Origin of the sequence: Nostoc sp. NMS7 (assembly GCF_017115085.1) — a bacterium.
Classification (GTDB): domain Bacteria; phylum Cyanobacteriota; class Cyanobacteriia; order Cyanobacteriales; family Nostocaceae; genus Nostoc.
This window is the reverse complement of record NZ_JABXKJ010000099.1, coordinates 1-44,957: the sequence shown is the minus strand read 5'-3', so window position 1 is coordinate 44,957 and position 44,957 is coordinate 1. Positions and strand designations below refer to the sequence as shown.

General features: G+C 41.9%; 45 protein-coding genes, 1 other RNA gene and 1 pseudogene. 21 read left to right on the top strand and 26 right to left on the bottom strand.

What is annotated here, in order from left to right; all coding sequences use genetic code 11:
* Positions 1–122 precede the first annotated feature (122 nt).
* From HWQ38_RS10805 to HWQ38_RS10790, 4 genes are all read right to left on the bottom strand, one after another.
* Positions 123–554 carry a type II toxin-antitoxin system VapC family toxin gene (locus tag HWQ38_RS10805; RefSeq protein WP_292793095.1) on the bottom strand — a complete coding sequence of 144 codons (432 nt, stop codon included), beginning with the start codon at positions 552–554 and terminating at the stop codon, positions 123–125.
* Entirely contained in the window at positions 524–760 is a 237-nt protein-coding gene (locus HWQ38_RS10800; protein ID WP_292793093.1) for a hypothetical protein, read from the bottom strand. Before HWQ38_RS10800 ends, HWQ38_RS10805 begins: the two co-directional genes overlap by 31 nt.
* A gap of 132 nt (positions 761–892) precedes the next feature.
* A complete protein-coding gene (locus HWQ38_RS10795) occupies positions 893–1,321 on the bottom strand; it encodes a DUF2358 domain-containing protein (RefSeq protein ID WP_292793102.1) in 429 nt (142 codons plus the stop codon).
* 12 nt (positions 1,322–1,333) lie between these two features.
* On the bottom strand, positions 1,334–2,479 hold the full coding sequence (locus tag HWQ38_RS10790; protein ID WP_292793091.1) for a family 10 glycosylhydrolase: 1,146 nt from the start codon (positions 2,477–2,479) through the stop codon (positions 1,334–1,336).
* A 112-nt stretch (positions 2,480–2,591) separates the two neighbouring features.
* Between HWQ38_RS10790 and HWQ38_RS10785 the strand changes: the two genes are divergently transcribed.
* From HWQ38_RS10785 to HWQ38_RS10775, 3 genes are all read left to right on the top strand, one after another.
* On the top strand, positions 2,592–3,455 hold the full coding sequence (locus tag HWQ38_RS10785; protein WP_292793089.1) for an alpha/beta hydrolase: 864 nt from the start codon (positions 2,592–2,594) through the stop codon (positions 3,453–3,455).
* A 250-nt stretch (positions 3,456–3,705) separates the two neighbouring features.
* Positions 3,706–4,191, top strand: a complete 486-nt coding sequence (locus HWQ38_RS10780) for a molybdenum cofactor biosynthesis protein MoaE (protein ID WP_292793087.1) — start codon at positions 3,706–3,708, stop codon at positions 4,189–4,191.
* A gap of 531 nt (positions 4,192–4,722) precedes the next feature.
* A complete protein-coding gene (locus HWQ38_RS10775; RefSeq protein WP_292793085.1) occupies positions 4,723–5,043 on the top strand; it encodes a hypothetical protein in 321 nt (106 codons plus the stop codon).
* Between the two features lie 13 nt (positions 5,044–5,056).
* Here the strand turns inward: HWQ38_RS10775 and HWQ38_RS10770 are convergent, their stop codons facing one another.
* Together HWQ38_RS10770 and clpS are read right to left on the bottom strand one after the other, a co-directional pair.
* Positions 5,057–5,380 (bottom strand): DUF2103 domain-containing protein, encoded by a 324-nt coding sequence (locus HWQ38_RS10770; protein ID WP_292793083.1) that lies wholly within the window; start codon positions 5,378–5,380, stop codon positions 5,057–5,059.
* Between the two features lie 5 nt (positions 5,381–5,385).
* Positions 5,386–5,712 (bottom strand): ATP-dependent Clp protease adapter ClpS, encoded by a 327-nt coding sequence (gene clpS, locus HWQ38_RS10765; protein ID WP_292793081.1) that lies wholly within the window; start codon positions 5,710–5,712, stop codon positions 5,386–5,388.
* 81 nt (positions 5,713–5,793) lie between these two features.
* On the opposite strand from clpS, the gene HWQ38_RS10760 reads away from it, so the two are divergent.
* Entirely contained in the window at positions 5,794–5,949 is a 156-nt protein-coding gene (locus tag HWQ38_RS10760) for a hypothetical protein (protein WP_292793079.1), read from the top strand.
* On the opposite strand, the gene HWQ38_RS10755 is transcribed toward HWQ38_RS10760, so the two are convergent.
* From HWQ38_RS10755 to HWQ38_RS10735, 5 genes are all read right to left on the bottom strand, one after another.
* Positions 5,921–7,951, bottom strand: a complete 2,031-nt coding sequence (locus HWQ38_RS10755; RefSeq protein ID WP_292793077.1) for an FAD-dependent oxidoreductase — start codon at positions 7,949–7,951, stop codon at positions 5,921–5,923. The genes HWQ38_RS10760 and HWQ38_RS10755 overlap by 29 nt on opposite strands.
* A 166-nt stretch (positions 7,952–8,117) precedes the next feature.
* A complete protein-coding gene (locus HWQ38_RS10750; RefSeq protein ID WP_292793075.1) occupies positions 8,118–8,276 on the bottom strand; it encodes a hypothetical protein in 159 nt (52 codons plus the stop codon).
* Positions 8,277–8,646: 370 nt separating this feature from the next.
* Positions 8,647–9,105 (bottom strand): hypothetical protein, encoded by a 459-nt coding sequence (locus HWQ38_RS10745; protein ID WP_292793073.1) that lies wholly within the window; start codon positions 9,103–9,105, stop codon positions 8,647–8,649.
* Between the two features lie 9 nt (positions 9,106–9,114).
* The gene (locus HWQ38_RS10740; RefSeq protein ID WP_292793071.1) at positions 9,115–9,738 is read right to left on the bottom strand and encodes a hypothetical protein; all 624 of its coding nucleotides are present in this window, start codon (positions 9,736–9,738) and stop codon (positions 9,115–9,117) included.
* Positions 9,728–10,486, bottom strand: coding sequence for a TIGR04255 family protein (locus HWQ38_RS10735; protein ID WP_292793069.1), 759 nt, complete (start codon positions 10,484–10,486; stop codon positions 9,728–9,730). Before HWQ38_RS10735 ends, HWQ38_RS10740 begins: the two co-directional genes overlap by 11 nt.
* 269 nt (positions 10,487–10,755) lie before the next feature.
* Here HWQ38_RS10735 and HWQ38_RS10730 point away from each other — a divergent pair, with 269 nt between their 5' ends.
* Positions 10,756–10,908, top strand: a complete 153-nt coding sequence (locus tag HWQ38_RS10730; RefSeq protein ID WP_292793067.1) for a hypothetical protein — start codon at positions 10,756–10,758, stop codon at positions 10,906–10,908.
* Positions 10,909–11,175: 267 nt separating this feature from the next.
* On the opposite strand, the gene HWQ38_RS10725 is transcribed toward HWQ38_RS10730, so the two are convergent.
* Entirely contained in the window at positions 11,176–11,499 is a 324-nt protein-coding gene (locus HWQ38_RS10725; RefSeq protein WP_292793065.1) for a hypothetical protein, read from the bottom strand.
* 649 nt (positions 11,500–12,148) lie between these two features.
* On the opposite strand from HWQ38_RS10725, the gene HWQ38_RS10720 reads away from it, so the two are divergent.
* The 3 genes from HWQ38_RS10720 (at position 12,149) to HWQ38_RS10710 (ending at position 14,175) form a co-directional block, all read left to right on the top strand.
* Positions 12,149–12,301: a lmo0937 family membrane protein gene (locus HWQ38_RS10720; protein WP_292793063.1), complete on the top strand. Its 153-nt coding sequence runs from the start codon at positions 12,149–12,151 to the stop codon at positions 12,299–12,301.
* Positions 12,302–12,535: 234 nt separating this feature from the next.
* On the top strand, positions 12,536–13,027 hold the full coding sequence (locus tag HWQ38_RS10715; protein ID WP_292793061.1) for a pentapeptide repeat-containing protein: 492 nt from the start codon (positions 12,536–12,538) through the stop codon (positions 13,025–13,027).
* Entirely contained in the window at positions 13,024–14,175 is a 1,152-nt protein-coding gene (locus HWQ38_RS10710; RefSeq protein WP_292793101.1) for a 5-(carboxyamino)imidazole ribonucleotide synthase, read from the top strand. Before HWQ38_RS10715 ends, HWQ38_RS10710 begins: the two co-directional genes overlap by 4 nt.
* 171 nt (positions 14,176–14,346) lie before the next feature.
* Here the strand turns inward: HWQ38_RS10710 and HWQ38_RS10705 are convergent, their stop codons facing one another.
* Together HWQ38_RS10705 and HWQ38_RS10700 are read right to left on the bottom strand one after the other, a co-directional pair.
* Positions 14,347–14,790 (bottom strand): type II toxin-antitoxin system PemK/MazF family toxin, encoded by a 444-nt coding sequence (locus HWQ38_RS10705; protein ID WP_292793059.1) that lies wholly within the window; start codon positions 14,788–14,790, stop codon positions 14,347–14,349.
* Positions 14,784–15,026, bottom strand: coding sequence for an AbrB/MazE/SpoVT family DNA-binding domain-containing protein (locus HWQ38_RS10700; protein ID WP_292793057.1), 243 nt, complete (start codon positions 15,024–15,026; stop codon positions 14,784–14,786). The genes HWQ38_RS10705 and HWQ38_RS10700 overlap by 7 nt, the downstream gene beginning before the upstream one ends.
* Positions 15,027–15,266: 240 nt before the next feature.
* Here HWQ38_RS10700 and ssrS point away from each other — a divergent pair.
* The 3 genes from ssrS to HWQ38_RS10685 all read left to right on the top strand — a co-directional run bounded on the left by ssrS (position 15,267) and on the right by HWQ38_RS10685 (position 18,419).
* Positions 15,267–15,449, top strand: a non-coding RNA gene (gene ssrS, locus HWQ38_RS10695) — 6S RNA.
* Between the two features lie 362 nt (positions 15,450–15,811).
* The gene (locus HWQ38_RS10690) at positions 15,812–17,053 is read left to right on the top strand and encodes a pitrilysin family protein (protein WP_292793099.1); all 1,242 of its coding nucleotides are present in this window, start codon (positions 15,812–15,814) and stop codon (positions 17,051–17,053) included.
* Positions 17,054–17,147: 94 nt separating this feature from the next.
* Positions 17,148–18,419 carry a pitrilysin family protein gene (locus HWQ38_RS10685; RefSeq protein WP_292793055.1) on the top strand — a complete coding sequence of 424 codons (1,272 nt, stop codon included), beginning with the start codon at positions 17,148–17,150 and terminating at the stop codon, positions 18,417–18,419.
* Between the two features lie 229 nt (positions 18,420–18,648).
* On the opposite strand, the gene HWQ38_RS10680 is transcribed toward HWQ38_RS10685, so the two are convergent.
* A complete protein-coding gene (locus tag HWQ38_RS10680) occupies positions 18,649–24,018 on the bottom strand; it encodes a translocation/assembly module TamB domain-containing protein (RefSeq protein WP_292793053.1) in 5,370 nt (1,789 codons plus the stop codon).
* 1,234 nt (positions 24,019–25,252) lie between these two features.
* Between HWQ38_RS10680 and HWQ38_RS10675 the strand changes: the two genes are divergently transcribed.
* Both HWQ38_RS10675 and HWQ38_RS10670 read left to right on the top strand, forming a co-directional pair.
* Complete coding sequence (locus tag HWQ38_RS10675; protein ID WP_292793051.1) at positions 25,253–26,134, top strand: pentapeptide repeat-containing protein; 882 nt, start codon at positions 25,253–25,255, stop codon at positions 26,132–26,134.
* Between the two features lie 91 nt (positions 26,135–26,225).
* Entirely contained in the window at positions 26,226–27,260 is a 1,035-nt protein-coding gene (locus tag HWQ38_RS10670; protein WP_292793049.1) for a pentapeptide repeat-containing protein, read from the top strand.
* A gap of 130 nt (positions 27,261–27,390) precedes the next feature.
* On the opposite strand, the gene HWQ38_RS10665 is transcribed toward HWQ38_RS10670, so the two are convergent.
* The gene (locus HWQ38_RS10665; protein WP_292793048.1) at positions 27,391–27,576 is read right to left on the bottom strand and encodes a hypothetical protein; all 186 of its coding nucleotides are present in this window, start codon (positions 27,574–27,576) and stop codon (positions 27,391–27,393) included.
* Between the two features lie 140 nt (positions 27,577–27,716).
* Entirely contained in the window at positions 27,717–28,322 is a 606-nt protein-coding gene (locus HWQ38_RS10660; RefSeq protein WP_292793046.1) for a VTT domain-containing protein, read from the bottom strand.
* Positions 28,323–28,672: 350 nt separating this feature from the next.
* Between HWQ38_RS10660 and HWQ38_RS10655 the strand changes: the two genes are divergently transcribed.
* Positions 28,673–29,986, top strand: a complete 1,314-nt coding sequence (locus HWQ38_RS10655) for a cytochrome P450 (RefSeq protein ID WP_292793044.1) — start codon at positions 28,673–28,675, stop codon at positions 29,984–29,986.
* A 6-nt stretch (positions 29,987–29,992) separates the two neighbouring features.
* On the top strand, positions 29,993–30,733 hold the full coding sequence (locus tag HWQ38_RS10650; protein WP_292793042.1) for a hypothetical protein: 741 nt from the start codon (positions 29,993–29,995) through the stop codon (positions 30,731–30,733).
* Here HWQ38_RS10650 and HWQ38_RS10645 read toward each other — a convergent pair.
* The 3 genes and pseudogenes from HWQ38_RS10645 to HWQ38_RS10635 form a co-directional block, all read right to left on the bottom strand.
* Positions 30,696–31,133, bottom strand: a pseudogene (locus tag HWQ38_RS10645) (ATP-binding cassette domain-containing protein); the annotation flags it as partial. The gene HWQ38_RS10650 and the pseudogene HWQ38_RS10645 overlap by 38 nt on opposite strands.
* A gap of 4 nt (positions 31,134–31,137) precedes the next feature.
* Entirely contained in the window at positions 31,138–32,274 is a 1,137-nt protein-coding gene (locus tag HWQ38_RS10640) for an FAD-binding oxidoreductase (RefSeq protein WP_292793038.1), read from the bottom strand.
* Positions 32,275–32,368: 94 nt separating this feature from the next.
* Entirely contained in the window at positions 32,369–33,262 is an 894-nt protein-coding gene (locus HWQ38_RS10635) for a 2-oxoglutarate and iron-dependent oxygenase domain-containing protein (RefSeq protein WP_292793036.1), read from the bottom strand.
* A gap of 83 nt (positions 33,263–33,345) precedes the next feature.
* On the opposite strand from HWQ38_RS10635, the gene HWQ38_RS10630 reads away from it, so the two are divergent.
* Complete coding sequence (locus HWQ38_RS10630; RefSeq protein WP_292793034.1) at positions 33,346–33,930, top strand: Npun_F5749 family FMN-dependent PPOX-type flavoprotein; 585 nt, start codon at positions 33,346–33,348, stop codon at positions 33,928–33,930.
* 231 nt (positions 33,931–34,161) lie between these two features.
* Here HWQ38_RS10630 and cysE read toward each other — a convergent pair whose 3' ends face one another.
* From cysE to HWQ38_RS10610, 4 genes are all read right to left on the bottom strand, one after another.
* Positions 34,162–34,923 (bottom strand): serine O-acetyltransferase, encoded by a 762-nt coding sequence (gene cysE / locus HWQ38_RS10625; RefSeq protein ID WP_292793032.1) that lies wholly within the window; start codon positions 34,921–34,923, stop codon positions 34,162–34,164.
* A 172-nt stretch (positions 34,924–35,095) separates the two neighbouring features.
* Positions 35,096–35,587, bottom strand: a complete 492-nt coding sequence (locus tag HWQ38_RS10620) for a hypothetical protein (RefSeq protein WP_292793030.1) — start codon at positions 35,585–35,587, stop codon at positions 35,096–35,098.
* A gap of 144 nt (positions 35,588–35,731) precedes the next feature.
* Complete coding sequence (locus HWQ38_RS10615) at positions 35,732–36,427, bottom strand: TrkA family potassium uptake protein (protein ID WP_292793097.1); 696 nt, start codon at positions 36,425–36,427, stop codon at positions 35,732–35,734.
* A 208-nt stretch (positions 36,428–36,635) separates the two neighbouring features.
* A complete protein-coding gene (locus HWQ38_RS10610; protein WP_292793028.1) occupies positions 36,636–37,970 on the bottom strand; it encodes a TrkH family potassium uptake protein in 1,335 nt (444 codons plus the stop codon).
* 90 nt (positions 37,971–38,060) lie between these two features.
* On the opposite strand from HWQ38_RS10610, the gene HWQ38_RS10605 reads away from it, so the two are divergent.
* Entirely contained in the window at positions 38,061–38,210 is a 150-nt protein-coding gene (locus HWQ38_RS10605) for a hypothetical protein (protein ID WP_292793026.1), read from the top strand.
* A 13-nt stretch (positions 38,211–38,223) separates the two neighbouring features.
* Here the strand turns inward: HWQ38_RS10605 and HWQ38_RS10600 are convergent, their stop codons facing one another.
* Positions 38,224–38,496: a hypothetical protein gene (locus HWQ38_RS10600; RefSeq protein WP_292793024.1), complete on the bottom strand. Its 273-nt coding sequence runs from the start codon at positions 38,494–38,496 to the stop codon at positions 38,224–38,226.
* A 121-nt stretch (positions 38,497–38,617) separates the two neighbouring features.
* Here HWQ38_RS10600 and HWQ38_RS10595 point away from each other — a divergent pair, with 121 nt between their 5' ends.
* Positions 38,618–39,973, top strand: a complete 1,356-nt coding sequence (locus HWQ38_RS10595) for a DUF2254 domain-containing protein (protein WP_292793022.1) — start codon at positions 38,618–38,620, stop codon at positions 39,971–39,973.
* 275 nt (positions 39,974–40,248) lie between these two features.
* On the opposite strand, the gene HWQ38_RS10590 is transcribed toward HWQ38_RS10595, so the two are convergent.
* Positions 40,249–41,907, bottom strand: coding sequence for a DUF3352 domain-containing protein (locus HWQ38_RS10590; protein ID WP_292793020.1), 1,659 nt, complete (start codon positions 41,905–41,907; stop codon positions 40,249–40,251).
* A gap of 145 nt (positions 41,908–42,052) precedes the next feature.
* Between HWQ38_RS10590 and HWQ38_RS10585 the strand changes: the two genes are divergently transcribed.
* From HWQ38_RS10585 to HWQ38_RS10575, 3 genes are all read left to right on the top strand, one after another.
* Positions 42,053–42,412, top strand: a complete 360-nt coding sequence (locus HWQ38_RS10585) for a rhodanese-like domain-containing protein (RefSeq protein WP_292793018.1) — start codon at positions 42,053–42,055, stop codon at positions 42,410–42,412.
* 419 nt (positions 42,413–42,831) lie between these two features.
* Positions 42,832–44,004, top strand: coding sequence for a heat-inducible transcriptional repressor HrcA (locus HWQ38_RS10580; RefSeq protein WP_292793016.1), 1,173 nt, complete (start codon positions 42,832–42,834; stop codon positions 44,002–44,004).
* A 132-nt stretch (positions 44,005–44,136) separates the two neighbouring features.
* Positions 44,137–44,805: a DUF2834 domain-containing protein gene (locus tag HWQ38_RS10575; RefSeq protein WP_292793015.1), complete on the top strand. Its 669-nt coding sequence runs from the start codon at positions 44,137–44,139 to the stop codon at positions 44,803–44,805.
* Positions 44,806–44,957 lie beyond the last annotated feature (152 nt).

Genomic DNA, 44,957 nt, shown 5'->3' with positions numbered 1-44,957 from the left:
CAATCCGGTGTGACCCTTTGTATCCTCTTATTTTTCTTCCTATCCCCTATTTATTGAGCGGATACAAAGTAAGGGTCATTTTCCAGGAGTCTTTGTCATACCCAATTACAAAGATTCTTATCCTACCAGATTATAGCTATCCCAGATAAAGGCATTCTAGTGTCTCTACTAATTAGGGGTAAACCTAAATACTTAGCAGTGGCTGCAATAATTCTGTCAGGCATATCAGGAACACTGTCTCGTGGTATTGTTGCCAATGCTGTAACTACCTCATCTGTAAGATTTGCTAGAATCATCCCACTATTCCTAGCTATTAATGCAGTATCTAGTTGAGACTTCATATCCGCTGATATACGTCCTTTTTCCTGTAAATAAACAATTTCTACAAGGCAAATCGTTGGGATGTAAATAACAATTTCACCGCGTTCGCACTCCTCAAAAGCCTGGTTAGCAGCAGCACTAAGACGCGAACTATCTTCTAAATACCAAATCAGAGCATGGGTATCCGTTACCAAATTAGACATCAAACGTCCTTTCGAGGGAAGTTTGCCCACATTTGCTCTCTAATTTCTGAAATGTCTGACTCACTGATATTGCTACCTCGCCACAACCCTCTCAAAGACTTTCGCTGTTTCGGCTGAATCATTGTCAACTCTCTTTCAATTTGAGGTGCAACTTGCTCAATCAAACGTACTTTATCTATTAGTGAAAGCTGCTTTACTAATTCAAGAGCTTCTTCTAACTTTACTGCTTTCTCCATTTTTATGACCTTAACTTTTATTAACAGTTTATCATTATCTTAGTGAAGAGGAAGAGTTGATTTAAACTAAATTTAACAACTTATTTCAATCTCAATTATTCTTCGTCTAAAAAACGAATATCTAGAAGCTAATTAGCTCTCTCCTCCTCTTTGCCAAAACTGCCGTAAAATCTCACCTGGTTTTCTATCCCAGGTGTCGATATGTTCATATATTAAATTATCTTGGTTGAGTTTATACGTTGAATAGCCGTTAAAAAGTAACCCTGCTTTCCAAGGAACGCGCAATACTCCCCGCACTGTCCACTTTGCTAAAATCGTGTCTTCGGCTAACTGATAAACCTCATGCACATCAAAGTAAATTTGGGTAAAAAATAGCCGAGCGTGAAATCGCAAAGTCCAAAATATAATCCGATAGTTAAATTTGTATTGGAATGTATTCACCGGGTCTTTAAAATAGATATCTTGTGTATAGATGTGATATGAGATGTCTTTTTGAAAAAGTGTTGGTAAATCCTGTTTGAGAGTTTTAATTACTCGTTCCACCGATAATTGAGATTCCACGCGCATTTTTCCTTAAAAAATCTTTTTGAACAACCTTTGCCAAATAGAAGATGTCCTCTTGTTACTCACACCACCTCCATTCAAATCTGACAGAGTGGGAAATGATGCAGACTTAGCATAAGGGCCATTTCGCAAAACTTTAGCTAGGGTATTGTTATTCTCGCGCAAACCTTCGTAAAAAAAGAATACCTCTCCTTGAATGCCAAGTTGACGATTGTATTCAATTGCCTGCACCAGATATTCTGAACTAATACAATAACTGCCAAGCTTCATCAGAATTCCTGGCACTAACTTCGGTAGTGTCGCATCTGTAAACTGTTGATTTACTAGTTTATCAGCGATCGCACAATAACTCCTAAAGTCACGGCGATAAATCTGCGGCTGAATCATATCAACTATTCCCCGCTTCAGCCATGCGGGGGAGTCTTGCAGATATTCCTGGAATGCCCAATCATAGATATTAGGTGCGATCGCTACCAGCAAATTAGGATTCACCGCTTTCACCTCCCGATAAAGACGCGCCAAGAAGTCAGTGAGAATATCTGCACGCCACTGTAACCATTGTCTATCCTTGGGATTCTGTGGCGGATTGTGATCAAATTTCTGGCGATAGCGGGTGACAGTTCCCTGATCATAGCCACCTTCAGAGGGTAATGCAGGCAAGCGATCGTCACCTTGAACACCATCCACATCATAATTCTTCACAACTTCCAGCACCAATTTTAACAAAAATTCCTGCACCTGTGAGTCGAGAGAATTCAACCACTCAAAGCCGTTTTTCTTCAGTAAGTTGCCGTTACAATCACGCGCAGCCCATTCTGGTTTTTTCTGCAAAAGTACACCGCCATTCAAATTGTAGGAACTGGCAAAACCGTATTCAAACCAAGGAATGACTTTCAACCCAACTCGCCGCGCCTCAACCACAACTTCTTCTAAAGGGTCGCGTCCTACACACATAGGGTCAATTTCGACTCCAAAAGTCTGCTGCATTGTTTGACTAGGATACAGAGTTACAGCCTTGTTCCAAACCACGGGAAACACCACATTAAATCCCGTCTCAGCAAGGAAATCCATCGCCTCAGCAATGCGTTGCTTTGACTTTAGAACTTTACTATCAGTAGTCGTCAGCCAGATACCACGCGTTTCTATTGTGTCCATTTTATTTGTATCTCAAATAATCATCTTATTGCCCTTTTAAAACTATCTCTTAGCAGATGTTTTTAGGAAAAACATTATACATAATAACTATCACCTACAAAAAATACTAGATATGTCTGTAATAGAAGTGACTTGGAAACACAAATATATAACTACTAATGGGGTGAAACTACACTACGTTACCCAAGGTGAAGGTCCCTTAATGTTGATGTTGCATGGGTTTCCTGAGTTTTGGTATTCTTGGCGGCATCAAATACCAGAATTTGCCCAAGATTTTAAAGTCGTCGCCCTTGACTTGCGTGGCTACAACGATAGTGATAAACCAACAGAGCAATCAGCTTATGTAATGAATGAATTTATCAAAGATGTTGAGGGAGTAATTAAAGGATTAGGATACCAAAAGTGTGTTTTAGTTGGACATGATTGGGGTGGTGCGATCGCTTGGAATTTTGCCTATGCTCATCCCGAAATGCTGGAGCAATTAATTATCCTTAACCTACCTCATCCTGCCAAATTTGCCCAAGGGTTACGCACTCTCCAACAGTTGCTGCGTAGTTACTACGTGTTTGTCTTTCAACTACCGTGGATACCAGAATTACTTTTACAATCTTCAGACTACCAAGCTATTGAAACAGCTTTTAAAGGTACAGCAGTTAACAAGAGTGCTTTCACTAAAGCGGATATTGGCGCTTATAAAAATGCTGCTGCAAAACCCGGTGCCCTCACAGCAATGTTAAACTATTACCGCAATATTTTTCAACAGAGAATGCTAAATCCAAATTGGGGCGTTCTAGAAGTGCCAACACTGATGATTTGGGGAGAAAATGACACTGCACTCGGCAAGGAATTAACCTACGACACTATAGCCTATGTCAGGGACTTTCAAATCAAATACATTCCTAATTGTGGTCATTGGGTACAGCAAGAACAGCCTGAGTTGGTCAATCAGTATATGCGAGAATTTCTCAAGACTTAACTTAACACTATTTGCTAATATCCCGCTTTTGTCACTCTCGGAAAACAAAAATTAAGCCACTTTCCATACAAATCCAGCCGAACCCTATATCTCGTGACATTTCCTGTACATCCAACCCTACCTTGGCTTTGAACCACTGACGGTTAGCGTCAATGTTTTGCCCAAAAGCATTGGCAAGAGCAACTAAATATACACCAGCAGCCTTTTGTTCAGAGACAATAGAAAAAGCCCATATTATACCAACGCAGTTATGACGACTACACTTGCTTCTGCTGTTAAACCAAGAGCTGAAGATAGTTTTGCCATTAGCTTTGCACCACTATCTCTTGAAGAAATCTATGCCAAGTCTGACGATCCAGCCAACGGTGCTGTGGTTATGATGAGTGGCGTGGTTCGCAATCAAACTGATGGTAAACCTGTAATTGCTCTAGAGTATCAAGCTTACGAACCTATGGCATTGCAGATATTTTATCAAATTGCTGCTGATATTCGCTTATCTATGTCTGATGTGAATCGGGTAGTGATTCATCATCGCACCGGACGTTTGCAAGTTGGAGAAATTAGCGTTTTAGTAGCAGTGGGTTGTCCTCATCGGAGTGAGGCGTTTGAAGCTTGCCAGTATGCTATTGATACTCTCAAACACAATGCTCCTATTTGGAAGAAAGAACATTGGGAAGATGGTTCTAGCAGCTGGGTGAGTATTGGTGCTTGTGAAACATTGGGAGAAAATTGTTAAGATTTATGAGCTATTGTCTTCACACAATTGCAATCTCTTGAACAGGCAGTTATTCATCCAGCAATTAGCAAACGATGATTTGTGCTGTGCTAGTTGCTGGATGACAGTTCTTTAACCAAAATCTAAACCAAGTTAATAATATCATGTCCGCATAATTAGTTATGATTCTCACAGTCATTGCACCCCACACGCCAGATGCTCCACTTGGGGAGACCCCAAGACCGCACTGGCTCCCCTTAATCCCCTCCCCGCAAGCGGGGAGGGGAGACAAAACGTAGCTTTGGCGGGGTGGGGTTCTTCGGGTTTAATAAGTAATCAAGCGGACATGATATAATCTCTAATTCTGAAACGCCTGCTTCACAAAAATATTTAATTTTTACTAAAAATATCTCGATTTGCAAAACAACAATTTTTGTTGCATTTGTTTACCTAAACTGCATGACTCTATTGAGGTTTGTAAATATTTTGTATTCCTGCAAGGAATATTACTTTAGACTGAATTTCAACGGAAAAATATGGGGATAAACACAAATGCATTCGTTAAATATATTTTGTCACGAATTTGTAGTTGCTGTTTCCTTTGTAGCTTGCATTATTGGACTGGTGTTATTGTGGGACAGTAAGCAGCAAAAAAATGATGTGGAAGAAACAGAGCGGATTCTGTTTAGAATGAGCTTTACTTACTGGCTAGTTTATTGTGTAGCCTTTGGCATAGAGAAAATAGTTTTACCCGACTGGGAATCTGTAGTCATGAGTTTGAGAATAACTACAGCTCTGTCATATTTCTTAACTTTTTCTTGTATTGTTAGTCTGCCACTACACAAATTTGCAGTACATCGTGTTGAGGAATAGTCATCAGCCATGATTAAGATTTCATTGCGATCGCTAATGCCATTTCTAGTTCCAACTGTGGCAAAGGGGTTAAAATAAATACCTCTTGTACCGTCTTTCCCTGCCGTGCAATTACTTTATAGCCGCCGCGAATCGGTACTGAGACACGCAGTTGCATTTTTGGACAATGACCTCTTGCTCGCCCAATCACTCCCGGCGTCACGGTTTGGATGCCATCGTGCCGACAAAGACGTTCTAAAATTGGGATGAGACCAGAAAGGTGTGTTGAGTGATTCCAAACCAGTCTAGCAGCTTTTTGCGAAGCCGCTCGGAGGGGATCTACGGTGGGTTTGCCCATGATGATTAAGCTGCTTCTAGAGGTGCCATTGTCAAACCTGCTCGGCGCAGCTGCTGGTGATAGAGTTCCGCAGGTTCTTGGGGACCAACCCAGACGATCGCTTGACCTTCATAGTGTACCTGATTAGTCAAATCCCAGGCGCGATCGCCAGTCATCCCCGGAATATATTTCATCAAACATTCAGCCACATGTGGGAATGTATTAAAATCATCATTTAATACAATCACTTTGTAATTTGGATACGGCTTGCTGGTAACTTGATTAGACCGTTCAGGAGCTATAGTTGGTGCTGTGGCCATCCCGTAAATATCGGCTGAAAGTGTCGTAACCATAGAACAATTGGGCAAGGTAATTTTACAAATATTAAATAACTAGTTTAGTCTATTGTCTGGGGAGTGGGGAGTGGGCTTGCCGTGAGCGTAGCCGAATGGGAGTGGGGAGATGAGGGGGACAAGGGGGACAAGGGAGATGAGGGAGACAAGGGGGACAAGGGGATGAAGAAAGTGTTTTCCCAATGCCCAATGCCCCATGCCCAATGCCCTATTTCCAATTATCCCAGTTTTCGTTAAAAATAGATGTATCTGGGAAAGCGGTAGGATTACCATTTTGTTGCAAAAGCCGTTTGAGCGCTTCCAGTTGTAGCTCTTGTTTGGGTAAGTCATCGATTAGTTGGTAAGGTGCGATCGCATTTTTGATAGCAAAACTAGCGACTGTTCCCGCAGCTGCGCCAGCCGACCATTCAAAGGAATGTACCCGATAGGCAGCAGCAGCAATATGACTAGTAGCAATGCTTTTACCTCCTACCAGCAAATTGTCAATTTTCTGCGGAATCATCGCCCTCAGAGCAATTTGGAAGGGATAAGCTTGACCAGCACCAAGCCTTTCGCCTGGATGTTCTGTGTTACCAGGGGCTTCAGGGGGACTATTCACCATGCAAGGATGGAAATCTATCGCGTAGTGACCAATACCCACAGCGTCGGGGAAGATGGTAGAACGAGTCCGTCGCATTGCTTTGTCTGGTGAAATTTTACCGTCAATTACTGATACTGCTTCCAAACCGGCAAGGGCTGCTCGTAGCCTACGATACATATCTGCTGGCAGAGTCTTGGAGTAATACTCATCATTATAATTTCGGCGAGAAATATCAATTTCCCCAATACTAAAGCCTCCGGGTTGTCCCCAACTGGGGCGGCCAATGATCCGCCGTCCTTCGCGCATATAAGGATATTTCGATAAGCCATGCACTGTCCCCATCGGCGAATTTAGCCCTGACAACAAGCGATTATTAGCTTGCTGCTGCTTTATACCCTCCCCCAGTCGGGAATCTGTAATCCCAGCTACCAACCAGTAATAGAAAGATAGGGCATTTTCCTCAGCTTTGCGGAGGGTTTCTGTCCGCAGTCCTCCCATCCAGCCCCCTGGTTTTAACTGCCCAGTAGCTTCTAACTGTTGGCGACTGTAAATTAGGTTATCGTTAGCTGTTCCGGGGCGGTAGTCGTTACCCCAAGTCCAGTTTTGCATCGAGATGTCCCCTGGTGTCGCAGCAGTAAAATTTACACCTCCGAATTTTGCAGGTTTGCCTTTGTTTGGACTCCAAATCCGACGATAGGCGAAAACTAAATCAAAGTTAGCCAGTCGCGTTAATTCATAGCTGAAATATGGTGCGTATTCTAAATAAAATGGGGGCATCGTCTGCGGTTGTGGTTCCTTAGTTGCCTCCATTGCAAAGGTGTAGGTAAAACCTTGAGGGCAATAAGGGTCGTTGTTAGCGCTGGAAGCAGAAGGTTCTAGGTAGGAACGGGCATCAATGCCTAATCGGTAGGGAACATCAGCAAGGGCGATAATTTCCCCGGTTTCGCTGGTGTCTACGACGTACCATTTAGGAGCATCCCCTTTCGCTTCTTTGGGGATAAAACGGAGAATAGTTTTAGTAAACCGAGATGAGTTTTCGTAGCTATAGGCATCTTCAATACTTTGAGATAAAGTAAAAGTATTAAGAGGTGGTGCGCCTTTTGCTGGTTGATGTTGGATTGCGATCGCACTATTAATTATTTTGCCATCAGCAGCGATTTCCAAATCTTTAATTACCGTATTGGGAAACCATTGCAACTTTCCTTTGCCCTTTTTCTCAGCATCTTTGAGCATCTGAGTCAAAATGGTGTGAGCATCGCGGGGAAGAAAGCAAGATTCACTTACCCAACAGTTACCGGGGTTAAGTTTACCGTATTTGCGCCCAATCCGGTTTCGCAATTCTAAGTAGCCGCGAGAATAGAATTTGAGAGCTCGCTGAGTTGGGCGTTCGTCTAACGCAGATGTCCCTTGAGCAGAAATTTGTCCTCCCAGCCAGTCAGTAATTTCCGTGAGGCAAACCGTTCGTCCTGCTAGCAACCCCTCGTAAGCTGTAGCGACGCCAGAAAGTCCACCACCGACAACTAAAATCTCGCAATTAACACTTTTGTCTGGGGTTCTTGGTGGTGTGGCGTTCGCCCAATCAAATGCAACTAAGCTAGATATTAAATTGACACTGATCAGCGATGTCAAGCTATAAGCTACTTTGTGTCTGTGCTTCATGGTTAAAAAAATCACTCCAAATCCTATGTCACCTTGTAGACATTAGCATCCAGCAAATGTTCATTACAAGCTTATTGAATTGGGTATTGAGCATTGGGGACTGATATTCTTCCCAATACATAATACCTAATCGCTAACTATTAATTCCCAACTTCTAACTCAGCACTCAAGCAAAGAGTAGACCACGCACTCCACTTACACCAGATACTTTTCCACACTCGCTCCCGGCTACACAGCCTACGTAGTAGCCACCGGTAAAAGCTAAACCTGTGTCAGTTCTCAAAAAGAAAGTACGATAGAGAATATCTAACTTTTCTTCTTCCATAGCACAGGAGTCATTAATAAAGGGTAAAATTACTTTTTGTAAACAACAGCCTTTAAAAGGCTAGTGAAAGTTCAAAGGGTACGCATCCCCAAGAGTGATAAAATCACTTGGACAATTGACTATTTGCGTTCGAGAGTAAATAAATAAATCTAAATCTTGATTACCTATGTTTCTCAAGAATCGAAAAGGTAAAATCTGGCATTGAACCAGTCTTGAATTACTCTAATTTAGGAGATAGTTAAATTACATAATTTTTGCGAACATTGGTCTTGCTGTTCAACCTTGGCGATCACAAGCTCAAACAAAAACACCACTGTGTCGAGTGGTGTTTTAAGTGAATGTGGACAGATGATAAGGATATTGCGAAGGACTAGGTTGGTAAATCCTGTGGCTTAATCTCCCAATCCTCTTTCTTGATTCTCTCGCTTGCAAGCCGTGCCAGCTTTTCTGCAACTTTTTTAAAAGTTCCTTTGTTCGTGTAACTAGGAGATGGCTCAATTTGTGCGTGAGATGGATTGTCGTCTGTTGGTCTTGGACAGACATCAATTTTATAATCAAAAACTGGGTTGCCTTTTGGATCGTTTTGAGAAACATTTATCATCCGAACTTCGCCAGCAATTAAGCTCACTACACCATCATCTGGGTTTTTCTGCGTGCATTGTGGGTCATAACCACGAAGCTTTGCTCTGTCAACAGAAGGAGCTTGATTTCTATCTGTAAAAGCTTGTGAGCTAAGTTCTAATCCAAACTCTCCAATGCGGTAATATTTGTCTAATCCACAAAAAATGCACCGATACAATAGCTCATCATCTGTAACCACATCGCTCACTGCAAACCTCTATGAAACTAGCCATTTCCAGAGAGCCGTAAGTTGAGCAGGTGATGCACACGCGCCGTCTTCCATTTCATTGTCAATGTCAGTCCCCCAAACTTTGATGTATTCTGCGGTATTTCCCAAAATATAAACAGTTAACTTTTTAGTTTCGTGCCACCACTCAAAAACTATTTCTGAGTCAAAGCTCAGATTTACCAGTGGCTCACCCCACCACATTTGGTCAGCAGCAACAAGCTTGCGTAGTTGCTTCAACCATTCTATGGTGTATTTATAGGTTTCATTGTCAGATCCTAGTTCAGCAATTCTTCTGTGAGTTTTGTGAGCTGGTGAATAGCTCCAGCTTGAAAGTTCCAGCACTGCATAATTATCAGATTGCTCAGAGATAGCTTTGGCCCTTTGAACTGAAGAAGCAGCTATCTTAGACCGATATTTCCAACTCCCCACGGTTGATGTTCTGTCTGTCGCAAGAATAACAAGATTGGCGTTTTGCACAACCGATGCACTTTGCAAGCCTTCTGCTGATTGAGAAAGCGGAAGTTGGGTTAATTTGCCGCGTATCTGAGATAGCGCTGTTGTCTCTGAATTGCGACGTTCGTCCTTTGTGTAATAGGCGGCTTTACTTGACATCGAATAACTCCCTTGTGCGATCAGTAATCAAACTCTCAAAGGCTTGTCCTTCTCTACTCTTTAATTCATGTAAATTAGAAAGCACTTCTTTAAGGGATAAAGGCTTTTCTATCCAGGTTTGAGAAATGTCCAAATCAAGTATAAATACAACTTGTTCAGATGGTGGTTCGGCATCTGATAAGGTTATCACTAGCCTAATTGGAATATCTTCATAAATTGATTCAGTTCGCGTCACCAATCCTGATATGTTGCTTGGAAGGCTATCCGGGAATTGAGGATATATATTGAAATACTCACTAAGGTCAACTGCCTCATCAGGTGAAATAACTATTCGATTTATGTAGCGAAGAGAAATACGGGTTATGCCAACAGGTTTAGCAACTTCTAAATAAAATTGGTATGCCTGATCAATTCTGTAACTAAATTCATCCCACCCTTCATAAGGGCGAAGGCTATGGATGCTCAGTGCATCAGGCCCCACACCTACTAATTTGGCAGCATCGGCAGAAGGGAACAAAAACTTGGGCAGCTCTTGTGTTACCGTAATCTCAGGCTTTGCAGGCGGCACCCGCCCAAATTTAAATTCCGTTGTTATTAAGCTTTGCTGCTGTGGCTCACCTGTGTATAAATCTCTTACTTTTTCATAGAACAAGCCTGGTATTGTAAAATTCCATGCTTGTCCAGGAGCAAAGCGAAACTCACAGATTGCCTCTTCTATTGGTGGATTACTATACTGACGGCGTGTCATAGATTACTCAAGTGCAGTATAACCTCACGTTTTTAGTAAGCTACAAATTTAAGACGAAAAATAACGATTCCCGTTTACTAATCTTAAGATATATAAGTCTGTCCTTATAAAAAGTTTTTCATAACCTCACAATCCTGCCGCCACAACCTGTCCCGTTGAAAAATCATTCATGATCTTGGCGGCGTCATCTACGGAGTTAGGAGATTCCACGGTGAGATTGCGGGGCTTTTAGCGACTGTGGATAGAGAATCAATTAGCCTGTCTAGTCTTTGATTTCCTGTTTTCAACGTGCGTATCAATGCTCTGGAGACAATGATGACAAAAACCTTGATCCAGCGATCGCCAATGCTTTAGCATCTTTAGTTAAAGCAGCGTATGGCGATCTGTCTCAAAATGATGGCAAATTGAAGCAAGATCCCTAAAGATATGTGATTAATTCAAAGTCTATCGCCTGAATTTAGGCAACGCTGTGAGGCGATCGCTACTGAACAACGAAGCTTACATCAAGTACGATCGTTTGAACCATTACCCGATCAAAATTTTAGAAGCTGCATTGGTCAATCGATAATTAGTTACTAATAATCTTTAGCTGAAACTGTGGTGATTTCGTCTCTTTTTCTAAAATTAAAAACTGCTCTTGCTAAAAGTAGACAAGAGCAGTTTTTAATAGCAAAGCCCAAAATAAGAATTTAGGCATCTTCAAGTTCAAATTGAGCCACCGTAACGGCGTTAAAAGCGAAAGCCAAAACTAATGGCATCGGAGACTGGAAGCCAAAGGTAAAAACAACAGCTAGGATTGTGCAAATTACTGCGGACATCGACCACAATCGTTCTTCAAAAGTCAATCCCTTTTCGGCTTTAATTAATCTCAGAACATGAACTGGAATTGGTTCCGGCATTACCCCACCCGGAGGGAAAGCCCAGAAGTTATTACGTCGCTCGACAAATAAATCTGTCCAACCATTTTCTTGGCACCATGCCTCAATCCATTGAAGTGAGTAATGATTCATCATCGGGTTTCGGAGTTTAGTTTGTGTAAGGTGTGTACTGGGTGAATATAAACTCTTAGAGATTCCTCAAGAACTAACTAATCGCTATAAAATTAACGCTAATTATCCAACTTTTAAGCTTTGTTAAGCACTTGAGACGCATATAATTACGCTCAAACCTTGCTTTCATTAATTAAAAGATTAACAGGTGATCGGGGCTGTTGACTTTGAAATTCAATAAACTTTACTTAACAAATTGAAAGTCAAGAATTGTAAATAAGTCAGTAAGTATTACTGCTCAATAAAACTCGTTATATCCGAAAATTCAAATTTAAAAATGAAGAATTGTGAACAAATCAACAAGCGTGGGCATAATCCATGTAGAGATTGTGTCATCCGGCTAAAGCATTTCTTGAGAGTTAGGAATTTCAAGTTTTACCTTTATCAAGAGCGATAGGTTCTGCTAAAGCTTTTGGAATTTAGCCTTTACCCCAAAACCAATACCCAGACTATGAGGGAGTAATTTACGCTTACCCGAAAAGTATTGCCCCAGACTGCGTGTAGCTTTGCGTAAGTCCTATTTATATACCTCTCTGAGGATAAATAGAATTAAAGTGAAGCTAGGAGTAAAATATATGAGCAAATTAAAACTTACTGGACTCAGAGCAAATATATGTTCAATATACTTTGGGGTATTGTTGTTGTACTGATTGCTTTTTGGGCATTAGGACTGGCACTTCATATTGCTGGAAATTTAATTCATGCAGTGTTGCTTTTAGCCATTGGACTTGCTATATATAATTTTTTCAAAGGGCGTGATGTCTGAAATATAGTCGTTCCCGACCTAGTGAGGTACATTTTCAAAGTTACTAACCCTTGGTAAAAAAAATTTAAGTGTACCTCAGTTGCTTAAAAAACGCTATATATTGAGTGCGATCGCTCCTATATTGCCGCTCTCTAACTAAACGTCTGCAAGTCTCAATTAGGATGATCTAGTCTTGCTAATATTCAAATGCGGTAAGCTTAAATGCAGTGATTAGACACCAAATTGGCTCTCGATATGTTTTGGCGACAAGGGTTGGCATTCCTTCTAGGAATTATTATCTGGTGCGTGGCTGCTCCCGCACTGGCAGTAGATTGGACTCATCCACTGTCATTTAGCAATGCAGAGTTGTCAAGACGCGATTTTTCAGGTGAAAGTTTGCAAGCTGCGGAGTTTTCTAACGCCAACATGGAACTGGCTAACTTTGCAAACGCTGACTTGCGGGGAGCAGTCATGAGCGCTTCGGTGATGACAAAAGCAAATCTTCACGGAGCAGATTTAACGAATGCAATGGTTGATCAGGTAAACTTGACTAAGGCAGATTTGAGCGATGCAGTTTTCAAAGAAGCTCTTTTGCTCCGCGCCATATTTAATGATGTGAATATAGACGGTGCAGATTTTACAGATGCAATTTTGGATCGGGTGCAAATCAAAGAACTGTGTCTAAAAGCCAGTGGTGTGAATTCCAAAACAGGCGTGCAAACTCGTGATTCTCTAGGATGTCAATGAAGCGTGTTGGTGTAATTGGTGGCGGACAACTTGCCTGGATGATGGCGGATGCAGCACAGCAGCTAGGAGTAGAATTGGTAATACAAACTCCTAGTGAAAACGACCCGGCTGTGTCAATTGCCCAAGAAATCGTTTTCGCTCCGGTAGATGACGCCAGGGCTACAGAAATATTAGCTCAAAAATGTGATATTATCACCTTTGAAAACGAATTTGTTAACATACAAGCTTTATCTGTTTTAGCACAGCAAGGTGTTTGTTTTCGCCCACGATTAGAAGCCTTAGCTCCTCTTTTAGATAAATATCACCAACGCTGCTATCTAAGCGACTTGGGCTTACCAGTTCCTGAATTTTTCGCCCTTGACCAGACGGAAAATCTCAAATCAAAAATAGAATATCTCGGTTTGCCAGCAGTCCTGAAATCCCGACGCCACGGTTATGATGGTCAGGGGACTTTCATAATTACGGATTTTGCTACTTTAGAGCAAAAGCTAAGTTATGAAACCACAACAAAAACTTTAAATCAATCACTTTTCTTGTTAGAAGAATTTGTCCCTTTTGAAAGAGAACTAGCAATAATTGCAGCGCGTTCTGTAGAGGGAGAAATTGTAACTTATCCAGTAGTAGAAACCCAACAAGAACAACAAGTGTGTCGGCGGGTGATTGCGCCAGCCGAGATTACGCCCAATCAAGTAGCAGAAATACACGCGATCGCACATACTCTATTAAATAGCCTAGAAGTAGTCGGAATTTTGGGAATTGAGCTATTTCTCACTACTGATGGCATCCTGGTAAATGAAATTGCCCCCCGTACTCACAATTCTGGGCATTTTTCCCTTGACGCCTGCGAAACTTCTCAGTTTGAGCAACACCTAAGAGCCGTTTGTGGTTTACCTTTGGGAAATGCGGCTTTGCAGTGTGCTGGCGCTGTGATGGTCAACCTCCTGGGGTATGAAAATTCTCACAGCGACTACCAAAGTCAGCGTCAACAAATAGCAGAGATTCCCCAGGCGCACGTTCACTGGTATGGGAAGACAGAATCACGTCCTGGGCGAAAGTTGGGACATGTCACCGTTTTGCTAGATAATCAAAATAGAGAATCGGCGTACCCCATTGCCCACAGCATAGAATCTATCTGGTATCCCAGGTAAATTGCTCACAAATGCGAGCATCTGACTTTTGCAAATATCGCTGTAATATGATGTCCGGGCAATTAAGCATAATACCCGCAACCCACCCGGCCGGTTCTTTATAGTTAATTTGGCGGACATGATGTAATTATGGGAAGATAGTCAAGCTGCATACTATAGCACTTTTTACAGTTATAAAATTAATGTTTCAAGTCTTGCTTGCACTTCTTCAATTAAATCTTGTGTAACTTTTTCAACAAATGTTACTTTTCTAGCTTTCCAATCCAATGTTTTAATCTGGTCAGCTAACACAACCCCCTGTGTTTTCATTCCTTGAACAAGAGGAACTTCAAAACGGAGTCCCTTTGTTTTGTTAGTAATTGGACAGGCTAAAACTAAGGAAGCCATTCGATTGTATTTAATTGGAGACATTACAAGAACAGGGCGGTAGCCAATCTGCTCACGCCCAAGTTGTTCTAGTTCATTATTTAATGTTCTAGCAATGTCATCAAATGATATTCCTGACCCTCTGAGGATAAATGCACGCTGAATCGAATCCCCCGTAAATTGTTGTATGGCTCCGAATTCTAATTTGACAATATCTCCCCGATCAGGAAAGTATGAATTAACTAACAATCTTCATTCCCCACAGCGTTTCCAGTTTCAAACTCCGAATGAAAATTATCAGGAGTCATACCTTCAAGTAACTCATCAAGCGTATATTTTTTTCTTTTTCGCGGTGTAATTATAATACTGTCGCCTGAGACAGTAAAAATTATATCCGTTCCTTCTGTTACATGAACTTGTTCAGCGACTGCTCTTGGAATCCGAATAGCTAAACTGTTTCCCCACTTAGCAACAACTGCTGTCATAGCTATCTCCAAATGTTTTGTTAGAGATACACACGCTTAACTCTAAGAAGGCAGAACTAACGCTCTTACTAATTTTTGTCTGATGTATATACTTTGAATATACATATTTAATTAGCGGGTGTCAACATCCCGTTTGTAAGTGACTTCCAAACAAACGGGGTAGAAGGTAAAAGTGAGATGCTTCCTGAGAAACTTTCAATATTGAACACACAACATCTTGTTGAAAGCTATAATGAGGAAGTTGCACTACGACGTTGGTGACTGCCATCAAGTTTTTTGATCTATGCCTTTAAAGACAGGGGAGCCAAACAGTTCTCGTGGCAGTAAACCGGGCATGTACCCGGAAACTTTAAACGAGGAATTTAGTTCCCACCTGGTTAAACCAGGTCATAAACTTAGGTAAAACGGCGTCGCGGTGAACTTAAAATTATTAGCTCAAAATTATTAGCTCCCAAAATCAGTTAGGATTTGGGAGCTTTAATTATTGAAATCAGAAAAACTTATAGCACTGCAACAAGTGCTACTGGAATTGGGAGAAAATACGACTTTTTAGTAAGCCCCCCAAGCGTTCTACATTGCTTGAGCCAATTTGTAAGCTCTTGGCTTGCATTTTTAGTGTCAACTTACAAAAGAGTTAAATCTACTGAAGTTAGTAATACCTGCTGATAAAAACAAAATCTGTATAACTTGATTCTAAATTAGGTATCGTTCAGAGTTAAGATAACAAAATTATCTAAAATTGTGGTTAAAACTACAAAAAATTGTTAAAACAACTAACTAATACCGTGTTTCCAGCCTCGGTCTTCCGACTAGAGAGTGGTTTAACGTTTATTCATCAAGAAATTCCCACTACCCCTGTAGTTGTGGCGGATGTTTGGGTGCGTGCTGGAGCAAGCCTAGAGCCAGAACCGTGGTTTGGCATGGCGCACTTTTTAGAACACATGATTTTTAAAGGTACAGCGACGCTACCCCCTGGAATGTTCGATTACAAAGTTGAAAACCGAGGTGGCGTGAGCAATGCGGCGACAAGCTATGATTATGCTCATTATTCACTGACCACAGCTGCCCCTTATTTAAAAGATACTCTGCCCTACTTGGGAGAACTACTGCTGAATGCGGCAATTCCAGAAGATGAATTTAGCCGCGAACGGGACGTGGTGCTAGAGGAAATTCGCTCTTGTCAAGACGATTCCGACTGGATAGGATTCCAAGCTCTGATTCAAAGCATCTACCAGCGTCACCCTTATGGACGTTCGGTGCTAGGTACTGAGCAAGAACTGATGCAGCAATCACCAGAAGCTATGCGTTGTTTTCACCGCACTCACTATCAGCCGGAAAACATGACGGTGGTAATTGCTGGAGGTATAGCCCAGCAACCAGCTTGGGAAATGCTAAATCATTCATTTGCTGATTTTGCCGAACGCTCGAATTGTCCGCAGTTTGAGAAAGTAGCCAAGCCAGTAATAACAGGAATTTGCCGTCAAGAACTGCGTTTACCACGCATCGAACAAGCACGATTATTAATGGCGTGGCTTGTACCAGGAGTAGAGTCAATCCGCACTAGCTATGGTTTAGATATGTTGTCGGTGTTATTGGCAGAAGGGCGGACTTCGCGTTTAGTGCGCGATTTGCGAGAAGATTTGCAATTGGTACAAGGAATTTGCAGTAGTTTTTCTCTACAACGGGAATCAAGTTTATTTACAATAACTGCTTGGTTGGAACCAGAAAATCTGGAGAAAGTTGAGTCCTTAATTTGCGCTCATTTGGATGATTTGCAGACTAGAGAAATTAGTGAACAGGAACTAGTCCGCACATCCAGGTTGCTGTGTAATGAGTATGCGTTTTCTACGGAAACGCCAAATCAGCTAACGGGGCTTTATGGATATTACAATACCATCGCCCAAGCTGAATTAGCTGTGACGTATCCCCAACAGATTCAGTCTTTTGATGCCCAAGAACTGCAAAAGTTAGCTAAACAGTATCTTTCACCGCAAAATTATGCGGTTACTGTACTTAAACCGTATTAGTTATTGGGCATTGGGCATTGGGCATTGGGCATGGGGCATGGGGCATTAGTTTTTGACAAATGACAAATGACAAATGACAAAGGACAAAGGATAAATGACAACCTTGCTGCAAAAATCGCCTATCCATCGCACTGTATTAAACAATGGCATTGTCGTGCTGGTGGCAGAAAATCCGGCTGCGGATATTATTGCGGCGCGAATCTTTGTGCGTGCCGGTAGTTGTCAGGAAAACCGGGAGCAAGCAGGGTTGGCACATTTACTATCAGCAGTGATGACAAAGGGATGCGATGGTCTTTCTAGTTTGGAAATTGCCGAAATTGTTGAGTCTGTAGGGGCGAGTTTGAGTACAGATGCCAGTACTGATTATTTTTTGCTATCTCTCAAAACGGTAACATCCGATTTTGGGGAAATTTTAGCATTGGCAGGGCGGATTTTGCGATCGCCTACTTTTCCCGAAACTCAAGTGGAATTAGAAAGACGTTTAGCACTCCAAGATATTCGTTCCCAAAAAGAGCAACCCTTTAATGTCGCCTTTGAACAAATGCGGCAGGTAATGTACCAAAATCATCCCTATTCTATGTCAGTGCTGGGAGATGAAACTACCATGAGCCGCTTAACTCGTGCGGATTTAGTGGAATATCACCAAACTTATTTTCGTCCAGATAATCTAGTAATTAGTATTGCTGGTAGAGTCACACCTACAGATGCAGTCGCGTTGGTGGAAGAAGTTTTTGGTGATTGGCAAACTACAGCCCAAGCACTGCCAATACTAAATTTACCTGAAATTAAGGTGGAACCGCAGGTAAGGTTGAAGCCAGTACAGACACAACAATCAATTGTCATGCTCGGTTATTTGGGAACATCGGTAAGTTCTGTTGACTACGCCCCACTAAAGTTGCTATGTACCTACTTGGGAAATGGGCTTTCTAGTCGCTTGTTTGTGGAATTGCGAGAAAAACGAGGTTTAGCTTACGAAGTATCCGCCTTTTACTCCACAAGGCTATTTCCAGCGTCATTTGTGGTTTACATGGGTACAGCACCGGAGAATACTAGCATTGCTCTAGAGGGACTGCGTACAGAGGTAGATTTATTATGTACCACAGAAGTATCCGAAAGCGCCTTGCAAGCTGCTAAAAATAAGATTCTGGGGCAGTACGCTTTGGGTAAACAAACGAATGGGCAAATCGCTCAAATATACGGCTGGTATGAAATTTTGGGCTTAGGAATTGATTTTGACACCAAGTTCCAAGAATTGATTGCGGCTGTGAGTGCCAAGGATGCGATCGCCGCAGCTTGTAAGTATTTAAAATCACCTTACTTATCTTTAGTTGGTCAAGAAGAAGCAATTAATGGAGCGATCGCATAACCTGATTCTAATTTTCGGCTTTTTGAGAACGGTTAGGGAGGATCAAATCTAGGACTTACGCATTGACAATAAATAGTAAATATATATAAGTGAAAAGCCACATCTTTCGTAGGGGTTTAGCATTGCTAAACCCCCACAATATGGTCTATTTACGATCAAAGGATAATTAATAAAAGCCTAAAACAACCTCAAGATCGTTAATACACATCATGATGAATTTGTACGTAATCTAAAATCGGGTTTCATACTCAACTTGGAACTGATTTTCATCCCCCAAATCAGTTGAGCCTCGCATCAAAATTTCGTCATTAAGTCGATATAGCACATTGTAAACGAAAGAGTCATCATTGTTAGAAAGAGTATGTGATAAAGAAACAGATGCATTTCTATTGATGTCAAACACACCTTCTGCTGATAAATTAAGAACTGAAGCGATCGCTGCTTTATTAGTATTAGTAGATGGAGTCGGATATATCCGAAACTCACTGAAACCTACAGCCTGTCCGATCGCAGTGATACTTCCTTGCAAACCACCTAAAATGGTAGAACTAGCGAAATTAGTCAGCCCTTGGCCTGCATCTGTTTGACCGAAAGAACCCAGAATCGAGCCACCCAGTAAACCAACTATTTCTCCCCGGCTACGGCTAGGTTCACTCGTCAGTTCCAGACTGTCACCCAATTTACTAGCTGGCCCGTTCACCCTGGCTTGAACGGTAACGGTACGTAAAGTCCCAAAGTTGTTTGCAGAAACATCGCTGACTTCAGCAGACAATGGCGATTCCAAAATTTGAGTGTTCCTTGCCGATGCTTCCGGTACAATTGCAGTCAGTCGGACATCGAGAGTCGGGTCAAGTCCTTGACTTGGAATAAACCGCGCACTTTGTTCATAGCCCCGCGCCAAGGTAAACTCAGTAGAAAATAAGCTCACTCGTCCTCCTGTCAAACGAATGACTCCTTCAGGAAGCGGCTTGGCTAATGTACCATTAATCGTCAAGTCGCCTTTGGCTTCAAAGCTCAATAGGGGCTGACTGAATGCGGCTCCTCCGGGTACAAAGCTCAATAGAGACTGAGTGGTAACACGAATCTTCTTGTCTAAAATCAACTTTAAATTTGCAAACTCTAGAGGTAAATTAGGTGCAGTTACGGGGCTAGTGCTACTCTCTGCTGTAATCACTGGGTTAGCGCTATTCTCTGGTGTAGGTGTGACATTAGGGTTAATCGGTTCTCTATTTATGACCTTAGGGTTAGCTTCTGCTGTCGCTGCTGATTTTTTCTTAGTAGTAGCCGAGTTTCCAATAATCACCTGACCATCACTGAGTTTAATCTCTCCACCTATTACAGGTTTTAACGCTGTTCCGCGAATTACGATATCGCCGCCAACACCGCCTTCATAAAGTCCTGCAACCTTAAAATTGAGTTTATCTGCAATTGATACTGTTAGGGGATTCGCTGCGGCTTGCCCAGGAGTAAAAATTGGCAGGATGCCTGATGCTGTGACTTGCCCTTTATTGTACGTGCCTTGGATACCTGCGACATTCAGCGTTTTACCATTAAATTGTACTGTTCCTGTGACATTCGTTAGAGGATCAGATAAAGCTTGAGCGCTAAAAGTTGCATTATTAAGTGTGGCATTTCCGTTGATAATCGGTTCGTTTAAAGTACCTTGAACATTTAAATCTACTTTTCCTTGACCGTCTACCCAGGCGACTTGATTGTTGGTAAACACGTTTAACAGTGCCAATCCTTCATTCTGCACATTGGCATTGATGTTGATTTGATTGCTATCTGGTTGCACTGCCACAAAAGGCAAAGGAGCCGGTACACTACCTGTAATCGCAACTGGCTGCGTTCCTGTGACTAATAAGGTACTATCAAAATTCAAGCGAGCTTTGTTGTAATCAAAGTTCACTTTTCCTGTTTGCACAGGTTTCTTGTTGAGAGTCGCATCCGCGATCGCCACTTGCCCTTTCACACTAGGATCTTTTAAACTACCTGCTAATGTGGCATCAGCATTCACTTTCCCAGTAATATCGATGGGGTATTTTTGGATAAAAGGCTCTAAAAGTGATAAAGGTAAACTTGCTACATTTAACTTTCCAGATAGTTGCTCAGTTCCTAACTGTCCTGAAAACGCCACTAATCCTTGATTTATCCCCACACTCAAGGGCAAAAGTGTGACAATACCATCGGCAAAAGTGCCTTGAGCAACAACTTGATTGATGGAGTATTCACCCCATTGCCAGTTAGCACCTTGAAAATTAAAGCCGACATTCAACCCAGATTTTAACGAGCCATTGGCTGTAATTGCTCCACTTAAAGCACCCGTTAATTCTGCAAGGGTGGGCAAAGATAGAGTTTTTTTTGTCTCTACTTGCTGTTGTTTTGCTGCCAATGCGGTAACTTTTGAGAAATATGCTAACTGTGTTTTTAAATCTGCATCGGGCAAACTAATAGATTCAGTGTTAAGTACTTCTGCTTTAGCCAACTTCGGAGGCTGTAACCCGGTATTAAAGTCTTGAAAGTCGAAGACATTGAACGCTTGTAAAAGTCTTTGGATTTTGGCTTGATCAAAATTAGCTTGAAATTTAAATTGCGGATCGTTCCCTGTTTGCACATTTCCACTCAGGGCGATGTTGGTATCTCCAATCCGCAATTGACCATTAGCCAAGCTAGCAGTACCATCGGCATAATTGATCGTACCGCGAAATTCATCGGCTGCAACTCTCGCAACACGAGGCGCGGCGATCGCAACGTCTCCCGCAACTGCATAATTATTTAGATTGACAACTAAATTCCCCGATAATTGCCCCGCCAGTGGTTTCAATTGATTGTTCGGTAAAAAGCCCCCAATCAGAGCGATGGGAAACTGTTGGGCGTTGATGAGCAAGTTATCTCCCTCAGTTTTTCCTGTGGTAACTGCCCCATCACGTTTAACTAAAAATGAAGTGGGACGATAATCTGCACCCAGGTTCAGCGCAATCCGATCTTGCTTCCCGGCTAGTTGCAGACTTGCACCTTGTCCCCCTTGAAATTTCACGTTTCCGGTTAAAAGTCGGTCAAATGCCAAGTTACTCACCTGGAAATTCCGCAACCGGATATTACCATTAGCTTGGGGAACATCTGGAGTACCTGTAACTTTTCCATTAAAATCAACTAGCCCTGCTACTGCGACGTCACCAGGAACTTTGAAGCCAGTATTTTTTAAGTTGAAATTCTGCGCCAGTACATTTAAATTAAATCCGGCAATTTGGGGTGCGCCAGTTGGGGGAGACTGAATCGCGATCGCCCCATTAGCACTCACTCCTGGGGTACTTGCGTTTTCAACTATAATCTGCTGTCCATTCCACTTAAATTGGGCTGTCAGGGGTTTTTGTAGCAGTGCTATCCCTTGGGGAAGGCGGATTTCTCCGGCGGCGCGAATATCTGCAAGCTGGAAAGATTTTGTTGTGCCTGATAACTGAATGTTGCTATTGAGTCGTCCTCGCAGTTGGGGTGAGAAACGGTTGAGTTGAATTTCCGAAGTGTTGACAACTCCTTGCCAGCGTTCTTGTGCAAGTTGACCACTAGCCCTGATTGTCCCACCTGCTACGTTCAAAACGGCATCGGGGAAAACGATATTCTGTCCTTGTTTGGTAACAACAACTCGTCCGCTAGTGGGATAGGTGGCGGTAGGCACTTGTACCCGCGCTACTGTTTGCAGATTACTCAGAGTGCCGGAAATATTCGCATTTGCCGATACCTTCCCAATGGTAATCGAGGGTGAAGTTTTGTAAGCTCGGGCGATCGCATCCCCTGGTAAATTTTCTGCTTGCACATTAAATGATACCCTACCTTTGGGTGCAAGCTGAAGTTGACCGTTGGCTGTGACTTGCCCTCCCACTTCTGGATTTGCCTGAACACGAGCCACATTCACGTTTAAGGGACTACCTAAAGAACCAGAGATTTTAGCGTTCGCAGATATCCCACCCACATTAATCGGAGTTGAAATGCCATAACCTTGAGCGATCGCATTTCCGGGGATACCTTGAGCTTGAATATTTACGCCTACTTGACCTTGGGGAGCCAGTTGAATTTGACCATTGGCTGTTATTTGCCCCCCGGCTGGCGGTGTCACCTGAACACTAGTAATATCAAGTTTCAAGGGCTGTTTGCCAAGTGAGCCAGAAATTTGGGCTTTTGCTGAAACATTCCCAACTGCGATCGGTAAAGTAACGCCATAGCTGCGTGCTAGTATATCCCCTGATATTCCCTCAGCTTGAGCATTAAATATTACATCCTTTTTAACTCCCAGATTAGCTTCACCGCCGCCTGTAATTTCACCACCGGCTGCGGGGACTATTTTCAGATTGGAAAGAGTAAGTTGAGATGCAGTTTGAGATGCATTTAAGCGGAAATCAGTATTGACGCTTTTAAATTGAACGCGGTCAACTTGAATAGGTTTTGTGTTGCTGACTGTACCGCTAAGAACTGGTTGCTGAAGTAAGCCGCGTACCTGGATATTTGCTTGAATTTCGCCACTAGCTGGGACTGACGAATTTACATTCAATGTCTCTAAGATATTTTTGGCGTTAACAGGTTTTATCTGAGCCGAGACATTAAAACCTGTTTTACTATTAATTGTTCCATTAGCTAGAATCGGAACTTTACCAAAATTCGTACTCAGATTATTTAAAGCAACTGTTTGACCCTGAAATACAAAACTCCCATTAAAATTAGAAACCTGCTGAGGAATATTTTGAATTTTAGCAGTAACTTGATTAGCTGTAGCTGTTCCCGTAACTGCTATTTCTGACAGTTTGGCTGGAATCTCAACCCCTAAGTCAGCATTTAAATACCCGGCTTGTAAAGCGATCGGCAACTGAATTAATCGACTTATCTCTGATGCTTGTAAATTTTGTGCTTGCAGCTTCAGGCTAGTTTGTTGAGCTTTTACTTGGGTTTCGCCAACGATTTTAACACCCCCTCCCCTAGCGAGTTGAGCATTTATGTCATAAGCGATCCTTTGATTTCGATCTGAAAATCGGGCAACACCACCAACTTGATCTAATATTACTGAGCCTTTCGGTTTAGTTGGTGCGGCAAATGGCATCAACTCCACATCACCATCTTGAATTTGAAGTGTCTGCAACTCAGTTTGAATAAAGCCTTGTCCTTCCGCAGCCTTAATTTGCGCTCTCACCCAACCACCATCTTTATCCTGTTGAATGTAGACATTGGGCTGAACTAAGGTGACATTTAATGCTAGTTTTCGGTTAAAGAGGAGTTCCAAGGGCGAGAACTGCACATCCAAAGCTTTTGCTACCACCTGATCTTGATCGCTGGGAGTTGCTGGTATCGATAGAGAGCTAAATCTCAGACTAGAGAGCGAAAAACGTTCAACTTTCCCAACTTTTACCGGACGTCCAAGCAATTGCTGAAGATTTTGCTGGACTAACGGTGCTAAATCATTATATACATAGTTTTTAGCCCACCAAGCACCAACTCCAATTCCAACCAGCAGAACCCCACCCAGAGCCAAACTAGTACGTCCTAAAAGCAGCAGCCAGGGACGACGATTAGATGGTTTCTGATTATTTTCTGAATTTGGAGATGGCGTCATGATCGTTACTAGTACCAGTACTTTTTTCTGGAGTGAGGGGAGAGACAGGCTAGTTACAGTTGTATCAGCAAGTCACAAGCTATGGTTTCACAATATTAAGACTTACGCAAGAACTTTGCGGAAACCTGCTTCTATTCTCTAAAAGAGGCTGCGCTAATGAGACGCTCCGCAAATGCGCCTATGTTATTTCATAATTTTGCGTAATTCTTGAATATATTTCGAGTAATAGTTTGTCACCAGATATTAGTTTTGTTGGCTTATGGTATTTTATTGTATATTTTAAGATAATTCTCTAATCATTCAAATTACTATATTTAGATAGATTTTATTTGCTTAAATATTAATTAGTTTTCAAAACTTAGGTAATATGGGAATATTAAATTACTTTGTGATAACTCCTGTATATACAACTTTGGTTATAAAATTCAACCTCTGTAGAATCTAACTTAGTATAGATGACGATGGTAATTAATCTAAGATTGGGGAGTAATGTAGAGTGGAATCTCACTTCCTGAAGCTGGATTTAGATCCCCAACTTCTTCGAAAAGTCGGGGATCTGGGTATTCTTATGTATAGTGCATTAGGATTGCTGTATTTAAATAAATATGAGTTACAACTGAAGCGTCGCGGTTTGAGTAAATGGAAAAAGTCAAGTTTAGGATTAGTCTAAAATTGCCACTTTCCTATATACAACCAGTCAACAAGTTGCTACTTTTAAGCAGCATAATCAATCTCGTCACCTTTGCGTCATGAATTTGTCATAGATTTGTCAAACCAATGTGCAAATCTGAGCGTGAATATATTTATTCATTTGCAGAAGGTGGGATTACCTGCCTTTTGCTTATCTTTAATTTTTTCTCATCAACTCACCACGTATTTCAGAGGCTTTATTAATTCCACCTGAATATCTCGTTTTAGCGTCGTAACTTCTGTGTACGACAGAGAGTTTTTGATGGCTTTCTTTATTTCTAAAACTCAGCACGAGTAAAACAAAACTCTTGCCTCAATTAAGACTCTGTGTGATAATGCAAAACTGATACTAATAAAATTACCGAAGCGAGTAAGTCATATTCAGGATTTTTTGCTTTTCTATAATACAAGCCAATGAATCAACTGATTATTTGCTTCTAGAGAAACAACTAAATGAAGCCAAGGCATTTAAAAAGGAGGAAAGTGTAAACCTAGCACAATCGAGTTGAGTTTGTGAGTTTATTTAATCAAGTATTATGGAATTATGGACATACAAAATAATCGCTTTAGTCCGATTGGTTTTGCTTTTATTCCCCTTGTGGCTTTAGTAATACTTGTGGGAATTGTTGTAGTGAGAAAGATCCAAATAAAACTACTTTGGAATAGTGTTGAAGTTGCTCAAGAACAAAAAGACAGTACAGCAAGAATTGAAGCGCTGGAAAAATTGGTTAAGGCTGATAACACCCTGAATAATATTCCATTAAATGATGTCGATTTCTCCAGTGTCAACCTTGAAGATGCCGACTTCAAGAGTGCCGACCTCAAGAGTGCCAACCTAACCAGTGCCAAGCTGGAACGTGCCGACTTCAAGAGTGCCGACCTCAAGAGTGCCGACCTAACCAGTGCCGACCTAACCAGTGCCGACCTAACCAGTGCCGACCTAACCAGTGCCAACCTAACTAATGCCAACCTCAGCAATGCTAACCTCAGCAATAGCAATCTAACCAGTGCCAATCTCAGAGATGTCCACCTTCAAGGCGCTAACCTCAGCAGCACCAACTTCACTAGTGCTAACCTTCAAGGTGCTAACCTTCAAGGTGCTAACCTTCAAGGTGCTAATATCACGAGTGCAAAACTCAACAGTGTCAACCTTCAAGGTGTCAACCTTCAAGGTGTCAACATCAAGAGTGCCAACCTTGAAGATGCCAACCTTAAAGATGCCGACCTTGAAGATGCCGACCTCAAGAGTACAAATCTTCAAGGTGCTAATCTTCAAGGTGCTAATCTTCAAGGTGCTAACCTTCAAGATGCCCAAAACCTAACTCTTCAAAAGCTCAAAGCAGCTAAAAATTGGGAGAGAGCTTGCTATGACCCAGAATTTCGCAAACAACTAGGCTTACCTCCAGGAAATCCCAGCCAATGCTGACCAATTTTATTGTGCAGTTGAAGTTGTGTCTGAAGAGGGAAGCTTTCGGGAGCAATCAAGTTGAGTTTGTGATTTTATTTAGCAAAGTATTATGGACGTAAAAAAGAATCGCTTTAGGTCAATTGGTTTTGCTTCTATTCTCCTCGTGGTTTTAGTAATATATGTAGGAAATGTTGTATATAGAAAGATAGAAATAAAACAACTTTTGGATACTGTCGAAGCTCTTCAAGGACAAAAAGACAGTACAGCAAGAATTGAAGCGCTGGAAAAACTGGTTAAGGCTGGAAAAACCCCGAATAATATTTCATTGAATGATGCCGACCTGGAAGGTGCCAAACTTGAAGATGCCAATTTCTCCAGTGCCAACCTTGAAAATGCCAATTTCTCCAGTGCCAACCTCAAAGATGCCGAACTTAAGAGTGCCAAGCTTAAACGCGCCAAACTCAAACGTGCCAACCTCAATACTGCCGACCTAACCAGTGCCGACCTTAAGAGTGCCGACCTCAATAGTGCCAATCTTGAAGATGCCGACCTAACCAGTGCCGACCTTAAGAGTGCTGACCTCAAGAGTGCCAACCTCGAAGATGCTGACCTCGAACGTGCCAACTTTGAAGGTGCCGATCTCGAACGTGCCAACCTCAAGAGAGTTGACCTCAAACAAAGTACCCAAATCGAAAATGCCGACTTATTTGATGTCAACTTTGAAGGTGCCAATCTCAAAGATGCCAATCTCAAAGATGCCGACTTCAAAGATGCCGACTTCAAAGATGCCGACCTCGAACATGCCAACTTTGAAAGTGCGAAGCTTTTCAACGCCAACCTTGAAAATGCCAAGCTTTCTAACGCCAACCTTGAAAATGCCAACTTTGAAGGTGCCAAACTCTCCAACATCAACCTTGAAAATGCCAACCTTGAAAATGCCAACCTTGAAAATGCCAACCTTGAAAATGCCAATCTTGAAGGTGCTAACCTCGAAGGTGCCAACCTCAAGACTGCCAACTTGAAAAGCGCTCGTCACCTAACTTTTCAAAAGTTAAAAGCAGCCGAAAATTGGGATCAAGCCTGCTATAACCCAGAATTTCGCAAACGACTGCGCTTGCCTTTAGAAAATCCAAACCAATGTTGAGTAATCAAGGTACTCGGCCGTGGGTGTAATATGTTGTCTGGCTAAAAACAGACGTTGGCACTTCTTTGATAAAAAGGGCTAATTCTGCGATTAATCCCTAGCTAACGTCAGAGTTTAATTTTACTAGGACTTACGCAAAATATCTCTGAAACTCTGATTTCCACCGTTCGCGCAGCGTCTCCCCTTGGGAGAAGTTCAGATGCCTGCGGCGGGCTGCGCCAACGGCGGAAGCCGCCGCTCCGACTTCTCTCCGTGTCGTGCCAGTTGCTTCTCCCAAGGGGAGACGCTGCGCGAACAAGTCGGGGAACCCGCCCAACGCACTGGCTTCTCTGCGCCTCTGCGGTTCGTGATTCTGTAACTCGTGCGTAAGTCCTATTTACTTCCCAGCAAAACAGCCGTGGCAATTGAGAAACATTTATACAAAAATACATCTACTAGGGAGCTACAAAAAATATTTCAACTTTTGTTTGCTCTATTTTCTTGTATTAGATGAATAATCGATGGCACTAAAGAAACAACTATAATTAATCCAATAATCGGTAACAAATACTTATCTACCTGTTCAGGTGGCAGAGATTTTCCTAAGAAAAACCCTAATATGGTGATGCCGAATGTCCAAAGAAACCCACCGATTAAGTTGTAAGACATAAATGTTCGATAATGCATCGCACCAATCCCAGCCACAATCGGCGCAAAAGTCCGTACAATAGGTAAAAACCGTGCTAAAACAATCGTTTTTTTACCGTGTTGTTGATAAAAATCTTGGGTTTTGATAAGATGTTTTTTACGAAACAACCATGAATCTTCCTTCTGAAATAGCCTTCTGCCAAATTTATGCCCAGTAAAATAGCCAACATTGTCACCTAAGACTGCACAAATAAAAGCACCAAAAATCAGAACCCAAATGTTGAGTAAATTCTGAGATGCGACAAATCCAGCAGTGAACAATAAACTATCTCCAGGCAGGAAAAAACCAATTAACAAGCCAGATTCAGCAAAGACAATCGCCCATACCCCAAAGTAGCCGAGTGATTTAATCAGTTGTGGTAAATCCAGATGCATAGAATTTCTTACCTTTCAAAAATAGACCCACAACATCTTAACGTTTAGCAATTTTCCTGAACAAAAAGTAATATTAAATTTGCGTAAAGTTATTGTGTAATTTTGGTAAATGTGATCATATATGGCAGGTTTTGGGTTAAAGGTGCAAGATGTGAAGATATTTGAACGTACTAAGACTATTTTGGAGTGCTGCGATCGCACCATTGGAGTATCGTGTTAACTTTTTCCTAGCTACCTATCCGTAGTCAGTTTTGGCGGTTTGCGTTGCGGTTTTATACTAGTGCTTCGAGTTAGAGCGTAGACAAAGCAGTGCCTTGCCCAGAGTTGTTGGAGCAACATAAAGTTAATATATGAAAAGTAATCAAATTCCTCCTGGAAGCTTTGGTATACCTGTATTAGGTGAAACACTCTCCTTTGTTTTCGACCGCGATTTTGCCAAAAAGCGCTATCGCCAGTATGGTCCTATCTTCAAAACTCATCTTATTGGCAGACCAACTGTAGTAATGGCAGGACCGGAGGCGTTAGAGTTCGTTTTGTCAAGCCAAATGGAGAATTTTTCTTGGCGCGAGGGATGGCCTAATAATTTCAAGATATTACTGGGTGAATCACTTTTTCTGCAAGATGGAGAGGAACACCGCAGAAACCGCCGCTTGATGATGCCGACGTTGCATGGTCCAGTACTGGCGAATTATGTCTCCACAATGGAAGATATTACGCGCAGCTATCTCCAAAAGTGGGAGAAAAAACAGGAGTTTACTTGGTTGCAAGAGTTTAAACAGCTGACATTTGATATTGCCAGTCAATTGTTGTTGAGTACGCGTCCTGGGCCTGAATGTGTGCGCCTTAGCCAGTTGTTTACAACCTTGACGAATGGGCTGTTTGCTATTAACCCGTTGTCTTTACCATTTACTACATTTGGTAAAGCTATAGCCGCTCGTAATCAGATTTTAGAGCATCTAACTCAAGTTGTCAGAGAACGTCAGCAAAACCCAACTCAAGATACCATCAGCTTGTTAATCAAAGCTAAAGATGAAGATGGTAACAGTCTAAGTGAAAAAGAAATCATTGCCCAAGCGGTGCTGTTACTCTTCGCTGGACATGAAACGACTACTTCGATGCTGACTTGGTTGTGTGTAGAGTTAGCCCGTCATCCAGAAGTACTCGAAAGAGCCAGAGAAGAACAATTGCAACTTGCAAGTAAAGATAATTTAGATTTAGAACAATTGGGGAAAATGCCCTATTTAGAGCAGGTTCTATGGGAAGTTGAAAGATTACATCAACCTATTGGAGGCGGGTTTCGTGGTGTAATTAAAGACTTTGAGTTTAAAGGTTATCACGTTCCTGCTGGTTGGCAGTTACTTTATTCAATTGTGATAACTCATAGCCTAAAGGAAATCTACCATGAACCAGAGCGTTTTGATCCAGATCGTTTCAGTCAAGAGCGCCAAGAACACAAAAAGTATCCTTTTAGTTTAGTTGGTTTCGGTGGTGGTCCACGCATCTGTATTGGTATAGCTTTTGCCAAAATGGAAATGAAGATTATTGCTGCCCACCTTCTACGCAATTATCATTGGGAGATATTACCCAATCAAAGTTTAGAAACAGTGTTAGTTCCTAGCAATCGCCCCAAAGATGGGTTACGGGTTCGATTTCAACCTCGGTGAAATATTATGCCATCTCAAATAGACATACATTTGCCTAACGGAATATTACAACGCTTGCAAAATGTGAAAGATTTTGTAGGCGAAAGGGTTAACTCTCTAAGTAATTCAGCACAACAAGTTGGGGACTCTTTGAAGGCAACAGCCACGACAACAACTGATAAAGCAATTGATACAGTTACAACAAACTTAGAACAAAGTTGGCAAACAGCCGAGCAATTTAAGAGTACAACATCGGGAGCAGTAAAAACAGCATTGGCATCTTCTGTAAGTGATTGGCTGACACAACACCCCCTATTTTTTAGGTTAGTTCAAATATTAAGTTGGGGTGCTAATCACCCAATTATTAGTGTAATAATTCTGCTGTTTGCACTTGCTATAGTTTGGAGCATCATTAAAGCAATTGTCCGCTTAATTGAAACAGCTAGTTGGTCAATACTCCAAGTTCCGATAAAATTTCTTCAGGCTTTGATTAAAGTTAGCTTTCTTTCCTTAATTAAAGTTGGGAGTTTTACTATCCAAAGAATGACAGCTACTAAAACAATTGATAATTTGCCAGTTTTACTACCTGAAAATTTTCAACCAAGTAAGCAACAACGATTAGCAGAAATTTCTCATCATTTGGAAGCAATTCAAAAGGAACAAAATGAGCTTTTACAAGAAGCAGCAGACTTGATTGCTTCAGATACAATTGATATAGAAATATCAAAAATTAAACAGCTAAAAAGCGTTGAATCACATCTTGGCTGAGTTCGGCTGTGGAACCGGAGGCGACGATACCACCTTTTTGCATAGCGTAATAGTAATCAGCCTGACGGACAAAGTGCAAATGTTGCTCTATCAATAAAACCGAAATGCCTGTGGTTTCGACGATGCGACGGACTGCGGCTTCAATTTCTAGGATGATGGAGGGTTGAATACGTTCAGTGGGTTCATCTAAGACGAGTAATTGAGGTTCTCCCATTAAAGCACGCGCGATCGCTAATTGTTGCTGCTGTCCCCCACTCAAATCACCACCCATCCGCGAAAGCATGGTTTTCAATACTGGAAATAAGCTAAAAACTTCCTCTGGAATTTCTGCTTTTTTTACTGGTTTGCGTCTAGCTTCCAACCCCAGCAGCAGATTTTCTTTAACTGTCAACCGGGGGATACGGTTAAAGAGATAGCTGGGTAATAATTTCATCTTCCTTGCCAGCAGCAAAGTTAGCAAAACGCTCCGCTAAGGGTGGTACAATCACCAAAGGATTACTAAACCCAGCAAAAACATGAACGCGATCAAATTTGGGAATAGCACCAATTAAGGCGATGTCGCTACTAAATGCCACCAAGCAATGATACCAAGTTCCTGGTAAATTTTCTAAAGTTGGCAAAATTTGCTTTATACTTTTTCGCAACCATTTTTCACTTACCTCTGAGTTTACCTTGGCATGAGGATCTGCGATCGCCCGGCTAATTTGACCGATGCGGAAACTACCATCTTGAAACTGAATTGCACCCGCATCTAAAATCGGTGGTAGTAGTTCATTACCAAGTTCATCCCACAATTCATCAACTTGACTAGATTCAGCTTCTAGTTGAAACCGTTGCACATTAGCCGGCATAACTAAGGTGCGTAACTGCACATTTACAGGTGGGGTTTCAATTATTTCTGCGTGGGTAAAATATAACTTGATGGGAATATCAGCAGATTTTAAAAGCTGGCGGCTGAGTCCACCAGCACAAATGACAACATTAGCACTGTGGAAAGTTGCAGTAGTTGTTTTTACGCCATCTTGCAATACTTGTAATACTTGGGTAATCTGCATTTCACCCCCAGCCCGCAGAAAGGCTTGGATGTAGGCTTGTGCTGTTTTTTCTGGGTGAATATGACCGTGTTTAACAGTTAAAGCACCAGATATCGCCTCTCGATTTAGCTGCGGTTCCAACTCACAAGCTTCTTGGACACTCAGTAACCGGGGTGGAATGGCACAATCATCATATAATGCAGCAGTTGCTTCTGGATCACAATCGGCTGAAATAGTTAGTAATAAATCTAATTCCCGAAATTGGATATCAGCGTCTAACTCTTGAGATAGGATATGGTAACGCGCGATCGCATCTTCGCACAATTGCCGAGTTAATGTTGTAGTAGCCGACCAATAGGCAAGCCCACCATAACTATAGCGAGTTGCATTCTGTGATCTGCTGTATTGCTCCAACAAAAGTACAGAAAAGCCAGTTTTCGCAAGTTCGTAGGCGAGTGCAGCACCAGTAATTCCACCGCCAACCACAATCCAGTCGTAAGTTTTCATCTTAAATGTCTTTCTGAATTACGAACTTGTACTGACTTGTACTGAGGGGCGTCGAAGTAGCGCAGCCGTTGGCGTAGCCTCTCGTAGAGAAGTATTACGAATTACCATAAGTTGCTTGTAAACGTTGTAAAAGATATTCCCCCGCCAGAATGGGGGGATAAATAGGCGATTGTTCTTTCTGGCAACTCTCCAAACAAGCAATTTCTGTATCATCATTAGGATGACAGAAAAAAGCGATAGAATATCGGGACTGTTTCAGCCTGTTATCACTGGGAATCATTACCCGATGCTTGGTTGAGGAAAACAGATGATTTGTCCACCGTTGCATCAAATCGCCAGTATTGACTACTACAGTATCAGGAATTGCAGGCGCGGCAATCCACTCTCCAGATGTTGTCTGTACTTCCAAGCCCCCAACGTCATCTTGGAAAAGTAAGGTAATACTGCCATAATCGGAATGCTCACCAGCACGCAATTGTCCGGGTTTGGGTGGTGTCTGCAATGGAGGATAGTGCAGCGATCGCAAGGTATGATGTTGTTGATTGTGTCTTGTGATAAAAAAATCTTCTGGTAATGACAACGCCAAAGCAAATGTTTGCAGTACCGTGTTAGCAAGTTCTGTGCAACTATCATAAAAGGTGAGAATAGAAGCATCTATCTCTACAGCCTCTTGTTTGCCTAAATTCAACGCTTCTTTCAGGTCGCCTGGTTTATTGGGGTCAACACGTTCTCTTTCAAAACCAACATAACCCGTGTTACTAAACTCATCACTCCAAGCTTGCTTTTGCTTAACTTCTAAAGGTAAATTGAAGAAAAATTTGCTGTGAGTGAACACTTGACTTATTAAGTCTTTTGATATTCCTGAATTCTGTAAATACATAAAGCCAATTTCATGGCAAGCTTGATAGATTTGTTTGATAACAGTTTGCCGAGTTATTGTGTTGCCATTGGTAAAGGCAGTTAAATCTATTACTGGAATTGTAACCATTTATACATAATTACAGATTTTGTGTTTTGTTAACATATAACATATAAAGTAGTATACTCAATACTTAGGTACGGAACTTTACAATGACTCTTGCTCCTTGGCGAAGCGCGATCGCTCATGCGCTCCATCGTAACCGCAGCCTTGTTTATGCCCGTTACCTCCAACTAGCAACCGTGCAAACCAACGGTCGCCCCGCTAATCGTACCTTAGTCTTTCGCGGCTTTCTGGAAGATAGAAACCAGCTAAAATTTATCACTGATACTCGTAGCGCTAAAGCCGACCAGATACAGCAACAACCTTGGGCAGAAGTTTGCTGGTACTTCCCCGATACACGAGAACAATTCCGAATCAATGGTTGTTTGACCCTGGTAAGCGGTAATGATTCTCACCAGAATTTACAGCCAGCCCGGATCAGCATGTGGCAAGAATTGAGTGATGCGGCGCGTTTACAGTTTACTTGGCCCCATCCTAGTAAACCCAGAGTCGAAACCCCAGAAGCTTTTGCACCACCAGCACCCGACCCTATACAGCCAGTGCCTAATTTTTGTCTATTGCTACTCGAACCGGTACAGGTAGATCACTTAGAATTACGCGGCGAACCCCAAAATCGATGGCTTTATCACTGTGATGAGAATCAAGAATGGTTTTGTGAAAAAATTAATCCTTAATTTTGTCATAGGACTTACGCAAAACCACACGCTGTAGGGGCAATTCATGTAGACGAAGGCTGACCGCAGGGTATTGCCCCTACCTGAAAATAAGAGTTTCGGCTATTGTTTGCGTAAGTCCTGATTTAAGTAGATGAACAAACGCAATAACATTGTGTAATTAATTATGTTTGACTACTTATGATTTTTATTCCTAACTCCTAACCCCAAACTCCTAACTCCTAACTTTATTTAAATCCCAGCACCATCTAGAAACTCCTGTATTGCCTTATCTTTAAGGCTGCATACTGGAGCATTTTTTGAGAAATCCGGGTTATAAGCTACAGAACCCGCGAATACAGGAGTTTTTGCAGAAGAGTTAGTGCGCCCAAGAGTTTGTATTTGTTCTTCCAGCGCCTCAATCCGGTCTACTAAAGCACGAATCACTTCAGCTTCCGAATCTGGTAAATTATTGTGTTCAAGAGGTGCAACCCGGACTCCAGAACGATATATGATCCGCCCAGGCACGCCTACCACAGTACAGTCTGAAGGCACATCTCTTAGAACAACAGACCCAGCGCCAATACGGACATTATTGCCAATTTGGATATTGCCCAGCACCTTCGCTCCAGCTCCGAATACGACATTTTCACCCACAGTCGGATGGCGCTTGCCACATTCTTTACCAGTACCTCCAAGGGTGACACCTTGATAAATTAGGGCATAGTTTCCCACGATCGCAGTTTCACCAATTACTACACCCATTCCGTGGTCAATAAACACACTTTGCCCAATTGCTGCACCTGGGTGGATTTCAATTCCAGTCAAAAACCGAGCCAAGTGAGAAATCAGGCGGGGAATAAAGGGAAGATTGACAGTATACAGCCAGTGAGCCAGCCTATGGAATAGCAGGGCTTGCAAACCAGGGTAACAAAATAAAACTTCCAACCAGTTACGGGCAGCTGGGTCACGTTCAAATATGATACGAAAGTCAGCACGCAGTATAGATAGCACGAGATAGCACCCTCGGAAAGCACAACAAGCTACTCTCCCATATTATCCTCTCAGGTGTTACACGTAAAAGGTGGGCAATTCAATTTTGGATTTTGGATTGACGATTTTGGATTAAATTTCAATCTAAAATCTAAAATCTAAAATCTAAAATCTAAAATTCTTACTCCCTACTTCACTGCTGTTCCACCGTCAGAGTATAATCACGCTTGACCCCAGGATTAAATGTACCCACCCAAATCCGATAGGTGCCACTTTTCCAGTTGCGATCGCTAACGCTAGCATCTTTACTTTTGCCAGTGTCATCGCCGCAACGAATCGTCGTTTTATCTGGGCCTTCGATCAGTAAAGTGGTGTCGTTGTTGTTGCTATCGACTTGTATTGTTAGCTGCGAAAAGTCCTTTTCCAAAACCATAATATGATCGGGATTGGGATCGGCAAAACCGATACAGGCTTTTTGATCGCGATCGCGGTTACTTATGGCAGACAATGAGTAAGAACCACCTGTAAATCCCTGCACTGTTCCTTGTGCTGCATTAAAGTTTGTTGACAGTGTGAAAGTACCAAAATTTGCTTGCTCTGCTATTGCAGGGGTAGCTGTGAGCGCAGTAAGTATAGCCAACAGCCAGCCGCTTTTAAACTGAAGTCGGGGGCGACAGTATTTCATAGTAGCCCTCCAACAGGCTTTTAAATTAGTAGTGATATATACATATTCTACTGAAAAAACTCCAGTGAAATTTCAGTTACTTGTGCCACATTAAAATGTGCCACAAGTAATGGCTGAGAAAGCATAGGGCTAATTGCTAGGCTGTTAAGTTGGCAAGCGATTAATATCTTTATTGCAGCCAACAACCACCATTACTGAACCTGGCTCTAAATACCTAGTGGGTTCAGGATTAATTTCAAATTTCCCATCCTGAATGATCGCTAGCAAATTTAAACCAAAACGGTTACGAATTTGAAGTTCGGCGATGGTTTTGCCGTGAAATTGATCAGGTACAATTATCTCTACAATACTATGATCGGGGTCAAGGTCAAATCGGTCTAGTATTGATTGCTTGGTAAGCGATCGCGCTAAGGCACAACCTGCTTCATATTCTGGATAAACAACGTAGTCTGCCCCAACTTTCTGTAACAGCTTACTGTGAATTTCCGAAGAAGCTTTAGCGACAATATAGGGAACACCCGCCTCCTTCAAATTCAGTGTTGTAATAATACTTTCTTGGACATAATTGCCAATAGCCACAACTACCGTCTCAAACTCAAAAATTCCGGCTTGTTTGAGCGCCCCCGGTTCAGTAGAGTCCATCTGTAAAGCATGAGTAGCCAACTTATCGTTTAAGATTTGGTTTACACGTTTTTTATCAATGTCAGTCCCCAGTACTTCGTATCCTAAGTTGTAGAGTGTACTACATACTGCTCGTCCAAATCGTCCCAAGCCGATAATTGCAAACTGTTGATTATTTCGCTGCAAACCGCGAAAAAAATTTAAAGACGACAAATTCACACTTTCTACCTTTGGTTTCATCAGGCGATAATTTTTTATAGCAATTTTTTCTCTGATATTCAACTACTTAAAAGAGTATTGACAGAGAAGATATCATTAGTAAAACACCAACTCGTTTCAAGTACATGATTGCAAATAAAGTTAGCTTGGTAGATTTGAAAATACTACCGATTTACCCATGAGGGGAAATGATTTTGCTGATCTTTAGTTAACCTACTAGCATATTCTCCTCTGGATACTGGATAACACTAGGGCGAGAATCTCCTAGTAAGGCTGACATGAGAATTAAAACTCCAACTCTTCCAATGTACATTATTGTCACTAAAATCAGTTTAGCCGGTGCTGCGATCGCGGCAGTAATTCCTGTTGAAAGCCCAACAGTTGCAAAAGCTGATACAACTTCAAATAAAATTTGCATAAAATTCAAAGATGGCTCAATAATTGCAATTAAAATCGTTGCGCTTACAACAGTTACCAAAGAACTAACTGTGACACCTACTGCTTTCAAAATCGAAGAAGTCGGTACTTGGCGCTGATACACCAAGACTTCTTCTTTACCTTGCAAGATTGCTTTGCTGCAACTGGTTAAAATTGTGATTGTAGTTGTTTTAATGCCACCACCCATACTGCCAGGACTAGCACCAATAAACATCAACACGATGGCAATAAATAACGCAGCAGTACTCATTTTGCTGATATCAATAGTGTTAAAACCACCACTTCTAGTAGTAACACATAGAAAAAATGCTCCCATCAGTTTACTTGATAAACTTAGAGAGCCAAGAGTTTCTGGGTTTTGGAATTCAGTTAGATAAAAAGCAATAGAGCCAGTGATTAAAAGGACTAATGTTGTGCTGGTTACTACTTTAAAATTAAGATACAGTGTATTTTTGACTGTTTTTCTTCTCAAACGATTGTTTAGCCAAAGATACATTTCTAAAATAACTTGATATCCTAGTCCACCGAAAATAATTAATCCAGTAATTACAATATTTAGCAATATCGATGATTGATATCTAATTAAACTATCATTAAACAAGTTAAAGCTAGCATTAGTCCAAGAATTAATGCTATAAAAAATTGCTAGACCTAAACCACTATATCCTCCATAATCAGGGACAAAAATAGGTAATAGTAAAAAAGCTCCGATAGTTTCAAAAATTAGTGTAGTGGTAATAATCGAGCGAACTAATTGTAAACTACTCTGGATTTCAGAGTTATCTAAAGCTTGTTGCAAGATAATTTTATCTTGTAAACCAAACTTGCGTCCTAACAACAGCAAAAGAAAGGTTGTAGCTGTCATATATCCCAGTCCTCCAACTTGGACTAGAACTAGAATCATAAATTGACCCCAAAAGGAAAAATAAGTACCAACATCCACCACAGATAGACCTGAGACACAAACTGCTGAAGTTGATGTGAATAGTGCCACAATTGGGTCATTCCATGTACCATTCCTACTAGAAAAAGGCATGATCAACAAGATGCTTCCAAGAGCAATGAGTGCCAGAAATCCTAAGCAGATTGTGCGAGAAACAGTCATAAGTGATTTACTTCATTGTGCTAGATATCCCAGCTAAATAGGATATATAAATTTCAACAAGGGCGTTTGTCTTAAATACTGCTTTTTTCTATGAATGCAAAACTTTACCAGCAAATTCAGCAATTTTATGATGTATCCTTTGCTCTGTGGGAGCAGATTTGGGGGCAACATCTGCATCACAGCTATTATGGGCTAGATGGTAGCGAAAAAAAGACCGCCGTCAGGCTGAAATTGATTTAATTACAAGAAATGCTTAATTTTGCCCAGGTGAAGAATTAATTCGCCTTTGCAATTCGGCTTCAAACTCCTGATCAGTGGTGCAAAGCACACTAGGGCGAGAGCGAATAATGCTCAAGTAGTGCTGGAATGCATCTTCATCTTGAGGATTATGCCGCACGTAATCGCGTAATTCTTGTTCTGTCAGTGATTGATAATTTGGTGTAGTCACTCGATTAGTACCTATTCGATTGGTGCGAGAGTCAAGGCGAACTAAGTTAATGGCTAACAGCAGTGCGGTGACTCTCACTGATCTTTGGTAAAGCGATTTTAATTGCTAGGAGTGTTGGTTCCAATTTCTCCTCTATTCAGTTATCAAGGTTCTCTAACCCAAGGTAAGGCAACAGCGACCGTTAGCAAAACTATGGCAGATGAAAAACTATAACCGGATTAAACTTCGAGAAACGCTACGCTCCAGCTATTGGTTTGTACCGACACTGATGACGGGTGCAGCGATCGCACTGGCTTTCTTGATGCTAAATTTAGATTTGGCAGGCAAGTCAGAATTAATGGAAATATTCGGCTTGAAGCCTTTCACTGGCGGACTGGAAAGTGGGCTGACTGTGCTTTCAACCATCGCTGGTTCTATGATTACCGTCGCCGGTACTGTCTTCTCTGTCACGCTCGTTGCCCTGACTCTGGCTTCCCAACAGTTTGGCTCACGAGTACTGCGAAATTTTATGCAAGACATGAAATATCAGTTCGTACTCGGTACGTTCCTGGCGACATTTATCTACTGTTTGCTGGTGTTACGGAGTATTAATGTTGATAGAGAGCAAGCTTTTGTGCCAAAGATTTCAATCACAGTCGCTATCCTGCTGGCGATCGCTAGTATCATTGTCCTAATCTACTTCATCCACCACGCTTCAACCTCGATTCATGCATGGCACATCATCAGGGAGATTAGTGATGAACTGGAATCTAATATTGATGAGCTATTATCTGAAAACGTTGGAAATCGTCATCCAGAAGACAAGCGGCAATTTGTTGAGGAAATCGCAACGGGTTTCAACCAAAAAGCCTATCCAATCCAGGCAACTAGCAGTGGTTATATTAGAGCAATTGATTACAACCGCTTGCTTAACATCGCTAAGTCAAAAAACCTTCTGTTGTATTTAAAGCAGCGTCCAGGCAAGTTTATCGTGCGAGGTAGCGAGTTAGTCAGTGTTTCGCCCCCTGAACGTGTGAATCGAAAGCTCACCCAGCAGATCAATTATGCATTCATTTTGGGTAGAGAACGCACTCCGTTTCAGGATGTGGAGTTCTCTACTAAGCAGCTAGTCGAGATTGCGATTCGGGCAATTTCTCCTGCCGTCAATGACCCATTCACAGCAATTCGCTGTATTGACCAACTTAGTGTAGCGCTGTGCCGTCTAGCTGCAAGAGATTTTCCGTCACCCTATTGCTACGATGACGATCAGAACCTCCGCCTAATTACTAATCAGGTGACGTTTGCAGGACTAGTTGATGATGCCTTTCACCAGATTCGACAGTACGGGCGACAAGATGTAGCTGTCACAATCCGCTTGCTGGAGGCGATCGCCACTATTGCTATGTACACTGACAACAAAAAGAACCGTGTGGCGCTGCTGCGTCATGCCAACATGATTAGACGCGGCAGCCAAGACTTATTGGAGGAATTGGATCGAGAGGATGTTGAGGAACGATACCAGGCGGTAATGAAGGCGTTGTCGTCACAAAATGTAGATTCAATACTCGATGTGTGACTTTGATATAATAACCATCGTTTTATATTTTTATCGGACTTATATCATGTCCGCTTGATTGCTTATTAAACCCGAAGAACCCCACCCCCGCCAAAGCTATGCTTTGTCTCCCCTAAGAGCTTGCGGGGAGGGGCTGGGGGTGGGGTGTATTGACTGTGGTTAGCATAACTAATTATGCGGACATGATATTACGCACTGTACAAATTCATCATGATGTGCATTTGCCCTCATCCCCTAACCCCTTCTCCCAAGATGGGAGAAGGGGAACTGGAGAATCACGAATTATGAAGTTTGAAGAAAACGCCCCCTTTAAGCGATCGCGCCTCAGTTCCATAACTACTGACTGTGAGCGATCGCAGGTTGTTAAAAAATGGTTTACCTAAGACTTCCACTAGCTTGAGAATCGGTACTTGACGTTCTAACAAATTCTGGCTCTTTGTCCAGTCAAGATATATATAGCCTTGGTTTGGCCGGGGAATCGCAGCAATACTATCTTTGAAATTGGAATTGTTAATTATGGAATTATCCTTAGCTGTGAGGATTTCATTTATCGTCTCTAAGTCAGACGTGAAAATTTCATAATTTCCTAAAGTTGTATGTAATCCCCGCACTTTTGTTTCAATGCTGAAAGATGCTCCTTCTTTAACATCAGTTTTTTTTGTAGCCGTGGTTAACTCAGTCCAAGCGGAGATTTTTTGCTTGTTTATAGTTAGGGGACTGATGCTGAGTCCATTGGATGAAGCGATCGCATTCAAACGAGCAACCCCTTGTTCTACACCCTCAGATTTTTCTACTACAAAAATCCAATGGGGGGTTGTTTGCTCTTTCTCAGGTAACAATGCTATAGCATATTCTCCTTGTACCCAGCTAAAAATATCCTCTGGTAAATTTATGCCCCAGCGTTTTTGAATATCCGCCAAGGGTTTTGCTAATCGAGAAACCACATCCTCAGAACCATATATGGTTGCTGTCGCTTGTCTCCAGAGTTTGGCTAAATCACTGTTAGCCAAATTACTCAAATTTGAGCCGGAAATTGCCAAACCTACTGATGCTGGAATATACTGCAATGCTCCTACAGGTTTAGATAGCGGTGCAGATGGAGAGACAATTTCCGATGAAGTCAGAAAGGTGGTTTCTGCTAGCAATCCTTTGGGGTTCAACGCCAACGATATAATTTGGCTGTTATAAAGTTCTTCTGGTAACTCTAAGCCTTGCCATTTTGCCACAATGGGAAGATTCAAGAAAGCTACAGCTAAACCCCCTTTGGGCAGTTCTTTGCTAGCTTTTTGGTATTCGGGGGAGCTAGTCAAATTTAAATCGGGCGCTTGGACGTTATTGATCGCATCTCGCAACACTTTTGGATCGTTGGCAAACAACACAAAGCCTTCACCAACAACAGCACCTGCAAGCAAGTCCTGCTCTGGTTGAGAATTGTCAGAAATCAGCTTTACGCCTTTGTATTGTTCAACAGCTAAGTTTCCTCCAGCTAATGCCCGTTTGGAAAACAACAACTCAACAAACTCGCGGCTTTTCTCCGGTTGCTTGGTTGCTAGTGCCAACAGATACCCTGGCTGCTGTCCGTTTTCTAAGTCTCGATCAATATCTAAGGTGGCGATCGCTAATGTAATTTCGTCCCCTAACCAGGGTTGAATGTCTTGTTTGTAATCTATGCCACTTTTGGCGAATAAACTGGTTTTAAGTTTAGATAGTTCCTCTTCCCGTTCCAACGCTTGCAAACGGTCAGGATTCGCTAGTAATGAAACCATTACAGGCGAAAGTTTCGACACGAATATGGTTGCACCAGGCTGGGAGGTAGAACCAATGAGGTTAGCCGGACTTTTGCCGAAAAACCAGTAAAAGCCAGCGATCGCAATTACTAGCAGTGCGATCGCACCAGCGACGATAAAACCGATAAATGAACGTTGCTTATTCACATTAAACCTATTAAGAAAGACAGTTTACAGCCATTTAAACAGAAAGCTTGCCAGAATCAATCAGCACTCTTGAGAATGGATGCTGATGCCAAGGCAGAGATTTTCTGTCACCATAAATAGTATTAGGATTGTTTACAGAAACCTCATGACCGGGAACACTTTTAGTCAACCCATGAACCATATTAGTGTAAAAGAACTAGCACAACGTCTATCTTCTAGTGATGTAAGTATTCAGCTAGTAGATGTGCGTGAACCAGAAGAATTGGCGATCGCTAGCATTGAGGGCTTTGTCAACCTACCTTTAAGTCAATTTGCCGAATGGGGAGATAAAGTACCCACTCTCTTCAATCCCGAAGCTGAAACTTTTGTGCTATGTCACCACGGCATCCGCTCTGCTCAAATGTGTCAGTGGTTAATTGCTCAAGGTTTTACAAATGTGCAAAATATTTCCGGTGGTATTGATGCTTATTCCCTATTAGTTGACCCTTCAATTCCCCAATATTAATAATCGATGACTCAGCTGGGACTTACTCTTCCAGCTGGCTTCTGCTATTGTAAAAATAGGACTGCATCAACTTAGGGTTTTCAGGGGAAACTTTACACCTTTTGCTAGTGAGTATATATTCACAGAGCTTTTCCATCCCAATATATCAGCTATTCCCGAATACGTATTCAATAATACTGTTATAAATTGAAAATTATGCAAAAATACTGTTGTGAGTAAAGGCAGCTTTTGCAGTACAAGTCTCACTTATATTTCAAGCGCACTTTCAAAAAATGCTGAAGCTAAACTTTAAGAATACTTATCATTAGAGAACTGGATAATTTGGTAACTTAATTAATTATTAATAATCTTTGTTTGCGATCAAATCCAGAAATTTTTTCAGAGTTTGATTAAAATTTGCCTTCAGTAAAAGATGCCATATGGAAGTCCAGTTGACAAATCGACAACAGCATATACTTTGGGCAACGATACGTCACTATATTGCTACAGCAGAGCCGGTTGGTTCAAAAGCTTTGGTTGATGAGTACGACCTCGGAGTAAGTTCAGCTACAATTCGCAATGTGATGGGCGTTTTAGAAAAGTCTGGATTACTTTACCAACCACACGCCTCCGCCGGACGAGTACCATCAGACTCAGGCTATCGCATTTATGTTGACCAGCTAATTACACCTTCTCTGCGTTCGCGCAGTGTGTCGCAGACAGACGCTCTTGCTAGCTTGCTTCCACGTTCGCGTAGCGTCCCGCAGGGAAATGGTACGGAAACTTTAGGGCGAGAAGTAGAGGTAGCACTGCAAAAGAGTCTCCAATGGGAAGATTGGAGTTTAGAAACCCTATTGCAAGGAGCTGCACAAATTTTAGCAACCTTGAGTGGCTGCATTAGCTTGATTACCATGCCCCAAACCACTACAGCGCTAGTGCGACATCTGCAATTAGTGCAAATAGAAGCGGGAAGGATCATGCTGATTGTGGTGACAGATGGTTATGAGACACATTCCAAATTGATGGATTTGTTGCCAGTACCAGAGGAAAGACAACGCGATTCAGAGGTAATCGATCGGGAGTTGCAGATTGTTTCTAACTTTTTGAATAGCCACTTACGGGGGCGAAGTCTGTTGGAATTAGCCGATCTCGACTGGAGCGAACTAGATCAGGAATTCCAACGCTATGGGGAATTCTTAAAAAATTCAGTTGCCGAATTGACTCGTCGCACTCTTGCACCGACTGCAACCCAAATTATGGTTCGGGGTGTGTCAGAAGTTTTACGCCAGCCGGAATTTTCCCAGTTACAGCAGGTACAAACGATTATCCACCTGCTGGAAGAAGAACAAGACCAACTATGGCGATTAATATTTGAGGAACCAGAGTTTGAGGATGTGGGTAAACCAAAGGTAACGGTTCGCATTGGCGCAGAAAATCCTCTAGAACCGATACGCACCTGCACTTTAATTTCTTCCAACTATCGTCGAGGTTCAATACCAGTAGGAAGTGTGGGAGTTCTGGGGCCAACACGCCTAGATTATGAAAGTGCGATCGCAGTCGTAGCATCTACTGCTGATTATCTCTCAGAAGCTTTTAGTTATTTCAATCCTTAAATAGAGATTAATCGGATCAGTATGATATTTAGGGACAACTCGCTACAGGTTTAGGCAGTCAATAATACAATAGCAAGCAGATAGCCCAATTTGTAGCGGCAAAATCAATAATTAATCCTACTTAAATCTTTTATGGTTAGAAAAATTGCCTTTGGACTACTGTGGCTGGGATTCACTACCTATGCTTTTTTCCTCGCGCCTCCTGAGCAACCCGGTACATTTGAGTTAATTAAAAACCTTTCTATTGGCCAGTGGCAAGGCATTAACCCGTTAGTCATAGCACTATTCAACCTCATGGGCATCTGGCCTCTTATATACAGCGCAGTAGTGTTTATTGATGGCAGAGGACAAAAAATACCTGCTTGGCTATTTGCGATCGCCTCTTTCGCAGTTGGTGCTTTTGCCTTGTTGCCCTACTTAGCCCTTAGGCAACCAAATAATCAGTTTGTCGGTGAAAAGAATGCCTTGATCAAGCTGCTAGATTCTCGTGTGACTGGGGTTGTCTTGACTGTAGCCACGGTTATTCTAGTTGCCTACGGTTTAACAGGAGGAGATTGGGACAGTTTTGTGCAACAGTGGCAAACCAACCGCTTCATTAATGTGATGAGTTTAGATTTCTGCATACTTTGCCTAGTCTTTCCCACATTACTAGGGGATGATATGGCGCGTCGCGGTTGGAAAAATCCGCAGTTGTTCTGGTTAATAGCGTTGATACCGCTATTTGGCCCATTGATTTATTTATCTGTGCGTCCACCTTTAGAAGGTGTAGAGTCAATACCCAAGCAGCCAGCAGTGAATTGAACAGGACTTACGCAAAAATTGCCAAAAAGCTTATCCCGCTTTTGCCACTCTCCGAAAACAAAAATTAAAAGCAATGTTTAAAACTCTGACTGGGATAGGGTTTGTGGCTTTATTTTCTAAGATGATAGATATAATCATTGCTTTAGACTGAA

Coding starts and splice junctions, on each gene's coding strand:
- HWQ38_RS10800 (WP_292793093.1), bottom strand. CDS start 760: ATGGAGAAAGCAGTAAAGTTAGAAGAAGCTCTTGAATTAGTAAAGCAG.
- HWQ38_RS10790 (WP_292793091.1), bottom strand. CDS start 2,479: ATGGACACAATAGAAACGCGTGGTATCTGGCTGACGACTACTGATAGT.
- HWQ38_RS10785 (WP_292793089.1), top strand. CDS start 2,592: ATGTCTGTAATAGAAGTGACTTGGAAACACAAATATATAACTACTAAT.
- HWQ38_RS10780 (WP_292793087.1), top strand. CDS start 3,706: ATGACGACTACACTTGCTTCTGCTGTTAAACCAAGAGCTGAAGATAGT.
- HWQ38_RS10775 (WP_292793085.1), top strand. CDS start 4,723: ATGCATTCGTTAAATATATTTTGTCACGAATTTGTAGTTGCTGTTTCC.
- HWQ38_RS10770 (WP_292793083.1), bottom strand. CDS start 5,380: ATGGGCAAACCCACCGTAGATCCCCTCCGAGCGGCTTCGCAAAAAGCT.
- clpS (WP_292793081.1), bottom strand. CDS start 5,712: ATGGTTACGACACTTTCAGCCGATATTTACGGGATGGCCACAGCACCA.
- HWQ38_RS10755 (WP_292793077.1), bottom strand. CDS start 7,951: ATGAAGCACAGACACAAAGTAGCTTATAGCTTGACATCGCTGATCAGT.
- HWQ38_RS10750 (WP_292793075.1), bottom strand. CDS start 8,276: ATGGAAGAAGAAAAGTTAGATATTCTCTATCGTACTTTCTTTTTGAGA.
- HWQ38_RS10740 (WP_292793071.1), bottom strand. CDS start 9,738: ATGTCAAGTAAAGCCGCCTATTACACAAAGGACGAACGTCGCAATTCA.
- HWQ38_RS10735 (WP_292793069.1), bottom strand. CDS start 10,486: ATGACACGCCGTCAGTATAGTAATCCACCAATAGAAGAGGCAATCTGT.
- HWQ38_RS10725 (WP_292793065.1), bottom strand. CDS start 11,499: ATGATGAATCATTACTCACTTCAATGGATTGAGGCATGGTGCCAAGAA.
- HWQ38_RS10720 (WP_292793063.1), top strand. CDS start 12,149: ATGTTCAATATACTTTGGGGTATTGTTGTTGTACTGATTGCTTTTTGG.
- HWQ38_RS10715 (WP_292793061.1), top strand. CDS start 12,536: ATGTTTTGGCGACAAGGGTTGGCATTCCTTCTAGGAATTATTATCTGG.
- HWQ38_RS10710 (WP_292793101.1), top strand. CDS start 13,024: ATGAAGCGTGTTGGTGTAATTGGTGGCGGACAACTTGCCTGGATGATG.
- HWQ38_RS10700 (WP_292793057.1), bottom strand. CDS start 15,026: ATGACAGCAGTTGTTGCTAAGTGGGGAAACAGTTTAGCTATTCGGATT.
- HWQ38_RS10685 (WP_292793055.1), top strand. CDS start 17,148: ATGACAACCTTGCTGCAAAAATCGCCTATCCATCGCACTGTATTAAAC.
- HWQ38_RS10680 (WP_292793053.1), bottom strand. CDS start 24,018: ATGACGCCATCTCCAAATTCAGAAAATAATCAGAAACCATCTAATCGT.
- HWQ38_RS10675 (WP_292793051.1), top strand. CDS start 25,253: ATGGACATACAAAATAATCGCTTTAGTCCGATTGGTTTTGCTTTTATT.
- HWQ38_RS10670 (WP_292793049.1), top strand. CDS start 26,226: ATGGACGTAAAAAAGAATCGCTTTAGGTCAATTGGTTTTGCTTCTATT.
- HWQ38_RS10660 (WP_292793046.1), bottom strand. CDS start 28,322: ATGCATCTGGATTTACCACAACTGATTAAATCACTCGGCTACTTTGGG.
- HWQ38_RS10655 (WP_292793044.1), top strand. CDS start 28,673: ATGAAAAGTAATCAAATTCCTCCTGGAAGCTTTGGTATACCTGTATTA.
- HWQ38_RS10650 (WP_292793042.1), top strand. CDS start 29,993: ATGCCATCTCAAATAGACATACATTTGCCTAACGGAATATTACAACGC.
- HWQ38_RS10640 (WP_292793038.1), bottom strand. CDS start 32,274: ATGAAAACTTACGACTGGATTGTGGTTGGCGGTGGAATTACTGGTGCT.
- HWQ38_RS10635 (WP_292793036.1), bottom strand. CDS start 33,262: ATGGTTACAATTCCAGTAATAGATTTAACTGCCTTTACCAATGGCAAC.
- HWQ38_RS10630 (WP_292793034.1), top strand. CDS start 33,346: ATGACTCTTGCTCCTTGGCGAAGCGCGATCGCTCATGCGCTCCATCGT.
- HWQ38_RS10620 (WP_292793030.1), bottom strand. CDS start 35,587: ATGAAATACTGTCGCCCCCGACTTCAGTTTAAAAGCGGCTGGCTGTTG.
- HWQ38_RS10610 (WP_292793028.1), bottom strand. CDS start 37,970: ATGACTGTTTCTCGCACAATCTGCTTAGGATTTCTGGCACTCATTGCT.
- HWQ38_RS10605 (WP_292793026.1), top strand. CDS start 38,061: ATGAATGCAAAACTTTACCAGCAAATTCAGCAATTTTATGATGTATCC.
- HWQ38_RS10595 (WP_292793022.1), top strand. CDS start 38,618: ATGAAAAACTATAACCGGATTAAACTTCGAGAAACGCTACGCTCCAGC.
- HWQ38_RS10585 (WP_292793018.1), top strand. CDS start 42,053: ATGACCGGGAACACTTTTAGTCAACCCATGAACCATATTAGTGTAAAA.
- HWQ38_RS10580 (WP_292793016.1), top strand. CDS start 42,832: ATGGAAGTCCAGTTGACAAATCGACAACAGCATATACTTTGGGCAACG.
- HWQ38_RS10575 (WP_292793015.1), top strand. CDS start 44,137: ATGGTTAGAAAAATTGCCTTTGGACTACTGTGGCTGGGATTCACTACC.